Genomic DNA, 53,370 nt, shown 5'->3' with positions numbered 1-53,370 from the left:
ACAGGCAAAGTATCAGCGCCAGGACCAGGCGCCGGTATTGGAGTATCCACTGTCTAACCGCCCGCAAATTTCTCCACTGACTTCCAACTCTTCGCTCCCCGCCCCAGATTGAAGTCCATCCGAGATCCAGGACGGCACGTGTTGCATGTCGGCAGGGCATCAATGAGATGATATGCGTCGCGGAATGACCGAGCCCAAACCCATCGACGGCGCCCACGGCGCCCGCCTGACGATCGACCTCGGGGCGATCGTGGCGAACTGGCGGATCCTGGCCGACCGAGGGGGCGCCCCCTGCGCCGCCGTGGTGAAGGCCGATGCCTATGGCTGCGGGATCGGGCGGGTCGGGCCGGCCCTGTGGGCGGCCGGGTGCCGGACGTTCTTCGTCGCCCACCTGTCGGAGGGAGTCGCCGCCCGGGCCGTCCTGCCGGAGGCGGCGATCTACGTCCTGAACGGCCTGCTCCCGGGCACCCTCGAGGCCTACGCGGCGCACGGGCTGCGCCCGGTGCTCGGGAGCGTCGCGGAGATGGCGGACTGGGCTTCGTTCTCGGCCGGACGCCGGCCCGCGGCGCTCCACGTCGATACCGGCATGAACCGCCTGGGGCTGCCGGTGCCGGAGGCGCTGGAGCTGGCCGGCACCCCGGGCATCGCCGCCTGCGGCATCGACCTGCTGCTGAGCCACTTCGTCAGCGCGGAGAAGCCGGAGGACCCGGTCAATGCCCGGCAGATCGCCGACTTCGCCCGGGTCCGGGCGGCCTATCCGGGCCTGCTTGCCTCGCTGGCGAATTCGTCGGGGGTGTTCCTCGACGGTGCCGGGCACGACCTGCTGCGGCCGGGCTACGCCCTGTTCGGCGGCAACCCGAGGCCGGGCTTCATCAACCCGATGCGCCCGGTCGTCCGGCTGGAGGCCCTGATCGCCCAGGTGCGCGCGGTCGAGACCGGCGCCACAGCCGGCTACAACGGCCGCTGGACCGCCCCCGCCCCGAGCCGGCTGGCCACCCTGTCGCTCGGCTACGCCGACGGGTTTCCGCGGGCGATCAGCGGGCGGGGTCAAGCCCTGGTCGGCGGCGTGCCCTGCCCGATCCTGGGCCTCGTCTCCATGGACCTGATCATCCTCGACGTCACCGCGGCGCCCGCGGCCGAGCGCGGCGCGACGGCCGTGCTGATCGGCGACAGCCTGGATATCGACACGGTCGGCCAGGCCGCCGGCACGATCGGCTACGAGATCCTCACCGGCCTGGGTTCTCGATATGTTCGAACTTATGTAGGCTGAACCGATTCCCCGCGGACAGGCCGGACAGCCGGCGCCGGACCCGAATGGCCAAGATCCACCAGACCTTCGTCTGCCAGTCCTGCGGGGCGGTCTACAACCGCTGGCGCGGGCGCTGCGAGGCGTGCAACGGCTGGAACACGATCGTCGAGGAGGCCGCCGCCGCGCCGGGCCAGTCCGGGCCGGTCGCGACCCGGCCGTCCCGGGCCCGCGGCCGGGTCTTCCCGCTGGAGGGGCTGACCGGCGAGGCCAAGGAGGCGCCGCGCATGCCCTCCGGGATCGGCGAGCTCGACCGGGTGACCGGCGGCGGCTTCGTGCGCGGCTCGGTGATCCTGCTCGGCGGCGATCCCGGCATCGGCAAGTCGACCCTGCTGATGCAGGCCTCCGCGGCGATGGCGGGCACCGGCGAGCGGGTCGCCTACATCTCGGGCGAGGAGGCGGTGGGGCAGGTGCGCCTGCGGGCCGAGCGGCTGGGCCTCAGCACGCACCCGGTGCAGCTCGCCGCCGAGACCAATGTCGAGGATATCGTCGAGACCCTGAGCCAGGGCCGGCCGCCGGCCCTGGCGATCATCGACTCGATCCAGACCATGTGGACCGAGACCGTGGAATCGGCCCCCGGCACGGTCACGCAGGTCCGCTCCTCGGCCCAGGCCCTGATCCGCTTCGCCAAGACCACCGGCACGGCGGTGATCCTGGTCGGCCACGTCACCAAGGACGGGCAGATCGCCGGCCCCCGGGTGGTGGAGCACATGGTCGACGCGGTCGCCTCGTTCGAGGGCGACCAGGGCCACCATTTCCGGATCCTGCGCGCGGTCAAGAACCGCTTCGGACCCACCGACGAGATCGGCGTGTTCGAGATGACCGATGCCGGGCTCGCCGAGGTGCCCAACCCCTCGGCCCTGTTCCTGGCCGGCCGCGACCAGCAGGCCGCCGGCACCGCGGTCTTCGCCGGGATGGAGGGGACGCGGCCCCTGCTGGTGGAGATCCAGGCTCTGGTGGCGCCCTCTTCGCTGGGCATGCCGCGCCGGGCGGTGGTCGGCTGGGACCCGAACCGGCTGTCGATGGTGCTGGCGGTGCTGGAGGCCCATGGCGGCATCCGGCTCGGCACCCACGACGTCTATCTGAACGTCGCCGGCGGCTTACGGATCACCGAGCCGGCGGCGGATCTGGCGGTGGCCGCCGCCCTGGTCTCGTCCCTGTCGGGGGCGGTGCTGCCGCCCGAGACGGTGTATTTCGGCGAGATCGGCCTGTCCGGGGCGATCCGGCCGGTGGCCCAGGCGGGTGCCCGGCTGAAGGAGGCCCAGAAACTCGGCTTCGCCAAGGCCCTCATTCCGCAGGGACGCGGCGAGGGCGACAAGGCCCTGTCGGTGGAGACCCTGCGCCACATCGCCGACCTGGTGGCGGGGATCAGCGCGGGCGCGCCGCGGAAGGGCTCCGGACCGCGCGGGCGGGCCCAGACGCGCTACGCCGACGAGGAGGTGTGAGGGGTTTTCCCCTCCCCCTGGATCTACGGACGACACAGGTTTGGGGCACCGGCGCTGTTGCAGGCCGCGACGCGCGCCTCGCCCGTGCGGGAGAGGGGACCTGCGCCTTCTGCCGCAACGGCCTGACTGCGGCCACGAATGAAACCGGTGTGGCCCGTAGCCCGTGGATGTTCGGTGGGGTCGGGGCGGTGCGGGAGTTCCCCACCGCCGGCTCCTCCCCACGAGGGGGGAGGAGCGCGGGTCGATGATGCGAGCGGAGGGATCCGCCCGGTCGGTCAGGCCGCGAGGGAGCGCAGCACGTAGGGCAGGATGCCGCCGTTGCGGAAGTATTCCAGCTCGTCGAGGGTATCGATCCGGCAGGTCAGGGGGACCTGCTTCACCGAGCCGTCGGCGGACTTGATCTCCGCGGTGAGCGTCTGGCGCGGCTTCAGCTCGCCCGCCAGCCCCTTGATGGTGACGGTCTCGTCCCCCTTCAGGCCGAGCGACTGCCAGGACGTGTCGCCCTGGAAGACCAGCGGCACCACGCCCATCCCGACGAGGTTCGAGCGGTGGATGCGCTCGAAGCTCTCCGCCACCACGGCGCGGACGCCGAGCAGCTTCGTGCCCTTCGCCGCCCAGTCGCGCGACGAGCCGGTGCCGTATTCCTTGCCGGCGAAGATCACCAGCGGCGTCCCCTGCTCCGCGTATTTCATCGCCGCGTCGTAGATGAACATCTTCTCGCCGGTGGGCTGGAAGTGCGTCCACCCGCCCTCGACCACGCCGCCGGAGGCGTCCCGCACCATCTGGTTCTTGATGCGGATATTGGCGAAGGTGCCCCGCATCATCACCTCGTGGTTGCCGCGCCGCGTGCCGTACTGGTTGAAGTCCTGCACGCGCACCTGATGCGTCTGCAGGTATTCACCGGCCGGGGAGGCCGCGCGGATATTGCCTGCCGGCGAGATGTGGTCGGTGGTGATCGAGTCGAGGAACAGGCCGAGGATGCGGGCCTCGGCGATGTCCTCCACCGGCTTCGGGGTCTTCTCCATGCCGACGAAGTACGGGGGGTTCTGCACGTAGGTGGAGCCGGGGTTCCACGCGAAGGTCTCGGCCTCGGTGACCTCGACGTCCTTCCAGTTCTGGTCGCCGCCGAACACGTCCGCGTAGCGGGACTTGAACAGCGCCGAGGTGATGTTCTGCTCGATGAACTGCTGCACCTCCTCAGAGGACGGCCAGATGTCCTTGAGGTAGACCGGCTTGCCGTCCGAGCCCTGGCCCAGGGGCTCCGTGGTGATGTCGATCTGCATCGAGCCGGCCAGCGCGTAGGCGACCACGAGCGGCGGCGAGGCGAGGTAGTTCGCCCGCACGTCGGGGTTCACCCGGCCCTCGAAGTTGCGGTTGCCCGAAAGCACCGCGGCGGCCACCACGTCGTTGTCGTTGATCGCCTTGGAGATCGCCTCCGGCAGCGGGCCGGAATTGCCGATGCAGGTGGTGCAGCCGAAGCCGACGAGGTTGAAGCCGAGCGCGTCGAGGGGCTCCTGCAGGCCGGCCTTGTCCAAATACTCGGCGACCACCTGCGAGCCGGGGGCGAGGGAGGTCTTCACCCACGGCTTGGAGCGCAGGCCCTTGGCGACGGCGTTGCGGGCCAGCAGCCCCGCGCCGATCATCACCGAGGGGTTCGACGTGTTGGTGCAGCTGGTGATCGCCGCGATCACCACGTCGCCGTGGCCGATGTCGAAGTTCGTGCCCTCGACCGGATAGCGGCGCGCGATGTCGGCGGCCTTCTTGAACTCGCTCTCCATCGAGGCCGCGAAGCCGGGCTTGGCGCCGTCGAGCAGCACCCGGTCCTGCGGACGCTTCGGGCCGGCGAGCGAGGGCCGGACCTCGCCCATGTCGAGCGCCAGCGTGTCGGTGAAGGCCGGGTCGGGGGTGTTGGCGTCGCGCCACATGCCCTGCGCCTTGGCATAGGCCTCCACCAGGGCGATCCGCTCGTCGGACCGGCCGGTGACCTTCAGGAAGTCGATGGTCTTCCGGTCGACGGGGAAGAAGCCGCAGGTGGCGCCGTATTCCGGGGCCATGTTGGAGATCGTGGCCCGGTCGGCGACCGCCATGTCGTCGAGGCCGGGGCCGTAGAACTCCACGAACTTGCCGACCACGCCCTTCTTGCGCAGCATCTGGGTGACGGTGAGCACGAGGTCGGTGGCGGTGGTGCCCTCGGGCAGCTTACCCGACAGCTTGAAGCCCACGACCTCGGGGATCAGCATCGACAGCGGCTGGCCGAGCATGGCCGCCTCGGCCTCGATGCCGCCGACGCCCCAGCCCAGCACCGCCATGCCGTTGACCATGGTGGTGTGCGAATCGGTGCCGACGAGCGAATCGGGATAGGCCACCTCGGACCCGGCTTCGGACTTCGTCCAGACGGTCTGCGACAGGTATTCCAGATTCACCTGGTGGCAGATGCCGGTGCCCGGCGGGACCACCGAGAAATTGTCGAACGCCGATTGGCCCCACTTCAGGAAGGTGTAGCGCTCGCCGTTGCGCTCGTATTCCAGGGCGACGTTGTCGGCCAGCGCCTTCGGGGTGCCGAACTCGTCGACGATCACCGAATGGTCGATAACGAGGTCCACCGGCACCAGCGGGTTGATCTTCTGCGGGTCGCCGCCGAGCGCCACCATGGCGTCGCGCATGGCCGCGAGATCGACCACCGCGGGCACGCCGGTGAAGTCCTGCATCAGCACGCGGGCCGGGCGGAAGGCGATCTCGACCTCGGCCTTGCCCTTCTGCTCGAGCCAGCCGACGGCGGCCTCGATATCGGCCTTCTTGACCGAGCGGTCGTCCTCGTAGCGGAGCAGGTTCTCCAGGATCACCTTCATGGAGAAGGGGAGCGCGGTTGCGGAGGCGAGGCCGTTCTTCTCGGCCGCGGGGATGGAGTAGTAGGTGTAGGTCTTGCCGCCGGCTTCGAGCGTCTGGCGGGCCTTGAAGCTGTCGAGTGAGGGCACGGCTGGTTCTATCCTCGCTGCGGTTGTCGAACACGCGCAGGCAAGTCCTGCGCTAGGAGATCCGTGTTCGGCCTGTTTAGCGCCCGACGGGCGCGCGCCGCCCCGGGAGTGCCCGGGCAGGAGACGATGCGCGGGGGCGATTTGGACGCCCGTGGAGCCGCGCGGCGCAGCCAGGTAGGGATATAGAACGTTTCGAATCTGGCCGCTACCGGGTCGCGATGACAGGCGCGTTTTCCTGTCCGGGTGGCGGGGCGCGCCCGTCTACGCATGGTCCGAGAGCGGGGTCACGCATCTGCGTGGGAGACGCGGGCGGCCGGACTCGCCCTCCTGCGGGGGAGGAGGGTCACACATCTCCGGCCGCTGGGTTCCCTCCTCCCCGCCAGGGCTGCGACATTCACACATCGCTGGCCGAGACGCTCTCGTCCCCCTTGCGGGGAGGGGAAAAGCGCTCCGTTGTCATGATGTTGGTGTCAGACTGAGACGTGTGAATCCGGCAGCCTCCGCGGGGCAGAATGGGCCCTGCGTCGGCAAGGGCCGGGGGAGGCTGACGCGCCTGGGTCCGGCCGTGACCCGCCTCCGGCCTAAACGGGGCGCTTGGCCACGGTCGCGCGGGGCGCCGTGCCGAATCCGAGGATCGCCGGCCGTTCGGCGGGCGCTTCGCCCATCCGGTAGGCAGACCGCAGGGCCGCCTCCGCCCGATCCGCGGCGGCCTCGTCGGCTGCGTGGACGATTCCGAGCAGGCCGCCCGACGACCCCGGGGCGGCGAGATCCGTGAATCCGACCCGGGGGTCGATGGAATCCTCCGGGCGGGTCCGGCCGCCGCCGAGCCCGATCACCGCCAGCCCGATCGCCCGGGTTGCGATGCCGGCCACCGTCCCGGCCTGATGGACCGGCCGCCTCACCGGCGCGGCGGGCAGGTGTTTCTCCGGCTCGTCCAGGAGATCGGCCGGACCGCCCAAAGCCGCGACCATCCCGGCGAAGATCTCGGCCGCGCGGCCCGAGGCCAGGACCGCTTCGAGCCGCTCCGAAGCACCTTCGGCGTGCTGCGCGAGACCCCCAGCCACCAGCATCTCGGAGGCCAGCGCAAGCGTCACCGCGTGGAAGCGCGGCTCCCGGCGCAGGCCCTTCAGATAGGCGATGGCGTAGGCGACCTCGACGGCGTTGCCGGCGGCGCTCGCCAGCGGCGCGTCCATGTCGGTGATGAGCGCCGCCGTGCGCAGGCCCGCCCCCTCCGCCACCGTGACGATGCTCTCGGCCAGCGCCCGCGCTTCGGGCAGGCTCGCCATGAAGGCGCCGGAGCCCTGCTTGACGTCCATCACCAGTCCGTCGAGCCCGGCGGCGAGCTTCTTCGAGAGGATCGAGGCGGTGATGAGATCCAGCGACTCGACGGTCCCGGTCACGTCGCGGATCGCGTAGAGGCGCCGGTCGGCCGGGGCGAGGTCGGCGGTCTGGCCGATGATCGCGCAGCCGACTCGGGCGACGACGTCCCGGAAGGTGTCGAGCTCCGGGGTCGCATCGTAGCCCGGGATGCTGGCGAGCTTGTCGAGGGTGCCTCCGGTATGGCCGAGGCCGCGCCCGGAGATCATCGGCACGTAGCCGCCGCAGGCCGCCACCATCGGGGCCAGGACGAGGCTCACCGTGTCGCCGATGCCGCCGGTGGAGTGCTTGTCGAGCACCGGGCCCGGCAGCGCCCAGGTCAGCACCCGGCCTGATTCCGCCATCGCCCGGGTCAGCGCCACCCGCTCGGGGAGCGCCAGGCCGCGGAAGAACACCGCCATGGCGAAGGCCGCCGCCTGCCCCTCGCCGACTGTGCCCTGCGTGAGGCCCGTGACGAAGGCCCCGATCTCCGCGGCATCCAAAGTCAGGCCGTCGCGCTTGGCCCGGATGGTTTCCTGCGGGAGGCGCATGCTCAGAGCCCCCGGGCCTGCATCAGGGCGCCGAACAGGCTGCTCGCCCCGAGCCGGAAGGTTTTTGGAGTCACCCAGTCGGGGCCCATGATCCGATCGGCCAGGGCGAGATAGGCGGCGGCGTCGGCGACGCTGCGCAGGCCGCCCGACACCTTCAGGCCGGCGGGGCTGCTGCGCGCCAGGATCTCCGTCAGCATCGCTTCGGCGGCCTCCGGGGTCGCCGAGACCGGGCTCTTGCCCGTGGAGGTCTTCAGGAAATCGGCCCCCGCCTCCAGGGCGAGCCGGCTCGCCGCCCGGATCGTGTCCGGATCGGCGAGTTCGCCCGTCTCGAGGATCACCTTGAGGGTCGCGGCGCCGCAGGTGTCGCGCACGGCCTCGACCATGTCGCGGGCCAGCGCCGCATCGCCCCGCTGCAGGGCGCGATAGGGCAGGACGAGGTCGATCTCGTCCGCGCCGTCGCGCAGGGCCTCGGCGGTGTCGTCGGTGGCCCGGGCGCAATCCTCGCCGCCTTCGGGGAAGTTGATCACCGTGGCGATCCGGAGGCCGGTGCCGGAGAGCGCCCGGGCGCCCTGCGCGACGAAGCGCGGCCAGACGCAGATCGCGGCGACACCGCCGGCCTTCGCGTCCCGGCACAGAGCGTCGATCTTCGTCTCGGTGCAGGTCTCGCCGAGATCGGTGAGATCGAGGAGCGGCAGCGCCCGGCGGGTGACCACGCCGGTCTCGGGATCGGTCATGGCGTATCTCCGGCGGGCAGGTCTCCGGCGGGCAAGCCGGCCACGAAGGCCCGGATCAGGCGGCCGAGATCCGCCGCGGCCCGGGCCGCCACCGCCTTGGTCTCGGCATGGTGCGGGGCGCCCCCGGCGATCCCGGCCGCGAGGTTGGTCACCACCGAGACCGCCGCCACCGGCAAGCCGAGGAAGCGGGCGAGGATGACCTCGGGCACCGTCGACATGCCCACGAGGTCGGCCCCCAGGATGCCGGCCATCCGGACCTCGGCGGGCGTCTCGAAGCTCGGGCCGGAGAACCACGCGTAGACCCCCTCCCCCAGCGGCACACCGCAGGTGGAGGCCGCCGCGCGCAGGCGCGCCCGCAGGTCGGGGTCATAGGCCTCGGTCATCGGCACGAAGCGGGCATCGCTCGCCTCGCCGATCAGCGGGTTCAGGCCCGACAGGTTGATGTGGTCGGACAGCAGCACGAGGCTGCCGGGGCCGGTCTCCGGCCGCAGGGATCCGGAGGCGTTGGTCAGGAGCAGGCGCCGCGCCCCGAGATGCCGGGCGCAGGCGAGCGGCACGCGCATCACCGCCGGGTCGCCCCGCTCGTAGGCGTGCGCCCGCCCCTCGAAGACCAGGACGGGCCGCCCCGCCAGGGATCCGCGGTGCAGACGCCCGGCATGACCGCTGACCCCAGCCCCCGGGAAGCCCGGGATCGCCGCGTAGGCGAGGGAGACGGCGTCCTCCAGGGCGGCCGCGATCCCGCCGAGGCCGGTGCCGGTCACAAGGGCGCAGGCGTAGTCCCCCGCGAAGCCGGCGGCACGCAGCGCGTCGAGGGCGGCGGCCTCACTCACCGAGCGTCTCCGGACCGAAGGATTCGGGCAGCAGGTCCGCGAGCGTGAAGGTTCTGGCGATGCCGTCCGGGGTGGCGGCGTGGATCGGCGTGTCCGGCCCCGCGAATTCCCGGATGCGCTGGCGGCAGGCGCCGCAGGGCGTCACGAGGCCCGCGCCGTCCCCGCAGACGAGGATCGCCGCGATGCGCCGCCCGCCGGCCGCCACCATGGCGGCGATCGCCCCGGCCTCCGCGCAGGTCCCGACCGGATAGGCCGCGTTCTCGACGTTGCAGCCGGCATGGAGGACGCCGCGCTCGTCGCGCAGCGCCGCGCCGACCCGGAAGCGGGAATAGGGCGCGTGCGCCCGCTCCCGGACCGACCGCGCGGCCGCCAGCAGGGCCGCCCCCTCATCCGCTTGTGCTGAATCCGCAGCCTGCATGGCCGATCTTTGGCACCCGCCGGGGCGGGATGTCGAGGGTCATGGTGGGCCGGAGGAGGCGTCGCGATGCGCGCATCGCCCAGCCTTGTGTCGGACACGCGGCCGAAATATGTACACCATCCTGTACAGCTGAGGATGGGTATGAGCCAGGTCAGCTACACCGAGTTCCGTGCGCACCTCGCGACCTACCTCGACCGTGTCGAGGAGGATCGGGCGGAGCTGATCGTGACCCGGCAGAACCGCCCAGACATGGTGGTCATGCCGCTGGCCGAGCTGGACAGCATCCGCGAGACGCTGCACCTGCTCTCGACGCCGGCGAATGCCAAGCGTCTTCTGGACGGTGTCGCACAGCTTGATGCCGGGGCCGGCACCGAACATAGCCTCATCGAGCCGTGAAGCTCGTCTGGTCAGTGACGGCCTGGGAGGATTACCTGCACTGGCAGGCGACCGACCGGGATACGCTTGTCCGCATCAATGATCTGATCAAGGCCAGCATGCGAACGCCTTTCTCGGGCATTGGGAAAGTCGAACCTTTGCGAGGCAACCTCAAAGGATGGTGGTCGCGCCGGATCACCGGGGAGCACCGCCTCGTGTATCGCGTGAAAGGCGTCGGAGAGGATCAAGTCCTCGAGATTGTCCAATGCCGCTGGCACTACGATGCCTGAAGCGGGCGCGGCCTGTCGCAATGTGGTCGGGACGAGCGCCGGAAGTCTGACTTCACCGCTTCAGCGCGCCGACGGCTCAGCCCCGAGCAGACCCGCCACCTGCCGCAGCGCCGCGTCGTCCCGCGGGCCGATCAGCGCGTAGGCGGTGTCGCCCGCGTTCCAGGAGATGACGTCGCCGTCGTCGGAGCCAGTGAGGGCCGTGGCTCCCCCGCGGAGGCCGCGCGTGGCAAAGAGCGACGCCTCACCAAAGCCCCCGGCCTCCAGGGCGATCTCGATGCCGGTGCCGTGGCGGGCGGGGAAGATCTGGATGTCGCGCACCCGCCAGCCGTCCGGGAGCGTCGGCAGGTCGATGCCCGTGACGGCGCGCAGGCGCGTCCGATCGTAGACCGGCCCCTCGGCCTGGCCCGCGGCCTGTCCCGTCACGCTCTTGCGCAGCTGCGCCACGGCGCGGGCCTGCCGGGCGTCGGCGATCAGGGCCGGATCCGGCGTCGCCGCCTGGGTATCCGGCACGCCGAACCGCCCGATCTCGTCATGGGCGAGCCAGCCCGCGCCGACCAGCACCGCGATGGCGGCGGCCCGCTTGAGGCGCGCGGCGACCCGGCGCCAGCGCAGGTTGCGGTCGAACCGGCGCGCCAGGACGACGGTCCGGTCGGGCCCGGGCCCCGGGACCCGCGCGAAGCAGGCCCGCAGGGCGTCGCGATCGTGCATCTCGGCCATCACCCGGGCGGCGGCGGCGGGATTGGCGGCCAGATGGGCCTCGACGTCGAGGCGGCGCATCGGGTCGATCTGCCCGTCGACGAAGGCGATGAGATCGTCGTCTGTGATCGGATCGATCATCGTGGGGTCCTCGAATCCAGCGTGCCCCGGAGGCGATCCGCCGGTCGCAATCGTCAGTGGGCGCCGGCACCCCTCGGTGCCGGTCCATCGTCGTGCCTGTGCTCAGGACTCCCCGGCGGCGCGCCGGAGGGGCCAGGCGGACCGGCCCCGCGGCGGCGCGTCGGAGACCACGAGCCGGAGGGTGGAGGGCGGCCCGCGCCGCGTCTCGGAGGCCGTCGCACCGGCCTCGGATTCCCCGGGAGCCCGGGTCCCCTCCTCGAAGGCCCGCAGGGCCGCCCGGCCGCGGCCGAGGCGGGACATCAGCGTGCCGATCGGGATGCCGAGCACGGACGCCGCGTCGGCATAGGCCATGCCCTCCAGGGTGACGAGGTGGAGCGCGGCGCGCTGCTCCTCCGGGAGGGTCAGGAAGGCCTGCCGGATCTGGGCGAGGCGGACCTGCCCCTCCTGGGCCGGGGGCGCCGTGTCCTCGGCCATCCGCACCAGCGTATCGGCGTGGCGCGCCTCGACCTGCCGGCGGCGCTGCTCGTCGATGAAGGCGTTGTGCAGCACCGTCATCATCCAGGTGCGCAGGTTGGTGTTCGGGCGGAGCGTGCCCTGCATTTCCAGGGCGCGCACGAGCGTGTCGTGCACGAGATCGTCGGCCCGCAAGGCGTCGCGGGTGAGGGACCGGGCGTAGCGCCGCAGGGGCACCAGCAGGTCGAGGATGTCGGGGTGCGTCTGCGTATCCGAGGCCATGGGGTGTGAACGCCGGGGCGCGGCGCTTTAATCCCGCCGGCGGGCGTTCAGGCCCGGTCGAGGGCGGCCGCGATGCCGGCGATCACCCGCGGATCGGTGGGCTCGACCTGCGTGGCGAAGGCCGCCGCCAGGGTGCCGTCCCGGGCGACGAGATATTTGTGGAAGTTCCAGTGCGGGGTCTCGGACGGGCGCTCGGCGGCGGCCCAGCGGTAGAACGGGTGAGCGGCCGGGAGCTTCACGTGCGTCTTGGCGGTGAGCGGGAAGGTGACGCCGTGGTTCTTTCGGGCGGCCTCGGCGATGGCGGGCCCGTCCAGCGGCTCCTGATTGCCGAAATCGGGGGACGGCACGCCGATCACCGTAAGACCCCGGTCACCGAAGCGCGTCCACAGGGTCTGGAGACCGGCGAGCTGCCCGGCATAGCCGCAGGCGGTGGCGGTGTTGACCACCAGGATGGGCTTGCCCGCATAGGCCGAAAGCGGCATCGGGCCGCCCTCCGGCGTCGCGAAGGCGAAGGCGGTGGCCCGCGCGGCCTCGGCGGCGCGGGCGCCGCCGGCGAGGCCGGCGCCGATCAGAATCAGGGCCTCGCGGCGCAGCAGCGTCATGGGGGCGGCCTCGTTTCGCGCAGGACCCAAGCCGGTATCCCGCTGCGCGATAACGCGCCAGGCCGACCCGCGTTTCGCCCGCCGGGAGGGCGGCTTCGTCGCAGTCGCGGGGCAAGCCGTCCCGGCGGGGGGGCCGGCTCAGGCCGCCCGGACGGTTTCGAGGAAGTCGTGGACCTCCGCGTCGAGCCGCCGCGCCTGCACCGAGAGGTCCGAGGCGGAGCCGAGCACATGCGCGGCGGCCGCCCCTGCCCCCTGCGCCGCCCGGGCGACGCCCGCGATGTTGTGCGTCACCGCGCCGGTGCCGGTCGACGCGTGCCCGACGTTCCGGACGATCTCCTCGGTGGCCGATCCCTGCTGCTCGATCGCGGTGGCGATCCCATCGGCCAATGCGCTGATCTCCTTGATGCGGGAGACGACCACGACGAGAGCCCCGGAAGCGTCCCCGGTGCAGGATCGGATCTCCCCGATCTGGCGGGCGACCTCCTCGGTGGCCTTGGCGGTCTGAGCGGCCAGTTCCTTGACCTCGGTCGCCACCACGGCGAAGCCGCGGCCGGATTCCCCGGCCCGGGCGGCCTCGATGGTGGCATTGAGCGCCAGAAGGTTCGTCTGTGCGGCGATACCCGAGATGAGGCCGACGACGTCGCCGATCCGCGCCGCGCTCGCCTGCAGGCTCTGCATCAGGTCCGAGGATTTCCCGGCTTCGGCGACGGCCGCGCTGGCGACGCCGGTCGACGCTTGCACCTGGCGGCCGATCTCGCCGACCGTCGCGCCGAGCTCCTCGGCGGCAGCCGCCACCGTTCCGACATTCGCGGCCGCCTCCTCAGCCGCGACCGCCACTGAGGTCGATTGGCTCGCCGTCTCGGCGGCGGCCGCGCTCATGGTCTCGGCGGTGGATTGCAGTTCGGCCGCTGCGTCCGTTACGGCGCGCACCACACCCCCGACCGCCGCCTCGAAGCGGTCGGCCATCTCCTGCATCGTGGCCTTGCGCTGCGCCTCGTGGGCGGCGTGCGCCTGGACCGCCTCCAGTTCCAGGGTCTTGGCGCGCGCCAGGCCGTCCCGGAAGACCTGCACGGCGTCGGCCATGGCCCCGATCTCGTCGCCTCGGCCTACGCCCGGCACCTTGGCCGAGAGGTCGTCCGCGGCGAATTTGCGCATCGCATCCGTTATGGCGCGGATCGGCTTGGCGATGCCGAGTTGCAGCAGCACCAGCCCGGTCAGGGCAATCACCGTCATCAGGCCGAGGCCGCCGAGACTGGCCAAGCGCGACGTCGCGATCGCCTCCGCGGCGGCGACGGCGCGTTCCTGCATCAAGGCCCGCTCGGTCTGTGCGATCTCGGCCGTCTTCGCGCGGATGCTGTCCATCAGCGCCTTGCCCGCGCCCGCACTGACCTGACGGCGTGCCTCCTCCCGCGTCGCGGCATCACCCATCAGCGCGATCTCGGTGTCGGCGATCTCGTGGCTCCAGCGCTCGGCCGCGCTCCTCAGCGCCGCGAGCCGGGCCTGTTGCACGGGATTGTCCGCGGTCAGTTGCTGGACAGCCGCCCACGTCGTGGCAAAGGTCTGTCGACCCGCCGTTTCAGGCTCGAGGAAGCGCGGATCCGTGGAGATTAAGTAGCCGCGCAGGCCGGTCTCGCGATCGATCATCGCGGCGCTCATGCGCTCGACCTCGACCAGCAACGCCTGCGTGTGCGCGTTCCGCTCCTCGGTCTCCTCGATTCGACCTATATTCTTTATTGAAATTGCGGAGACGACAAGCATTACAGCCATCAGCGCGCTTATCACGAGCGCGATCTTGACGCTGATTCTCATTTTCACCAAATGAAATGGCATGATACGCCCCCTCCCGGCACGGTTTTCCGTGATCGTCTGGGCCTCCCGAACCCAGACGAAGACGCATATAGTCCGCACGTGAAGGTCTTATTATTGCTAAAATAGCAGATATTCGTAGCACCTGGACAAAATCACGGCTTGAATGCCGCGATATTATACCGACACAGACCTTTAGTTGTGATTCGCGCCCTGGACGATTACTGAACGACGGCCTGCCGCAGCGATGGCGCGCAGTCGCCCGCTCACTGATAGGCCTGTTGCAGGTCGATCGAGCAATCCCGGCCGATCGCCTCATAGGTCTCGGCGAGCCAAGACCGTGCCGCGCCGCGGCCCTTGTCGCGCAGGCGCTTGAAGACGGTCCAGCGGGCGTCGAGCTTCGAGGCGGCGTTGTAGTCCTCCAGGGCGTCGGTGCCGTCGATCCGATGCACCAGGACCCGGCGGTACTGCCCCTGGCCGAGGGTGCCCTCCTCGATCAGCCCGTCGACGAAATCGATGGCGCGCAGTTCCCGCATCAGATTGGCGTTGAAGGTGATCTCGTTGAGCCGGTCGCGGATCTCGCGCTCCGTGCGCGGGGTCTCGCGCCGCTCGACGGGGTTGATCTGGACGAGCACGATGTCGCGGGTCTGGGCGCCCCGGTGCAGGGGGTAGAGCGGCGGATTGCCGAGATAGCCCCCGTCCCAGTAGGGCACGCCGTCGATCTCCACCGCCTGGAAGACCGTGGGCAGGCAGGCCGAGGCCATCAGGTGGTCCACGGTCAGGCGCTCGCGCTCGAACACCGCGAGCTTGCCGGTCCAGACGTTAGTCGCCGAGACGAACACGCCCGCCGTGTCGGCCGCGCGCAGGCGCTCGAAATCGACCTGCTCGGCCAGGGCCTTGCGCAGCGGGTTGATGTTGAGCGGGTTCGACACGTAGGGGCTCGGCGACAGCATCTTGGACCAGAATTCGGCCACCGGGTTTCCCTTCCACAGGTTGAACAAGCCGCTGACGAGGTGGCGCTGGGCCGGGCCGAGGTCGCCGTCGAGGCTCACCTCCCGCCAGAATCGCTCGAGACCCTCGCGGGCCCCGTCCGGGCCGCCCTTGAGCCAGCCATCCACCAGGACGACGGCGTTCATCGCCCCCGCGCTCGCCCCCGTCACCGCCTCGAAGCCGAGGCGCCCGTCCTCGATCAGGGCGTCGAGCACGCCCCAGGTGAAGGCGCCGTGCGCCCCGCCCCCCTGCAGCGCCAGGGCGACCGGCTTCTCGGCCCCGGGGCCGGCCAGCATGTGGCCCGGCATCTGCCCCGGCTGCGCGTCGATCGCGTCCGAGACGGGCGTCTCCGGCACGGCGGTGGCGGGATTGTGCGGCTCGGCGCCGCCGAAGTGCTGGCTCATGTCGGCCTCCTGGGTCAGACCGATAAAATGGATATGCTGCAGCGCAGCATCAACCGCGCGGCAGGGTTGCGGCCCGCCGCCCGGCGGCGCGCCCGCGCGAGCGGATCGGCAACAGCGGCGGACGAAAACCCCGCCGGCCGCACGGCAAACTCGACATCCGCGCGCAGATGCGACATGAGATCCGCGATGTTGTCCTTCGCGATGCTGTCCCGTGGGGCACCGGCTTGACGCCGCGCCGGGTCGTCCGCACCTCCCCCGCGGCAGCCCCGAAGTTCCGGCGCGGCGTGTCCCCGGGACAGGCCCGACGGCTCTGACGGCTCCGGCGCCTCGCGAGGCGCGCACGCGAAGGTCCACGATGGAAGTCATGGAAGCCACCCGTTCCGACACCGCCGCCGAAATCCCCGCCGCCGGGAACCCCCTGGCCGCGGGCGGCCCGGAGATCGCCGGCCCCGCGCCGCGCCACCGCACGGTCGGCGTCACCGTCGGCGCGGGTGAGGGCGCGGTCATGGTCGGCGGCGGTGCGCCGATCGTCGTCCAGTCGATGACCAACACCGACACCGCCGACATCGACGCCACGGTGGCGCAGGTCGCCCAGCTCGCCCGGGTCGGCTCGGAGCTGGTCCGCATCACCGTGGACCGCGACGAGGCGGCGGCCGCCGTGCCGAAGATCCGCGAGCGCCTGGACCGGATCGGCGTCCACGTGCCCCTGATCGGCGACTTCCATTACATCGGCCACAAGCTGCTCGCCGACCACCCGGCCTGTGCCGAGGCTCTGGCCAAGTACCGGATCAACCCCGGCAACGTCGGCTTCAAGGACAAGAAGGACACCCAGTTCTCGACGATCATCGAGCAGGCGATCAAGTACGGCAAGACCGTGCGGATCGGTGCCAACTGGGGCTCGCTGGACGGCGAGTTGCTCACCCACATGATGGACGAGAACGCCAAGGCGCCCCGGCCGATCGATGCCCGCGCGGTGATGCGCGAGGCGATGGTGCGCTCGGCGATCGGCTCCGCCGACCGCGCCGTGGAACTCGGCCTGCCGCAGAACCGGATCATCCTCTCCGCCAAGGTCTCGGCGGTGCAGGACCTGATCGCGGTCTACCGCGAGGTGGCGCGGCGCTCCGACTACGCGATCCATCTCGGCCTCACCGAGGCCGGCATGGGCTCGAAGGGCCTGGTCGCGGCCTCGGCGGCCATCGGCGTGCTGCTCCAAGAGGGGATCGGCGACACGATCCGCTACTCGCTCACCCCCGAGCCCGGCGGCGACCGGAGCGTGGAGGTGAAGGCCAGCCAGGAACTCCTGCAGACCATGGGGTTCCGCACCTTCGTGCCGATGGTGGCGGCCTGCCCCGGCTGCGGCCGCACGACCTCGACCACCTTCCAGGAGCTAGCCCGGGACATCCAGAACTGGATCGTCACGTCCATGCCGGAATGGAAGAAGACCTATCCGGGGGTCGAGGGGCTGAACGTCGCCGTGATGGGCTGCATCGTGAACGGCCCGGGCGAATCGAAGCACGCCGATATCGGGATCTCCCTGCCCGGCACCGGCGAGACCCCGACCGCGCCGGTCTTCATCGACGGCAAGAAGGCGATGACGCTGCGCGGTGCGACGCTCGCCAAGGATTTCGAGACGATCGTGATCGACTACATCGAGCGCCGCTTCGGCCAGGGCGGGACGCGCACCGCCGGGGAGTGAGGTTCGGGTCGCGGGGGAACGCGCTGCCCTGCGATTTTGCTGTCATGGCAACGCATATCCGCCGCGCATCCTCCCTCCCCTTTGCGGGGGAGGATTGCCCCCGAAAGCAGCCGGGAGAGGGGAGCCGCGGCGCAGACAAGGCTATGGCATTCAAACCTGCTCACCGCCGTCCTGAGTGCGCGCTCCCCTCTCCCGACCCGGCCTGACGGCCGGCCCACCCTCCCCCGCAGAGGGGGGAGGGAGCGCGCGCGATTCCTCTGAGACCCCGGCCTTCGATGCGCAGTTGCGACACGGCGATCTTCGCGTCGCACCCGGTTCCCGGCCGCCCGAGGCCGTGATAGCAAGGCGCCACGATCCCGTGAGCGGTCGGCCCGGTGGCCGGCCCGCGCGGTTCGGCGGAGTCTTCGCGTTTTCTGCCCGGCCCCGACTGGCCCCTGAGCCGAACCGCGAAGCGCCGGCCACGCCCGAGCTTCCGACATCCGCATGAGCCAAACCTTCGCACCCGGCGTAGCACCCCAGCCCGCGCCCGACGCGTCCGACGGCGCGCGGCCCGCGGCCGAGGGGGCCGACAGCCAGACCTCGACGCAGGGCCCGGCCACCTCCGGCACCCTCGACGCCCCCGAAAAAGCCGAGACCCGGCAAGGCCATGCGGGCTTCTGGACGCTGCTCGTCGGCTCCGTCGGCGTCGTTTACGGCGATATCGGCACCAGCCCGCTCTACGCGTTCCGCGAGGCCCTGGTCCCCGCCCGCACCGACGGCATCCTGCTGCCCGAGGAGGTGATCGGCACCGTCTCGCTGATCCTGTGGGCGCTGTTCCTGATCGTGACCGTCAAGTACGTCGCGATCCTGCTGCGCATGGATAACAACGGCGAGGGCGGCATCCTCTCGCTGATGGCGCTCGCCCGCAAGGCGCTGGGCGGCTCGCGCATCGTGTTCATGCTCGGGCTGCTCGGGGCCTCGCTGTTCTACGGCGACGCGGTGATCACCCCGGCGATCTCGGTGCTCTCGGCCGTGGAGGGCCTGAAGCTCGTCACCCCCGCCCTCGACGATTACGTGCTGCCGATCACCGTGGTGATCATCGTGGCGTTGTTCCTCGTGCAGAACCGCGGCACCGGCAAGGTCGCGGCCTTCTTCGGCCCGGTGACCATCGTGTGGTTCCTCGCCATGGCGCTGGCGGCGCTGCCGCATATCGCCCTGCATCCGGAGGTGTTCCGGGCGCTCAATCCCTGGCACGCCGTGGTCTACCTGCTCGGCCACGGCACCGGGGCGCTGGTGGCGCTGGGCGCGGTCTTCCTGGCGGTGACCGGGGCCGAGGCGCTGTTCGCCGATCTCGGCCATTTCGGGCGCAAGCCGATCCAGCTGGCCTGGATCGGCCTGGTCTTCCCGTCGCTCGCCCTCAACTATCTGGGCCAGGCCGCCCTGGTGCTGGAGAAGCCCGACACCGCCGATCCGTTCTTCCAGCTCGTGCCGGCCTGGGGCCTGCTGCCGATGGTGATCCTCGCCACGATCGCCACCGTGGTGGCGAGCCAGGCGGTGATCACCGGCGCCTTCTCCCTGTCCCGGCAGGCGATCCAGCTCGGGCTGCTGCCGCGGCTGGAGATCCGCCACACCTCCGAGTCGCATGCCGGCCAGATCTACCTGCCGCAGATCAACGGGCTGCTGATGGTCGGCGTCGTCCTGCTGGCGGTGCTGTTCAAGACCTCGTCGTCGCTGGCCTCGGCCTACGGCATTGCGGTGACCGGCACGATGCTGCTCACCGCCGCGCTGACCTTCCTGGTGATGTGGCGGATGTGGAACTGGTCGCCGGTGGCGGCGGCGGCGGCGATGCTGCCGTTCATCGTGGTCGAGTTCCTGTTCCTGCTCTCCAACCTGATCAAGGTGGTGGAGGGCGGCTACGTGCCCCTGCTGCTCGCGGGCGGGCTCGTGGTGGTGATGTGGACCTGGGTGCGCGGGGTCACGATCCTGTTCAACAAGACCCGCAAGACCGACGTGCCCCTCGTGGAGCTGGTCGGCATGCTGGAGAAGAGCCCGCCCCACCACGTGCGCGGCACCGCGGTGTTCCTGACGAGCGACCCCGAGATCGCCCCGGCGGCGCTCTTGCACAACCTCAAGCACAACAAGGTGCTGCACGAGAAGAACGTGATCCTCACCGTCGAGACGGTGGACACGCCCCGCTCCAACGAGGCCGACAAGGTCCGGATTGAGCCGGTGGGCCCGCATTTCTACAAGGTGGTGATGAAGTTCGGCTACATGGAGACGCCGAATATCCCGAAGACCCTGGTGCTGCTGCGCCGCCAGGGCTTCAAGTTCGACATCATGGCGACCTCGTTCTTCCTGTCCCGCCGCTCGATCCGGCCGGCGGCGCATTCAGGCATGCCGCTCTGGCAGGACCGGATTTTCATTACGCTGGCCAAGAATGCCAACGACGCGACGGACTTCTTCCAGATCCCCACGGGGCGGGTGGTCGAGGTGGGCACGCAGGTGACGGTATAGGAGCTGCCGCTGGTGTAGATTCGCATGGGGGATTATCTACATCGCCTGTCGAGGGCGAACCGGCATGCCGATCAACGTCAACAATTCCGAAGCCGATGCGCTGACGCGCCGCTTCGCCGCCATGGCGGGTGTGGGCATCACGGAGGCGATCGTCATCGCCATGCGCGAGGCGATCGCGCGCAGGCACCAGAGCGAGACGCCACAGGCGACCGCGGCGCGATTGCGCGAGAAGCATGGCATCACGCTCGACAAGGCCGCCCGGACGCCCCTTCCGCGGGAAGTTTACGACGCAATGTGGGAGCGCCCCTGATGTTCGTGGACGCCTCGGCGATCGTCGCCCTGCTGGCGGACGAGCCGGAGGCCGACCGGATCGCCACTGCGCTCGCCTCCGCCAGCCGGTGCAGAACCTCGCCGGTGGCGGTCCTCGAAACGGTGCTGGCCCTGGCGCGGCCCGACAAGTTCGACATGACGGTGGAAGCTGTCGGGCCGATCGTCCTCGAATTCCTCGAAGCCCGCGGCATCGAAGTTTGCGATCTTCCACCCGCCGACGCGACGCCAGCCCTCGCCCTGTCGGCGGCGCATCGATACCGGGCAGGCCGTCACGGTCTCAACCTCGGCGACTGCCTCCACGACGCGGCGGCGCGGTTCTTCCGCGTGCCGATCCTCGCCACGGCCGACGCGTTTCGCAAGACGGATCTGGAGACCGTTCCATAAACGGTCCGCCGATGGATTGATCCTCCGGGGGCGATTTACGGGGTGGGTGTTTCCAGCCGGCGCCCCCTGCTTGCAGCGCTTCTCTCCCCGCCCAGGCTCGATGATCGGATTGAGCCCGAGAGGCATGCCGCGTGCGGCGGCGCACGCGGCATGCCTCCGGCGCAGGACTCCGGCGGCCCGACGCCGCGACCTTGCGTTGCACAATCGTCCCGCGCTGGATTAGAATCATCTCTATTCCGAACCCGAAGACCCGTTCACCGGGTTAGCCCCCCATGGGCGGCTGCGTGGATCAGAGGAGTGGTCGGCGCTTCCGGCTCGGACCCGACTGAACGCCGCTCCGGCGCCGCCAGACAGGATGCATCGATGATCAAACTCACCGTGAACGGGGCTCAGCGCAGCTTCGACGGCGATCCCGACATGCCGCTGCTGTGGTACCTGCGGGACGAGCTCGGGCTCACCGGCACCAAGTTCGGCTGCGGCGTCTCGCTCTGCGGGGCCTGCACGATCCATCTCGGCGGCGCCGCGACCCGCGCCTGCATCACCCCGCTCTCGGCGGCCGAGGGCCAGGAGGTCGTCACCATCGAGGGGCTGTCGCCGGACGGTAACCACCCGGTGCAGGCGGCGTGGCGCGACCTGAACGTCGCCCAGTGCGGCTTCTGCCAGTGCGGCCAGATCATGCAGGCTGCCGCCCTCCTGAAGGACACGCCCAAGCCCTCCGACCAGGACATCGACGACACGATGAGCGGCAACATCTGCCGCTGCGGCACCTACCCGCGCATCCGCGCGGCGATCCATCAGGCCGCCGGCCAGACGGCCCCCGCCAGCAAGGGAGAGCGCCTGTGATCCACGACGCACAGATGATGGCGGATCTCGCCACGGCCAAGCCGGCCCTCGCCAACGTCAGCCGCCGCGGCCTTCTCGGCGGTGCCGGCGCCCTGGTTCTCGCCCTGTCGCTCCGCCCCGCCCGGGCCGACGAGACCCAGACCCAGGAGCAGAAGGAGCAGAAATTCGGCGCCGACGGCATGCCGCACGGCTGGCGCGACGATCCCAAGGTCTTCGTGTCGATCGCGCCGGACGGCACCGTGACGGTGACCAACCACCGCTCTGACATGGGCCAGGGCATCCGCACCTCGGTGGCCTTCACGGTCGCCGACGAGCTGGAGGCCGACTGGTCGAAGGTGAAGGTCGTCCAGGCCTGGGGCGACGAGACCCGGTTCGGCAACCAGGACACCGACGGCTCGCGCTCGACCCGCCACTTCTTCCAGCACTTCCGCCACGCGGGCGCCGCCGCGCGGCTGATGCTGATCCAGGCCGCCGCCAAGCAATGGGGCGTGCCGGCCTCCGAGGTGAGCGCCGTCAACCACACCCTGACCCACGCCAAGTCGGGCCGTACCCTCGGCTACGGCGCGGTGGCGCAGGCAGCCGCCGAGCTGCCGGTGCCCACCGACGTCACGCTGAAGGATCCGAAGGACTTCCGCTACATCGGAACCGGCAAGGTCGGGCTGATCGACAATTTCGACATCACCACGGGGCGGGCCGTCTACGGCCTCGACACCAAGCTCGACGGAATGCTCTACGCGGTCGTCGCCCGCCCGGCCGTCTACGGCGGCAAGGTGAAGTCGGTCGATGACAGCGCGGCCAAGAAGGTCCCCGGCGTCGTCAAGATCTTCACGATCGACGGCGGCGAGATCCCCTCGGAGTTCATGCCGCTCGGCGGCGTCGCCGTCGTGGCCAAGAACACCTGGGCGGCTCTGAAGGCGCGCGACGCCCTGAAGATCACCTGGGACGACGGCCCGAACGCCGGCTACGACACCGACGTGTTCCGCAAGGAACTGGAGGCCGCCGCCCGCAAGCCCGGCAAGGTCGTGCGCAACCAGGGCGACGTCGACGGCGCCATGGCCAAGGCCAAGACCAAGGTCCAGGCCGAGTACTTCGTGCCCCACCTCGCCCAGGCACCGATGGAGCCCCCGGCCGCGGTAGCGCGGGTCAAGGACGGGTTCTGCGAGGCCTGGGCCTGCGTCCAGGGTCCGCAGGCGGCCAACGACCGCCTGATGAAGGCGCTCAAGCTCCCCGACGACAAGGTCAAGGTGAACGTCACGCTGCTCGGCGGCGGCTTCGGCCGCAAGTCAAAGCCCGACTACGTGGTCGAGGCGGCGATCTGCTCGCAGGCCGTCGGCGGCGCGCCGGTGAAGCTCGCCTGGACCCGCGAGGACGACATCCACCACGGGTTCTACCATACAATCTCGGTGGAGCACCTGGAGGCCGGCCTCGACGAGAAGGGCATGCCAGTGGCGTGGCTGCACCGCTCGGTGGCGCCGACGATCGGCTCGATCTTCGCACCCGATCCGAAGCACGAGCTGCCGTTCGAGCTCGGCATGGGGCTGGTCAACACGCCGCTGAACATCCCGAACATGCGGCTCGAGAACCCCGAGGCCGCCGCCCATGTCCGCGTCGGCTGGTTCCGGTCGGTGTCGAACATCCCCCACGCCTTCGCGATCCAGTCCTTCGTGTCGGAACTGGCGCACGCCGCCGGCCGCGAGCCGAAGGAATACCTGCTGGACCTCCTCGGCCCCGACCGGAAGATCGACCCGACCGAGATCGGCGACGTCTGGAACTACGGCGAGGACCCGAAGCGCTACCCGATCGACACCGGCCGCCTGCGCGGCGTGATCGAGGCGGCCGCGAAGGGCGCCGGCTGGGGACGGGACATGCCCAAGGGAACCGGCCTCGGCATCGCCGGCCACTACAGCTTCGTCACCTACACGGCGGTGGCGGCCGAGGTGGAGGTCGACGACAAGGGCCAGGTGAAGGTGAAGGCGATCGACATCGCGGTGGATTGCGGGCCGCAGGTCAACCCGGAGCGCATCCGCTCGCAGATGGAGGGTGCGGTGGTCATGGGGATGGGGCTCGCCCTCACCTCCGAGATCACCTTCAAGCAGGGCCGCGCGGTGCAGAACAACTTCGACGGCTACGAGATCATCCGGATCGACGCCGCCCCGAAGGTGATCCGTGTGCACCTCGTGTCCTCCGGAGCCTTTGACGGCCCCCTCGGCGGCGTCGGCGAGCCCGGCGTGCCGCCGGTGGCGCCGGCCATCGCCAACGCGATCTTCGCGGCCACGGGCCGGCGGGTGCGGCAATTGCCGATCCGCGATCAGCTCAGCGCCTGAACCCGCAAGGCTGGTGAGACGTTGGGGGCCGCGGGGGATCCGCGGCCCCCTTTTTTTGGAAAGAACCCGATACGATGATGCGTTCCGCCGCCCTCACGGCCTGCCTGATCCTGACGGCGTCCCCCGCCCTCGCCTCGCCCTGCGGCGACCGGATCGATGGCGTCTCCAAGCGGGTCCAGTCCGAGCTGACCCAGTCGATCTCCGCCTCGACCAGCGGCCAGGGCAACGCCGCCAAGCGCGGCAGCGAGGGGATGACCGGCACGGAGGGGGAGCGGGCGAACGAGTCGCCGCAGGCCCCGCCTGAGAAATCCGCCCAGGCCGGACAGGGAGCGGACGCCGCCCAGCAGGCGAAGGTCGCCCTGGACGAAGCGCGCACGGCGGATTCGAAAGGCGACGCCACGGGCTGCGAAGCGGCCCTGTCCCGCGCCGAGCAGCAGTTGAAGAAGACGCCCTGAGGTGCCGAAGCCCGGCAGGGGCCGAGGTCACGGTTCCAAAAAGGTCCGTGACCCAGCCCTGTCAGGGTGTTTGCCCCGTAGGGTGGGTGAGATCGCGATCTGGAAGGGAGAAGCGCCCCTTGCCCGGATGCCTGGAACGCGATCCGGCGACTGTCTTGCGGGTGCGAGGCCGAGTCCCTGCGCTGAGGCCTGCCCGGATGCGCCAGGGCTCCGCCCTGGCACCCCGCCAAAGGGCTCACCCTCTGGAGTCCCGCATTGGCGTTCGATCCGCAGTGCTCACCGCCCGAGGGCGCTGATCTCGATCACGACGTTTCGGTGCCGAACCCGCGAGGCGTCGCCGTAGCCCGCTGCCGCCAGCAGGAATGCCCCCGGACCTCGCGGGGCTGCGCGGACCTGTTGCCCGGCCCGGCGAAACTGGCCTTTCGCGGGAGAGAGCCCCGGCGCGCGCCCCGGAGCGGCGCAGCCTCAGGCCGCCTTGGCCGCCAGGGCGTGGCGGTGGCCGCTCAGGCCGGCGCAGAGATCGTCGATCTCCGTGAGGTTCAGGGCCTCGCCGGTCCGGCCGGCGATCGTGTCGATCAGGTGGTCCTGGCGCGGGTCGAAGGGATGTCCCTGCATCCGGTAGAATTGATAATAGCGCAGCGCCGCCAGGACGGTGTCGCGCTCGCGGTCGGTTACGGTGAAGTGCTGCATGGGTCGTCGCTTCCCCTGTGGCTTCAACGAACGCCCGGGAGGGCCGCGATGCCGATCCCGAGCTTGGCCGTTGTAACCGGTGGGCAACGGGCCGAACAGTTCTTGACAGGTCGCGGCGACGTGATTCGCGTCATTTGAGATTTTGGTCCTCGCCGGGGAATCCCGCGACGAATCGAAAAGGCCAAGCGTCGCAAGCCCTTCCGGCCGCGCCGGACGCCTCACAATCCGAGATCGGCGAGATAGCGCGGCAGAGCCTCGCTCGCCGGCCCGTAGCGGGCCGCGTCGAACGCGTCGGCGTTGTCGGAGGGATCGAGGTTGATCTCGCAGGTCGGGATGCCGAGCGACCGCGCCTGCCGCACGTAGCCGGCCGCCGGGTAGACCGCCCCCGAGGTGCCGACCGCCACGAACAGGTCGGCGGCCGCCAGCGCCGCCTCGATCGCGTCGAGGTGCATCGGCATCTCGCCGAACCAGACCACGTCGGGCCGCATCCGGCCGGCGGTGCCGCAGGCCGGACAGGCCTCCGCCCGGCTCAGGTCCACCCGCCAGGGCGTGACCGCGCCGCAGCCGCAGCAGCGGGCCTTGAGCAGCTCGCCGTGCATGTGAATGACCCTCTGGGAGCCCGCCCGCTCGTGCAGGTCGTCGACGTTCTGCGTGCACAGGAACAGGGTCCCGCCCCGCTCGGTGAGACGCGCCTCGGCCCGCGCCAGGGCGACGTGCGCCGCGTTGGGCGCGGCCGCGATCACGCCGCGGCGGCGGTGATCGTAGAAGTCGAGCACCGTGTCGGGATCGGCCGCATAAGCCTCCGGGGTGGCGAGCTTCATGGGATCGAAGCGAGCCCAGATCCCGCCGCGGTCCCGGAACGTGCCGAGCCCGCTCTCGGCCGAGACGCCGGCCCCGGTCAGGACGAAGATCTTTTTTGGAGTGCTCATGCGGCGCTCTCCGCTGAAGGGCCGGATCTGTCCGCCGGCTGGCTGCGCGGTTTCTGTCGCGGCTCGGGCCAGGGCGCGATCCTGCCGGTCTCGTACCACCCGGGAGACACGAAATGTCTGATGGTGCGCTGCTGATCATCGATGTCCAGGACTCCTCGTAACCGGTCGCGGGCCCAGGGCGGAGCCCTGGGTGCCTTCAGAGGTTCCACCCCCGGAACCCCGCCGAAGGGCATGCCCTTCGGGAACCCGTGACCGCTCTGGACCCCACCGGACGGCTGTGCCCTCCTCGCATCGTCCGAATCGGCGCGGACGATGCATCGGCCTGTCCCGACAGGCGCCGGGTGGCGCGGAGGAGTGAGCGGCATGCCCGAATTCGATCTCGCCATCCGCGGCGGCACGGTCGTCACGGCGAGCGACACGGTGCGGGCGGATGTCGGCGTGCGCGGCGGGCGGATCGTGGCGGTCGCCGAGGGCATCGCCGACGCCGCCCGGGTGATCGACGCCTCCGGCTTGCTGGTCCTGCCCGGCGGCATCGACAGCCATGTCCACATCGCCCAGGATCCGGGCCCCGGCATCGTCATGGCCGACGACTTCGCCAGCGCCACGCAGGCGGCGGCGGCCGGCGGCAACACCTGCGTGATGCCCTTCGCGGTCCAGCCCCGGGGCGGGTCGCTGCGCGGCGCGGTCGACGCCTATCGCGCCAAGGCCGAGGGGCAGTGCCATGTGGACGTGGCGATCCACATGATCATCTCGGATCCGAGCGAGGCGGTGCTCGGCCAGGAGCTGCCGGCGCTGGTGGCCGACGGCTACACCTCGTTCAAGGTGTTCATGACCTACGACGATTTGGTGCTGAACGACCGCCAGCTGCTCGACGTGTTCCACGTCGCCCGGCGCGAGGGCGCCCGGGTGATGGTCCATGCCGAGGGCTACGACGCGATCCGCTATCTCAGCGACCGGCTGGAGCGGGCCGGCGAGACCAGGCCCTACGGCCACGCCCTATCGCGCCCCGAGGTGGTCGAGCGCGAGGCGGCCCACCGGGCCATCAGCCATGCCGAGCTGATCGATCTGCCGATCGTGATCGTCCACGTCTCGGGTCGCGAGGCCACCGAGCAGATCGCCTGGGCGCAGGCGCGCGGCCTGAAGATCCGGGCCGAGACCTGCCCGCAATATCTCACCCTCACCGCCGAGCACATGAAGGGGCTCGGCCTCGACGATCCGATGGCGGGGGCGAAGTACGTCTGCTCGCCGCCGCCCCGCGATGCGGAGAGCCAGGAGGCGGTGTGGTCGGGGATCCGGCGCGGGATCTTCGACGTGGTCTCCTCGGACCACTCGCCGTTCCGCTACGACGACCCGCAGGGCAAGCTGAACCCGCGTGGAAAGACCTCGTTCCGCTGGATCCCGAACGGCATCCCGGGCATCGAGACCCGGCTGCCGGTGTTCTTCTCCGAGGGCGTCTCGAAGGGGCGGATCAGCCTCAACCAGTTCGCGGCGCTGACCGCCACGAACCACGCCAAGATGTATGGGCTGTACCCGCGCAAGGGCTCGATCGCCCCGGGCTTCGACGCGGACCTGACCCTCTGGGATCCCAACAAGCGCGAGACGATCCGCCAGGAGATCCTCCACCACGGCTCCGACTACACGCCGTGGGAGGGGTTTGACGTCACCGGCTGGCCGGTGATGACCATCGCGGGCGGGCAGGTGATCGCCGAGGACAGCAGGGTGCTGTCCGAGCCCGGGCGCGGGCGGGTGCTCGACCGGGCGGTCGATCCGGCCGAACGGCGGGGCGGATGACGCTCCCTGGCCCGGCCCTTGCTCCGCGGAAACGGGCTTCAAAGATTGGCAGTCCGGATCTCCCACGCACCCTCCCTCCCCCCTCTGCGGGGGAGGGTGGCCCCTGCGTCAGCAGGGGTCGGGTGAGGGGAACCCGGCATCAGGAAAGAGCAGAGCCGTGGTGAGCAGCGCGTCTTTGCCGGCATCGTCGCTCCCCTCTCCCGACCCCCTTTGGCGGCCACCCTCCCCCGCAGAGGGGGGAGACGCGCGGATCCGGCCGCTCGTATGGTCCAATGGAGACGTGTGAAGGCGGTCGGGAAGCGGGGGAGCTTCGCATGAATGTCGAGCTGATCGGCCTGACCAAGCGCTACGGCGCGGCCATCGCGGTCGATGGCATCGACCTGAAGGTGCCGTCGGGGTCCTATTGCTGCCTGCTCGGGCCTTCCGGCTGCGGCAAGACCACGACCCTGCGGATGATCGGCGGCCACGAGCGCGCCAGCGCGGGCGACGTGGTGATCGGCCCGAAGGCGGTGGGCGACGCCGCACCGGCCGCGCGCGGCACCGCCATGATGTTCCAGAGCTACGCCCTGTTCCCGCATCTCGATGCGCGCGACAACGTCGCCTTCAGCCTCAAGATGCGTGGAATCGGCAAGGCCGAGCGCCGGGCCAAGGCGATGGCGATGCTCGACCTCGTCCAGATGAGCCACCTCGCCGGGCGCCTGCCGGCCCAGCTCTCCGGCGGCCAGCAGCAGCGCGTGGCTCTGGCCCGGGCGCTGGTCACCGGTCCGAAGGTGCTGCTGCTCGACGAACCACTCTCGGCGCTGGACCCGTTCCTGCGGGTGCGGATGCGGGTCGAGCTGAAGCGGATCCAGACCGAGCTGGGGCTGACCTTCATCCACGTCACCCACAGCCAGGAGGAGGCGATGGCGCTCGCGGACCTCGTGGTGGTGATGAATGCCGGCCGGATCGAGCAGGCCGCCGAACCGCGCACGGTGTTCGAGCGGCCGGCCACCGCCTTCGTGGCCCGGTTCATCGGCGGCCACAACGTCATCCGCCTGCCCGACGGGATGATCGCCGTGCGGGCCGACCGGATGCGGCTGGGTGCAGAGGCCGGCCCGGAGGCGCGGCCGGCGCGGGTGGTGGCGGTCGAGTACCAGGGCACCAGCGTCCATGTCGGCCTCGACGCCGACGGGCTGGAGCGCGCGCCCGAGAGCCCGGCCGCGCTAACCGCGATCCTCAGCGACGCCGCCTTCGCCGCCCGCCCGCTCAGGCCGGGCGACACGGTTCCGGTCGGCTGGGACGTCGCGGCCACCCACCGCCTCGACGCGTAAGGAGACGGAGACGACCATGGACCTGTTCCCGAAGCCGAGCCGGCGCACACTGCTCAAGGGCGCCGCGGTTCTGGCGACCACGCCCGTCACCGGCTTCCCAGCGGTGCACGCGGCCGAGCCGGTGACGCTGCGCTACCTTGGTACCGCAGTGAGCCAATCGGCCGACATCGCCCGGAAGGTGAAGGAGGATCTGGGGATCACCCTCGACTACATACCGGTGGTGACCGACGAGGTGACCAAGCGTGTCGTCACCCAGCCTAACGCCTTCGATCTCGTCGACACAGAGTATTTCAGCCTCAAGAAGATCATCCCGTCGGGCAACCTTCAGGGCATGGACGCCAAGCGGATCAAGCTCGCCGACAAGATCTCCTCGGTGTTCACCAAGGGCAAGGTCGCCGGCAAGACGATCGGCGACCAGGGTACGGCGCCCAAGAAGGTGTTCTACCTCGAAGGCCAGACCGGCAAGACCTTCGCGTCCGCGCCGACCGAGTGGCTGACCCTGATCCCGACCACCTACAACGCCGACACGCTGGGCATCCGGCCCGACCTGATCAAGCGGCCGGTGGAGAGCTGGAAGGATCTCCTCAACCCCGAATTCAAGGGCAAGGCGTCGATCCTGAACATCCCGTCGATCGGCATCATGGACGCCGCCATGGTGGTGGAGGCCACCGGCGACTACACCTACGGCGACAAGGGCAACATGACCAAGCCCGAGATCGACCGCACCATCAAGGTGCTGATCGAGGCCAAGCGCGCCGGCCAGTTCCGGGCCTTCTGGCAGGACTTCAACGAATCCGTGAACCTGATGGCCTCCGGCGAGACGGTGATCCAGTCGATGTGGTCCCCCGCCGTCACCAAGGTGCGGGCGCAGGGCGTGGCCTGCATCTACCAGCCGCTTAAGGAAGGCTACCGCGCCTGGGCCCAGGGCTTCGGCATCCCCAAGACCCTGAGCGGGAAGAAGCTCGACGCGGCCTACGACTTCATCAACTGGTTCCTGTCCGGCTGGGCCGGGGCCTACCTCAACCGCCAGGGCTACTATTCCGCCGTGCTGGAGACCGCGCAGGCGAACATGCAGCCCTACGAGTGGGCGTTCTGGATGGAGGGCAAGCCCGCCGAGAAGGACATCCTGGGCCCCGACGGCACCCTGATCGAGAAGGCCGGCGCCACCCGCGACGGCGGCTCCTTCGACCAGCGCATGGGCGCGGTCGCCTGCTGGAACGCCGTGATGGACGAGAACACTTACATGGTGCGCAAGTGGAACGAGTTCATCGCCGCGTGAGCGAGATACGCGCACACGGTCCCGCACCGGATCTCGGGCAAGCTCGAGACCCGGCTCCCTCCCCCCTCTGCGGGGGAAGGTGGCCCCTGCGTCGGCAGGGGTCGGGAGAGGGGCAGCGCGACGGTTCAGGATTCCACTCCTGTCGCACTCTTTCCGGAAGCGGCGCTCCCCTCTCCCGACCCGCTTCGCGGGCCACCCTCCCCCGCAGAGGGGGGAGGGATGCCGTTGCGCCGTTGAGGGCGATCCGGTGAACGACCTCGCCCTCCCCCACACGAGCGAAACCGTTGCCGCGCCGGTCGCGGCCGCCCCCCGGCACCGTCGGCCGAGCCTCGCCTATCTCCAAGCCGCGCCGTTGGCCCTGGTGTTCCTGGTCTTCCTGGTGGTCCCGCTGCTGCTCACCGGCATCGTGTCGTTCTGGGAGTACAACGAGTACGCGATCACCCCGGCGCTGACTCTGCAGAACTACGCCGACCTGTTCGACGGCTGCCTGTCGGCCGACCTCTGCACGACACTGCGCACCTATCTCTCGACCCTGAAATTCGTCGCCCTCACCCTGGCGATCACCCTGCCGCTCGGCTTTTCCATCGCCTATTTCCTGGCCTTCCATGTCCGCTCGGACACGGTGCGGATGGGCCTGTTCCTGCTCTGCACGATCCCGTTCTGGACCTCGAACGTGATCCGCATGATCTCGTGGATCCCACTGCTCGGCCGCAACGGCCTGGTCAACGACACGCTCCGCAGCCTCGGATTGATCAAGGCGCCGATCGAGGGCCTGCTCTATTCCGACTTCTCGGTGGTGCTGGCCTTCGTGCACCTCGACACGGTGTTCATGATCGTGCCGATCTTCAACAGCCTCGCCCGGATCGACCGGTCGCTGATCGAGGCGGCGCGCGATTGCGGCGCCTCGGGGTTCCAGACCCTCTGGAACGTGGTGCTGCCGCTGGCCAAGCCCGGCCTCGCCATCGGGTCGATCTTCGTGGTCACCCTGGTGATGGGCGACTTCGTCACGGTCGGCGTGATGGGCGGCCAGCAGATCGCCAGCGTCGGCAAGGTGATCCAGGTGCAGATGGCCTACCTGCAATTCCCGGCCGCCGCCGCCAACGCGGTGGTGCTGCTCGCCGCCGTGCTGCTGATGATCCTGGGGCTCACCCGGATGATCGACCTGCGCAGGGAGCTGTAGGATGGACCGCCCCCGCGGCTTCGCCTTCTACGGGCTCGCCGGGATTTTCTCCCTCTACGTCCTGTTCCTGTACGGGCCGACGCTGACGATCCTGGCGCTCAGCTTCCAGGGCCCGTCCGGCGGCCTGACCTTCCCGATGAACGGGGTCTCGACGCACTGGTTCGCCAAGCTGTGGGCGGGAGTCGGCGTCGTCGACATCTGGGCGGCGCTCCGGCGCTCGCTGCTGCTCGGGCTGGTGGTGATGGCGCTCACCGTCGCCCTCGCGTTCTATGCCGGCCTCGCCTTCCGCAAGGGGTTTGCCGGCGCCGGCTTGGTCTTCGCCCTGGCGGTGTCGAGCCTGATCGTGCCCTCGATCGTGGTCTCGCTCGGGATCGGGCTGGAATTCCGGCTCCTCGACGACGCCGTCAAGGCGCTGGCGGAGGCCACCGGCTGGGGTGTCCTGCAGGACCACGGCACCGTCATGGGCCTCTTCACGTCGGCGCTGGGGGCGCATCTCACCTGGACGCTGCCGTTCGGGCTGCTGATCATGTTCGCGGTGTTCAACCGGTTCAGCCCGGCCTACGAGGAGGCCGCCCGCGACCTCGGCGCCACCGGGGCGCAGACGCTCCGGCACGTGGTGGTGCCGATCCTGGCTCCCGCCCTGGTCGGCGTCGCCCTGTTCGGCTTCACCCTGTCCTTCGACGAACTCGCCCGCACCAGCCAGGCGATCGGCGGCCGCAACACCCTGCCCCTGGAGCTGCAGGGCCTGACCACCACGGTGACCACGCCGGAGATCTACGCGCTCGGCACCATTACGACGGCGTTCTCCGCCCTGGTGATCGGCACGGCGCTCGGCCTGACCGTATGGCTGCAACGGCGCCGGGCCCGGCGGGCGCTGGCGGGGCCGCGGCCGTAGAGGTCTTGGGCTTGGATACGGCCAAGTTCCTGCAGAGCCGTTCGACCCGGTCGATAAAATCTCCAGCGCGCTCTGGGCCAGACCTGCTCTCGATGTAGGCGTAGATGTCCAAGAGATCCGTACGCGCCAGCGGATGAAAATGGACGCTACGCGCCACGCTTGGCAGCTTTCATCCGCCCGGCGTGGTGGGCGCGCAGCTCGGCGAACACCTCATCGGCGGGAATAGCCGGCCGAGGATCGTCCAGCGCCTCCTGCAGCTTCTGTCGAAGGACGATATCCAACGCCGCCTCCTCGCGGTCGAGCGCTCGCAGACCGGCCCGCAGCACCTCACTGACGCTGGCATAACGGCCCGATCTCACGCGGGCGTCGACCCCCTCCTGCAATTCGCCGAGGGTTACCGTCACGGGCTTGCTTGCGCGCATCAATCAAGCTTCCTATGGCCCTTGCTGAACACGCGTATGACTTTATCATACTTTGACGGGCTGATCAGGAGCCTAAGTCGATGCGATCGTCATTGAAGGAGGCGCTCGAACGACGGGGGCAGGACCGAAACGAGGCCGGCGACCGCCGCCCTTCCGGTATCCCCATTGATCTCGTTCTGTGGGCGCCAGGCGCGATCGAGCATCCGGTCAGCCTTGTGCGGGCGCTGGTGACCTTCGGCCTGGATTTGCGCGAGGCGCACGACGTGGTCGATCGATTGGCTGCCAGGGAGAGCGTCGCCGCCACCCTGATCCTGACGCCGGAGAGCGAATCGTTCTTTTCCCTTCAAAAGCTCGGCGTGACCGCGGCTGCCCCGGCGAGAGATGCGACCCCGCCGACCGGCGCGACCGCAATTCCCGGGGATGTGCTGAGCGCGATCGATGCGTGGCGCTTGTCCAGGCCGGAGCAACCGACACGGGACGAGGCGATCCGCATCATCTTCCGGCGGGGCCTCGCAGCCGCGTAGTGCAGCCCCACCCAAACGTTGCAAATCCACCCCCATCCGTGTATGCGCACGGCGCGCCCTCCGACACCCTTGGAGGCAGGGGCGCACCGGGAAGGTCACAGCCGTCCGCGTCGGGCGGCTTTTTCGTTTTCCGGATCTCGTCATCATCTGAAGGATCACGCCATGAGCGCAGTCAAGACGCTTGAGGCCGTGGCACGCGACCGGGTCGGCAAGGGGGCCGCCCGGGCCGTTCGTCGCCAGGGTCAAGTTCCCGCCGTCGTGTACGGAGGCGGCCAGCCGCCGCAATCCATCGCCATCGACCTCGTGCGCGCCCGCACGCTGATCTATGCCGGCGGCTTCAAGACCACGCTGTTCGAGATCAAGGCCGGCGGCAAGACCGTCCGGGCGATCCCGCGCGACTTCCAGCTCGACCCGGTCTCCGGCGTCCCGCTGCACGTCGACTTCCTGCGCGTCGTCTCCGGCCAGACCGTCACCGTCGAGGTGCCGGTGCACTTCATCAACGAGGACGAAGCCCCCGGCATCAAGAAGCTCGGCGGCACCCTCAACATCGTCGCCCACACCCTGACCCTCGACGTCGCCCCGGACCAGATCCCGGACGCGATCGAGGTCGACCTGACCGGCCGCGAGATCGGCGACGTGATCCACGTCTCCGATCTCAAGATCCCGGCCGGCACCCACACGGGCGAGCCGACCGACCCGGTGGCCAACATCGTGCCGCCGACCGTGCTGGGCGCCGAGGTGGAAGCCGAGGAGGCCGCCATCGCCGAGGCGCAGTCGGCCGAGGCCGCCGAGGAGAAGGCCGAGGCCGAAGCCGAGGACGCCGAGGGCGAGAAGAAGGACGGCGAGGAGGCCTGAGCCGCCTCGCGCCCTGTCTGCACACCGAGAGCCCCGGCCCAGCCGGGGCTCTCTTCGTTTCAGGGATAGAGGCGCGCGGGGCTCCAGCCGTCACCGGTCCGGGTGAAGCGGACCCGGTCGTGGAGGCGGAAATCGCCGTTCTGCCAGAACTCGACGCTCACCGGCGCGATGCGGAAGCCGGTCCAGTGCGCGGGCCGGGGGATCGGCCCGTCGCCGTAGCGCTCGGAGAGTTCCGCCACCGCGCCCATCAGGGTGGCGCGGTCGGCGAGCGGGCGGGATTGCTGGCTGGCGATGGCGCCCAGCCGGCTCTCCCGGTGGCGGCTCGCGAAATAGGCGTCGGCCTCCTCCGGCGTCACCGGCGCGACCGCGCCCCGGGCGCGCACCTGCCGCCGCAGACTCTTCCAGTGCAGCACCAGGGCGGCCTGTGGGTTCTGCGCCAGTTCCTGGCCCTTGGCGGATTGCGTGTTGGTGTAGAATACGAAGCCCTGCGCATCGAAGGCCTTCAGGAGCACCACCCGCACGTCGGGCAGCCCGTCCGACCCGGCGGTGGCAAGCGCCATGGCGTTCGGATCCTCGGGCTCGGCGGCCTCAGCCTCCCTCATCCACGCGGCGAACAGCGCGACGGGATCGTCGCTCCGGGTGAAGTCCGCGCCGTGCGGGTCATCGGTCCTTAACTGATCCACGCCAAGACTCCTGCTGCCGCGTCCAGGGCCTGAGGGGGCTCCGACATCGGCGTGTTCGGTCGAGCGGAAAGCCCGTCGTGAGTCAGGTGTAATGCGGCGATGCGCGTGTAAAGAGCCAGGCGGGCGGTGGCGCCTCTGTGCGCCCGGAGCGGCCCTGTCGATGCTGCTGGCCGTGGGCGGCTGCAGCCAGCCGCTGCTCGTCTTCCACGGCGAGGGCGAGGCACAGGCCCGCGTCGCCGAGGAGCCCCTCGTCACGGGCAGCATCGAGAAACGGCCGCTGAGCTTCGGGAGCGACCTCGCCGAGGAGGATTGGCGGCGGGCCCGGGCGGCCTTGACGGTCGCCCTCGATCCGCAGGGCAACGGGCGCCCGGTGAAATGGGACAATCCCGAGACCGGCCTGCACGGCACCGTCAATCCGACCGGCCTGCCCTACGTCGCCGAGGACCTTATCTGCCGCAACTTCCTCGCATCCGTGATCGGTCCGCAGCGCAGCCGCTTCGTCCGCGGCACCGGCTGCAAGCCCTCCGGCGGCGCCTGGGCGCTCAAGCGCATCCGGACCGTGACGGGATCCGAACGCTCCTGACGACAGCCCGTGACTGGACCCTGATCGGGGTTCGGCGGTTCAGGGGATCAATAGGGATACCCGTAATACGGCCGCATCCGCAGGCGCGGCTGGGCTGCCGGCGGGGCGACGTAGCGCGCGGCGGCTTCCGGATCGTAGGCCCGGATGTAAGGGTCGAGGGCCGGGTCGCGGTAATTGCCGTTGTTGACCCCGGCCGAGCGGTCGTTGCCGCTGAGGGCCGCGTAGGGCGAGAGCCCGCTGCCGCTGTCACCGCCACCACCGCCGCCGAACGCGAAGGCCGCGCCAGGAATGGCGACGAGGAGCATCGCCGCCAGCGGCATCGTCAGCGTTTTGCGCGTCATGTCCGGTCTCCACACACCCTCTTTACGGGCAAACGGCTCTGCAGAACGTGGGGTTCCCCGGCGTGCCCCGTACCGGCCGCGCGCCACGGTCGCACGGTGGTACGACAGAGATCTACGATCTCGGATGAATGGGATCAATTTTTGATGACGCCTGCCGAAATCGCTCCGCATCGCCCGCTTATGCCGGTGGACAACGGGCCGGTCTTGCTTGATCGTGCCGCCGAGCAACAGCTTCCGAGCCCGCATCGACCGTATTGACGGTCGTCCGAGGGCGCTTTCAGGACCCTCGCCGTGAGCCTCGTGACGGAATCCGATAGGCCCGGCGCGAGGCTGTCCGACTGATGGAGCGGGCGATCGGCGGTGCGGACCGGCCTCCGGCGGGCGGCCGGGCACCGGCCCGACCGGACATTCATGCGGACGGGCGGGACACCGTCGTGCGGTCGGTCACCGTGCGGCTCGACCGCCGCTCCCTCCGCGGCTGGCATATCCGCCTCCTCGACCAGATCGGGCAGCGGCCCGACCGGCGTGTCCGGGTCTCCTGGATCACGGATGCCGGCGGCCTGCCCGCGAACGCGGAGTTGCTGTTCCGGCTGGAGGCGGCGATCCACGGGTTGCCCCGCCCGGGCCTGGCCACCGCGGCCGAGCCGGTCGCCCTCGCGCCCTACGAGAGCGGCCCCAGCGACGACGGCGATGGCCCGGAGATCGTCCTCGACCTCTCGGGGGCGTCCGCGGCGCCGGCCCGCGCGCCGAATGCCGCGCCGGTCTGGCGGCTGGATTTCGACGGGGTACCAGGGGAAGCGGGCCTGCTCACCGCCCTGTTCGCCCGGCGGGCGCCGGTGGCGGCCCTGCGCGGACCGGACGCCGCGCCGGTGGCCGTGGGCCGCCTCGGCGCGGAATCCCACACCGTGATGCTCGCCGCCTTCGAGGATTACCTCGCGCGGACGATCACCCTGATCGCCGCCGCCCTCGACGGGGCCGGATCGCCGACGCTCCCCGACGGCGCCGAGGCGCCGCTGCAGCCGGGCAGGCCCTTCGACCTCGACGGCCTCGGCGCCGGCCGGCGCGCCGCCGGGGGGCTCGCCCGGCTGATCGCCCGCCGCCTCTACGCCCTGTGCTTCCACAGCACGCAGTGGCGGGTGGGCTGGCGCCGGGTGGTCGGCCCCGACCTGATCGACCTGCGCCGCCATCCGGAGGGGGGCTGGATCGATCTGCCCGACGACGGGCGCCGCTTCTACGCCGACCCCTTCGCCATCGCCCGGGACGGGGCCGTGACGCTGTTCGTCGAGGAGTTCGACTATCGGCGCGGCAAGGGCGTGATCTCGGCGGTACGCTTCGAGGCCGGCGGCCCGCGGGGCCGTCCGGAGCCGGTCCTCGAACTCGAGACCCACCTCTCCTATCCGTTCGTGTTCGAGGCGGACGGGCAGGTCTGGATGATCCCGGAATCCCACGCCTCGGGGACGATCGATCTGTACCGGGCCACGGATTTCCCGCGGGGCTGGGTCCACGAGGCCGTGCTGGTGGACGGCGTCGTGGCGAGCGACGCGACCCTGCTCCGCCACGGCGGCCGCTGGTGGCTGTTCGCCACCGTCCGGGCCGGCGGCGGCAGCTATTCCGATACCCTGCATCTCTGGCACGCCCCGCATTTCCGCGGACCCTGGACGCCGCACCGGTGCAACCCGGTGCTGATCGATGTCGGCTCGGCCCGCGCCGCCGGGCCGGTGGTGGCCCGGGACGGTGCCCTGATCCGGCCGGTGCAGGATTGCCGCGGCGGCTACGGGGCGGCGCTGGGCCTGGCCCGGATCCTGCGCCTCGACGAGGGCGGCTATGCCCAGCGGGTCGAGACGCGCCTCGGGCCCGGCGCTGCCTGGCCGGGCTCCCGCCTGCACATGCTGAGCGCGGCCGGGGGCTTCGAGTTCATCGACGGATCGCGCCGGGCCCGGCCGCGCCTGCTGGCGTAATCCCCCACCCGTCGCCCGCTTGTGCCGAACGGCACGCACCCACGGCTCGCATCCCGGCGCCGCCCGCGCTAAGCGGGGGCGGCACGTGCGCGCCCCTTGGAAGAACCGCCGGGAGGATCTTCATGGCGAGCCCCGTCGAACATGCGAGCTTCCTGCCGCCCGTCCTGACCTTCCTGTCGGCCGCGGTGATCGGCGTCCCGATCTTCCGGCTGATCGGCCAGAGCGCCGTGCTCGGCTATCTCGTGGCCGGCGTGCTGATCGGGCCCTCCGGCCTGTCGCTGATCGCCGAGCCCGACACCGCCGCCAGCGTCGCCGAGATCGGCGTGGTGCTCCTGCTGTTCATCGTCGGGCTGGAGCTGCACCTGTCGCAGCTCGTCTCGATGCGCCGCGACATCTTCGGCCTCGGGACGGCGCAGCTCGTGGTCTGCGCGCTGGTGCTGGGCGGGGCCGGCGTGCTGGCGGGCCTCAAGCCCGGCGCGGCCGCGGTGATCGGCCTCGCGCTGGCGCTCTCGGCCACCGCGGTGGCTCTGCAGCTCCTGGAGGAGCGGGGCGACCTCGGCAGCGCCTATGGCGGCCGGGCCTTCGCGGTCCTGCTGTTCCAGGATCTCTCGGTGGTGGGCATCCTGGCCCTGATGCCGCTCCTCGCCTCCGCGGGCGGGGGAACCGACGGATCCTGGCTGGGCGAGGCGGCCATCTCCACCGGGAAGGCGCTCGCGGCGATCCTGGCGGTGGTGCTGGTCGGCCGCTACGGCCTGAACCCGTTCTTCCGGCTGCTCGCGGCCAGCGGCGCCCGCGAGGTCATGACCGCGGCGGCGCTGCTGGTGGTGCTCGGCACCGCGCTGCTGATGGAGCAGGTCGGCCTGTCGATGGCCATGGGGGCGTTCCTCGCCGGCATCCTCCTCGCCGAGTCGAATTTCCGCCACCAGCTCGAGGCCGACATCGAGCCGTTCCGCGGGATGCTGCTCGGTCTGTTCTTCATGAGCGTCGGCATGTCGATCGACGGCACTCTCGTGCGCGAGGTCTGGCCGGTCCTGTTCGGTGCGACGCTGGGCGCCATCCTGGTCAAGGTCGCCCTGGTCGCCGGCCTGTTCCGGCTGTTCGGCTCGGACACGCTCGGGGCGCTCCGGGGCGCGGCCGTGCTGGCGCCGGCCGGCGAGTTCGCCTTCGTGCTGCTGCCGCAGGCCGAGGATCTCGGCCTCACCGGGGCCACGGCGACGCGCTTCGCGGTGGCGCTCGCCGCGCTGACCATGCTGATCGGGCCGATCGCCGCCAAGGGCCTCGACAAGCTGATCGAGCGGCGCAGCGCCCAGGGGCCGGTCGATCTGGAGGAGCCGTCCACGGAACTCACCGAGAGCGGCGACGCCCGGGTCCTGGTGATCGGCTTCGGGCGGTTCGGGCAGGTGCTGACGCAGGTGCTGATGGCCGAGGGCATCCCGGTCACCGTCATCGACAAGGACGTGGAGCAGCTCCGCGCGGCCTCCCGCTTCGGCTTCCGCATCTATTACGGCGACGGCACGCGCCTCGACGTGCTGCGCGCCGCCGGAATCGGCCGGGTCGAGCTGGTCTGCATCTGCGTCGACGACCGGGAGGGCGCCCTCAAGATCGTCGACATCGTGCACGAGGAATTTTCCAGCGTGCGCACCTTCGTGCGCGCCTACGACCGCCTGCACGCGGTCGAGCTGATGAACCGGGATGTGGACTACCAGGTCCGCGAGACCGCCGAATCCGCCCTCGCCTTCGGGCGTGCTGCGCTCGAGGGCCTCGGCCTGTCGCCGGAGGCGGCCTCCGCCCGGGCCGAGGACGTGCGCAAGCGCGACATCGCCCGCCTCGTCCTGCAGCAGGCCGGCGCCCTGCCGGACGGCGCCGGCTGGATGCGCGGGGCCGCGGCGGGACTGAAGCCCGAGCCGCTGACCGTCCCGGTCCGGCCGGCCCGGGCGCTCAGCATCGAGACCCGCGACCTCGTGGGCAGCGACCGGCGCGAGGCGGCCGAGCGCCTGCTGGAGAAGCCGGCGCTCGCCCCGCAGGACGCCGATGCCGCGGAGACGGAGGGCGATCCGGAGGCGGAACTCGAGGCGGAAGGCAGCGGCCGGGATGCGTGACGGCACCGATGTCTGACGGGCCGCCCCCGGCGGAGACGGGCCGCTTCGTCACCGGATCGATCCTCCGGCACGTCGTGGTGATGGCGGCCACCGGCTCGGTGGGGCTGGTGGCGATCTTCGCCGTCGACCTGCTGTCGTTGCTCTACGTCTCGCGGCTCGGCGACCCGAACCTGACCGCGGCGGTCGGCTTCGCCGGGATCGTGCAGTTCTTCGCCACCGCGGTGAATATCGGCCTGATGATCGCCGCCGGGGCCCTGGTCGGGAAGGCGGTGGGCGCGCACGACCCGGCGGCGGCGCGCCGCTACGCGACCTCGGCGCTGACGCTGGGCTGCCTCGGCGCCGCCGTCATCGCAATCCTGATCGCGCTCCTCGCCACGCCGCTGCTGACCCTGATCGGCGCCCGCGGGGAAGCCCTGCGCGTGGCTGAACTGTTCCTCGACATCACCCTGCCGTCGAACCTGCTGCTGGCCGCCGGGATGCTGTCCACGGGGCTGCTGCGCGCGGTCGGGGCGGCGCGTCAGGCGATGCTGGTCACGCTGGGCGGCGCCCTGGTGACGGCGATCCTCGATCCGCTGCTGATCTTCGCGGCGGGCCTCGGCGTGGAGGGCGCGGCGATCACGGTCTGCGTGGCGCGGGCGACCTTCGTGGCGGTGGGCCTGCGTGGGATCGCCCGGCACGGGCTCCTCGGCCTGCCCCGCCCCAACGACCTGCGGGCCGACGCCGCCGCCCTGTCGGGGGTCGCCGGACCGGCGATCCTCACCAACCTCGCGCCGTCGGCGGCGAGCGCCTTCCTGGCGCGCCTCTTTGCCGGCTACGGGACCGACGCCATCGCCGCGGCCTCGGTGATCGACCGCCTGACTCCGGTGGCCTTCTGCGGCCTGTTCGCCCTGTCGGGGGCGATCGGGCCGATCCTGGCGCAGAACTGGGGGGCAGGCCGGTTCGACCGGATGCGCGGCGTGCTCCGCGCCGCGGTCGGCGTGACGCTCGCCTACGTGGCCCTGGTCTGGCTGACCCTGGCGCTCGCCCGCGGACCGCTCGCCGCCCTGTTCGGCCTGCACGGGGTCGCGGCCGAACTGTTCGGCTTCTTCTGCCTCGCCGGGGGCGCGATCTGGTTCTTCAACGGGCTCCTGTTCCTGGGCAACGCCGCGTTCAACAACCTCGGCTTCCCCCTGCGCTCGACGCTGCTGAACTGGGGGCGGGCGACGCTGGGCACCGTCCCGCCCGGGTTGCTCGGCGCGGCGCTCTACGGCCCCCGGGGCGTGGTGGCCGGCATGGGGCTCGGCTCGCTGGTCTTCGGGGTGCTCGGACTCCTGCTCGCCCGCCGGACCGTCGACCGGCTGGAGGGCGCCGGCCCGCGGCTGGGCGCTCCGGGGGCGTCGCTGCGGGCCACGGCCCTGCCGGCCGGCCACGTCCATCCGGGGCCGGTGGGCTGAGGCTGCGGCCGGACCGCGCTGGAATGAACACAAGTTCTGCGGGTCAGAACTGGTATTTCCCCGCACAACGGGTCACGATGCTGCGCCCCGGCCGGTCCGGCTGCGGCAGGATCGAGGCGTCATGTTCAACCCGCTCGAGATGTTCCAGACCCAGGGCGAAGCCGGGTTCCAGGCTCTGGGCCAGCCATTCGGCCTGACGACCGAGCAGACGGCGCGCGCGTTCGAGGCGTTGATGCCGGCCCTGACCCTCGGGCTCCAGCGCAGCGTCGGCATGGACCCGAACAGCTTCGGGCGGATGTTCGGCCTCCCCGAGGCGGCCCGGCCCGCGGCCCCGCAGGGGCTCGATGCCCTCAGCCAGATGTTCGGCTCGGCCCAGCTGCTGCAGGGGGTGCTGCGGCAGGCCTCGGCCACGAGCGGCGTCGGCGCCCAGGTCCTGCGCCAGATGCTGCCGATGATGGCCGGCGCCGTGGTGGCCAGCATCGTCCACGTGATGCTGAACCAGCCGCAGGGCGAGCCCGCCCAGGCCCGGGCGAGCGCGCCGCCCCCGCCCGGGCCGTTCCCGTTCGGGCCGGCCTGGGCCGAGATGGCCAAGGCGTTCATGCCCCCGACCCAGGCGCCGAAGGCCGCCCCGAAATCGGCCCCCAACCCGTCAGGCGCGAAGGCGGCGGACGCGAAGGCGGGCGAGGCCGGCTCCGACATGCTGCAGCAGATGCTGCGCACCGGGGCCGAGGTTCAGGGCAACAACATCCGGGCGATGCAGGACCTGTTCGAGACGTTCTGGCCCTCCGCCGGCACGCCGCCCCAGGGGGCGCCGCAGGGCAACGCCGCCCCGGCCCGCGCCCCGTCGCCGCCCGATCCCACAGTCTCCGACGCGGCGGCCGCCAAGAGCCGGCGCGGGCGCCCCCCCGGTGGGACGGCGTGACACGGGGTCGGGCACCGGACATCCGTTGACGCGGAGGATCCGCGACGCATCTCCCGTCGCAGAGGAGATGCGCGCGATGACCGACCACCTGACCGCTTGGACCGACCGCGACGAGAGCGTCGCCGGGAATGGCGTCGCCAAGCGCACGATCCCCGGCGCCGGCGCGAGCCTCGTGCGCGTGGTGGTGCCGGCGGGCACCGCGGCGCCGCGCCACAGCCACGATCACGAGCAGTTCGTGCAGGTCCTCTCGGGCTCGGGGATCCTGGAGACCGATCAGGGCCGCGGGCCATTCTCCGCCGGCAGCGTGTTCCACTTCCCGGCCGGGGCCTGGCACGCGGCCGTCTTCGAGGCCGAGACAGTGCTGATCGAGACCAATCTCTCCGGGCAGGGCTGAGACCGCGACCTGACCTGACGCTGATCTGCGGCAAATTATTCTTTGCGCACGGCCAAAATGCCTGTGCTTGGTTTCGGGGGCTCCCGCGTGTAGGAATCCCCTTTCGAAAGCCCGCCCGTGAACGCCGACGAAAGGCCGGGCATCGCCCCTACCAGAACAGAGGCAGATCATGAGCGCCGGTACCGCCGCCGATAAGCACTTCTCCAACAGCTTCTTCGCCGCCCCCCTGACGGAGGCCGATCCCGAGATCGCCGAGGCGGTGGCCAAGGAACTCGGCCGCCAGCAGCACGAGATCGAGCTGATCGCGTCGGAGAACATCGTCTCCCGCGCCGTGCTGGAGGCTCAGGGCTCGGTGCTGACCAACAAGTATGCCGAAGGCTATCCGGGCCGGCGCTATTACGGCGGCTGCCAATTCGTGGACATCGCCGAGGATCTCGCCATCGAGCGCGCCAAGCGCCTGTTCGATTGCGGCTTCGCCAATGTGCAGCCGAATTCCGGCTCCCAGGCCAACCAGGGCGTGTTCCTGGCCCTGATGCAGCCCGGCGATACCTTCCTGGGCCTCGACCTCGCGGCCGGCGGCCACCTGACGCACGGCGCCCCGCCGAACGTCTCGGGCAAGTGGTTCAAGCCGGTCTCCTACACGGTGCGCCGGGACGACCAGCGGATCGACATGGAGCAGGTCGCCCAGCTCGCGCAGGAGCATAAGCCCAAGGTGATCATCGCCGGCGGCTCGGGCTACCCGCGGCACTGGGACTTCGCCAAGTTCCGCGAGATCGCCGACTCGGTCGGCGCGTACTTCATGGTCGACGCCGCCCACTTCGCCGGGCTGATCGCGGCCGGGGTGCACCCGTCGCCGTTCCCGCACGCCCACGTCGTCACCACCACGACCCACAAGACGCTTCGCGGCCCGCGCGGCGGCATGATCCTCACGAACGACGAGGCGCTGGCCAAGAAGTTCAATTCGGCGATCTTCCCCGGCATCCAGGGCGGCCCGCTGATGCATGTCATCGCCGGCAAGGCCGTGGCCTTCGGCGAGGCGCTCAAGCCCGAGTTCAAGATCTACGCCCGCCAGGTGGTGGAGAACGCCAAGGCGCTCGCCGACACCCTGATGACGGGGGGCTACGACATCACCTCGGGCGGCACCGACAACCACCTGATGCTGGTCGACCTGCAGCGCAAAGGTCTGACCGGCAAGGCCGCCGAGGCCGCCCTGTCGCGGGCGGACATCACCTGCAACAAGAACGGCGTGCCGTTCGACACCCAGAAGCCGACCATCACCTCGGGCATCCGCCTGGGCACCCCGGCCGGCACCTCCCGCGGCTTCGGCGTCGCCGAGTTCAAGCAGATCGGCGGCTTCATCGTCGAGGTGCTGGACGGTCTCGTGGCCAAGGGCGAGGCCGGCGATCCGGAGGTCGAGGCCTCGGTGAAGAGCCGCGTCCACGCCCTCACCGATCGGTTCCCGATCTACGGCTGAGGAATCCGACGCGGGGCGGCCTTCCGGCCCGCGGACGTGTGGATTAGGAAACGGCCGCGGTCCCGACGGGTCCGCGGCCGTTTCCATGCGCCGAGTACGAAACCCATGCGGTGTCCCTATTGCGGCGGCTCCGAGACGCAGGTGAAGGACTCGCGGCCCTCCGAGGACGGCGCTGCGATCCGGCGCCGCCGGGTCTGCCCGGACTGCGCCGGCCGCTTCACCACCTTCGAGCGGGTGCAGCTGCGCGAGGTCGTGGTGCTCAAGCGTTCGGGCAAGCGCGTGCCCTTCGACCGGGACAAGCTCCAGCGCTCCATCGACGTGGCGCTCCGGAAGCGCGCGGTCGAGCCGGAGCGGATCGAGCGCTTGGTCAGCGGCATCACCCGGCAGCTCGAGAGCGCGGGCGAGCCGGAGGTGACCTCCGAGGCGATCGGCGAATTGGTGATGGCGGGGCTGAAAGGTCTCGACGACGTCGCCTACGTGCGCTTCGCCTCGGTCTACAAGAATTTCCGCGAGGCCAAGGATTTCGAGGCGCTGCTCGGCACCCTGGGCGACGGCACCCTGCCGCCGGAGGCCGCGCCGGACGCGGACCCTGAGATCGCGCCGGAGCCCCAGGCCCCGGGCCGCCGCCGCGCCGCCCGCCCATGAGCGACGATGCGACCTTCATGCGCCTCGCCCTGGCGCTGGGCCGGCGGGGTCTGGGCACCACGTGGCCGAACCCCTCGGTGGGCGCCGTTGTGGTCGAGCCGGGGACCGGCCGCATCCTCGGGACGGGGGCGACGGCGCCGGGCGGGCGCCCGCACGGGGAACCCCTGGCGCTCGCCGCCGCGGGGGAAGCCGCCCGGGGCGCGACCCTCTACGTCACCCTGGAGCCCTGCTCGCATCACGGCCGCACGCCGCCCTGCACCGACGCGATCCTGGCCGCCGGGATCGCTCGGGTGGTCAGCGCCGTGGAGGATCCGGACCCGCGGGTGGCGGGGCGCGGCCATGCGCGCCTGCGCCAGGCCGGCGTGGCGGTCGAGACGGGTCTGCTGCGGGACGAAGCGGCGCGCGACCATATCGGCCATATCACCCGGGTGACGCGGGGCCGGCCGGCCGTACACCTCAAGCTCGCCCGCACCCGGGACGGTTTCTGCGCCGCCGCCGGCCCCGAGCGCCTGCGGATCACCGGCCCGGTGGCGGACGGGGCGGTGCATCTGTGGCGGGCCCATGCCGACGCGATCCTGATCGGCATCGGCACCGCCCGGGCCGACGATCCGTCGCTGACCGTGCGGCTTCCCGGACTCGCCGGGCGCTCGCCCCTGCGGATCGTCCTCGACACGCATCTGCGGCTCTCGCCGGCGAGCGTCCTCGCCCGGACCGCCCGCGACACGCCGACCCTGGTGCTCGCCACCCGCTCCGCCCCCGCCCATGCCCGACGCGCCCTGGAGGCGCTGGGCGTCGCGGTCGCCACCGTCGCGGCGGACGCGGCCGGCGGGATCGACCTGCCGGCGGCGCTCGCGCATCTCGGCGGGCGCGGCTTGACCCGTCTGTGCAGCGAGGGCGGCCCCCGCCTTGCGGAGGCGCTGGCGCGCGCCGATCTGATCGAGGCCTGCACGCTGGTCACGGGACCGGCGGAGTTGGGCCCGGCCGGCGGCCTGCCGGCTCTGGGACCCGCCCTGACCGCTGCCCTGGCGGAGAGCGGGTTCCGCGAGACCGAGTCCCTGCGGCTCGGCCCCGACACGGCCGTGACCTACGAGCGCACCAGGAGTTGAGCGATGTTCACCGGTCTCGTCAGCGCCGTCGGCACGGTGGTCTCGGTCGCGGGTGAGGGCGACCTGCGCCGGGTCGCGATCCGCGCCCCCTACGATCCGGCCACGATCGCGCTGGGCGCCTCCATCGCCTGCGCGGGCCCGTGCCTCACGGCGGTATCGGTGGAGCCGGCCGAGGGCGGCTGCGTCTTCGCGGTGGACGCCGCCGCCGAGACGCTGATGCGGACCACGGTCGGCACCTGGGCCAGGGGCACGCGGATCAACCTCGAGCGCTCCCTGAGGATCGGCGACGAACTCGGCGGCCACCTCGTCACCGGCCATGTCGACGGGCTCGCCGAGATCGTGGCGCGGGAGAGCGTCACCGCGGATGCCTGGGGCGCCAGCGAGCGCTTCACCCTGCGGGCGCCGGCGGCTCTGGCGAAGTTCATCGCCGAGAAGGGCTCGGTCTGCCTCGACGGCACCTCGCTCACCGTGAACGGCGTCACCGGCGACCGGTTCACGGTCCTGCTGATCCCGCACACCCTTCAGGTCACCACCTGGGGCGAGCGCCAGGAGGGCGACCGGCTCAACCTGGAGGTCGATCTGATCGCCCGCTACGCCGCGCGGCTCGCCGAAGCGCGGGCCTGAACCGGCCTCAGCGCGGCGGGATCGAGTAGGTCCCCGTGGCGTGACAGGCCAGATCGGCGCTGCCCGCGGCGGTGATCAGCACCTCGCCCACGGCGAGCCGGCGGCCGAGCTTGAGCAGGCGGCACTCCGCCAGGAGGTCGCCCGGGCCGGGCTTGCGCAGGAAGTTGAAGCTCAGGCTCGTGGTCACGGCGAGGGCCACCGGGCCGATATTGGCGAGGATCGCCGCGTAGAGGGCGTAGTCGGCGAGCGCCATCATGGCCGGACCCGAGACCGTTCCGCCGGGGCGGAGGAAGCGCGCCTGCGCCTCCAGCCGCATCCGCGCCGTCAACGGACCCACCGCCTCGAGATGGTAGGCGCGGCCGCCCGCCTGGATCTGCGGGAATTCCCGGTCGAGGAACGCATTGGTCTCCGCGAGATTCAGGGTCGTGGCGGTCATGGAGCCTTGCAGCACGGGGGCGGCGGCGGTCGCCACAGGGTTGAAGGACGATCGCCTTTCCGCGCCCCATAGGGGCTGACGGATTCAGAGATCGCGCGAAGGTTCGTTGCCGCTGCGGAGAGAAATCTCCTCGGCGTTGCGCCGCGCCTTCCCTCCGCCCCTGCGCGGGGGGAGGAAGACGCCCCTGGCACCGGTCGCCGCTCCCGTCCGGAAGCACCGTGTGACCCTCGTCCGCCCCTCGGCAAAGGGAATCAGCGCCGCGTCTCTCCCCGCGGCTACCCGGCCGCGAACGCCCTACGCCATCGTGATGTAGTCGCGCAGCGCCTGGTGCTCGGCCTCGACGGTGGCGATCTTGCGCGCGACCACGTCGCCGATCGATACGAGGCCGATCAGATGCCCATCCTCGCAGATCGGCACGTGGCGGAAACGGCCGTCCGTCATCAGGCCCATCACCTCCTCGATCGTCGTGCTCTTTCCGCAGGTCGTGACGGCGCTGGTCATGTGGGCGGAGACGGGCGCGTCGAAGGCCGAGCCCCCGTGCCGGGCAAGCGCCCGCATGATGTCCCGCTCCGAGATGATGCCGGCCACCGACCCGTCGGCATGGGCCACAACCAGGGCCCCGATGCGCCGGTCGGCGAGGATCTGGATGACCTCCTCGAGGGTCCTGTCGGGGCTCACGGTGACGACGGAGCTGCCCTTCTCGGCGAGGATACGTGCGACGGTCATGGCTCTCTCCCTTGCGATGCGTTCGGTGCGCTGTCGGCCGGGTAGGCCCCGGCTCCTTCACATTATGGCGAGTGTGTGGCCGTTCCGATCGGTTGGCAAGGTGCTCAGGTGCGTGGCGCCTCCCGCGGGTCGAGCAGGGGGAACATCAGGAAGCCCACGATGAAGCCGCCGAGATGCGCGTCCCAGGCGACGGAGGCGCTCTCGCCCACCAGCGGCACGCTGACGAGGCCGAACAGCAGGTTAGTGACCAGCCAGATCGCCAGGAACGAGACCGCCGTCCGGTTGCGCAGGAGTTCGGGGATCGGCTCGACGGGGCGGCGCGGCGGCAATTGCCAGGGCGGACCGCCATAGCCGGAGACCGGCGGCTGGAACACGAAGCGGGCGGCGGCCGCCATCAGGGCCGAGATCCCCGCCGAGGCGCCGACCAGCGGCCCGGCACTCAGGGGATCGATCAGCAGGTGCAGCAGGCCGCCGGCCGCGGTTCCGGCAAGCGCGATCAGCCCGTACCGCCAGGCTCCGCAGCGGCGGGCCACCGGTGAACCGAAGGCGGCGAGCCACACGCTGTTGAAGATCACGTGCATCCACGAGCCGTGCAGCAAGGCGTAGGTGACCAGGCTCCAGGGCTGGAACGCGTGCTCGCCGACGATGTAGCGGGCGAACGCCTCGCGGGCCGCCTGCAGTCCGGGATCACCCGCATCGGCGGCCGCGCGAATCACCTCCGAGGCCTGACCGGGATCGAACCACAGAGTCCAGCGGGCCGGGACCAGGGCGAGGTCCAGGACGAGGCGGATGTCCCAGGTCTCCGGCAGCAGGAACTCGCGCACGGCCTGGATCGCCATGAGCACGCCGATCGAGAGCGTCACCACCCCCGGCATGTTGAACACGGGGACGCGGCTCTGCCGCGGGAATTCGGGGGAGGCATCCATCGCGGCACCATGTCGGGGCGCGGGGCGGGTGGGCAAGCCCCGGCGACGTATTGAATCCGGCGGATGCATCCTGCCGCGCCCGCCTTGGCTAGTTCCGGAGACTTGTAGAGACGTGCTCACGTCTGATCGCCCGCGCGGGTGATCGGTTCCAGCGGGCGGCCGCCCCCGCGCCGGTCACCCGCGACGGCGGGGCGTCGCGATTGTCTCGCCGGGTCCGAAGCGGTACGGCCGACGCACCCGGCCGGCACGGGGCGTGCGCCCGGACGCCGTGAGTGCCCGGAACGGTCGGCGACAGCCTCGCGGATGTGCCAGAACGATCCAGGGATGAACCAGAGGCGTTTAGAGTCGGGACACCGATGAAGCATCCCACCAGCCGCATGCTCCATGCTTACTGGGAGCGTCTGCGCGGAGAGCGCGCCGCGCCGGAGCGCGCAGAGATCGAGCCGGGGGAGATCCGGCACCTTCTGGCCGACAGCCTGATCCTGGAACTCGACATGTCCGCCTGCTCCGCCACCGTCCGGCTCGCGGGGACGCGGGTCTGCGCCCTGTACGGCCGCGAGTTGAAGGGGCAATCCTTCACCCAGCTGTGGGGCGCGCAGGCGGCCGATCCCTGGCGGATCGTCGAGATCGTGGCCAGCGACACCCTCGGCGTCGTGGCCGGCCTGCGCGGCACCAACGGGGCCGGCGAGACGGCCGACCTCGAACTCCTGCTCCTGCCCCTGCGCCACCGCGGCCGCACGCAGGTCCGGGCGCTCGGCGCCCTCAGCCTCGACGGCGCGCCGCCCTGGATCGGCCTGCGCCCGCTGGTGGAGGCGGAAACCACCTCCCTGCGCATTCTGCCCAGCCGCCGGCCGGAGGCCGCGCCGCCGCCGCGCCCGGCCATCCGGTCGGGCGCCAGCTACCCGGGGCCCGTGCGCCGCGGCCATCTCCTCGTCCACGCCGGCGGCAGGGGGTGAGATCTCCGGTCGGTGCCGACGTCGATGGGAAGACTATAACGCTGAAAGGGAAAAAGGGTTTCGTAACAGTCCCGGTCTAGTCTGTAGCTTCGAAGATCGCGGCGGAGGACCAATCCCGGGATGATCGCGGTCGACCTCACCGCCGGAGCGGAACTGCGCGGAGTGCCTGATCCGGCGCGGGGCGCCTCGGACGAGCGCCGCCACCAGCGCGTGCGGATCGCCGTGCTCGGCCGCTACATGCTGGCGGACCGGCGCGAATATCCCTGCCGGACGGTGGACATGTCGCCGGGCGGCGTGCGCCTCGCCTGCGCGGTGCGGGGCGAGGTCGGCGAACGGGTCGTGCTCTATCTGGAATATATTGGCCGGATCGAGGGCGTGATCGCCCGCACCTGCGCGGACGGGTTCGCGGTCCAGCTCAACGCCACCCCGCGCAAGCGCGACAAGCTCGCCTCCCAGCTCACCTGGCTCGCGAACCGGGAGATGCTGGGCCTGCCGGAGGGGCGGTCCCACGAGCGCCTCGTGCCGACCCAGCCGGCGGTGGTCCTGCGCGTCGACGGCACCCAGGAGATCAAGGCCCGGCTCATCGACATCTCCATGTCGGGCGTCGCGATCGCCTGCCCGTTGTCGCTGCCCCTGGGGACCGCCGTGACCGTGGGCAGCACGCCGGGGCGGCTGGTGCGCTACTTCGAGGGCGGGTTCGGCGTGCAGTTCCTGCTGCCGCTCTCCCCCGACCGCTTCCATGCCGGGATGACGCTGTAGAGGCCGCCGCTCAGATCTTCTTGGCGAGCTGCGCCGCCGTGTCCTCGGCCGGGCGCGCGAGATCCAGGGCGCCGAGGAAGCGGTTCTGCGCATCCATCACGTACACGATGGCGGTGTGCTCCATCGTGTAGTCGCCCTCCTTGCCGGGGACCTTGCGGGCATAGGCGCGGTACGCCTTCTCGGTGGCGGCGACCTGCTCGGGGCTGCCGGTGAGCCCGGTGATGCGCGGATCGAAGCTCGACAGATAGGTCTTCAGGCTCGCCGGGTCGTCGCGCTCGGGATCGACCGTGACGAAGGCCACCCGCATGTGCGCGGCCTTGGGACCCAGGGCGGCCAGCACATCCGAGACCTGCTGCAGGGTCGTTGGGCACACGTCCGGGCAATGGGTGAAGCCGAAGAACACCAGGTGCGTCGCCCCGGCGAAATCGCGCTCGGTGACGGTGCGGCCGTCCTGATCGACCAGGGTGAACGGACCGCCGACGCCGGGCACGCCCACCGGAGCCCGCTCGGGCATGAACGCGAACACCGCGGCCCCGGTGATGCCGACGAGGCCGAGGCAGAAGGCGAGGAGCGGGATGAGGGCGCGACGCATGGGACGGTTCCGACCTCCGGGCAGAGGCTGGCACAGCACAGAATCGCGCACCGAGGCAAGCCGGCCGGATGTCGCCGGCCCTCAGATCTGGCCCGTCAGGGCTTCGGCGCCGGCTCGCCCGCGGGGCTGGCGGGGGAGGCCCCCTTCGGCGGCTCCTTGCCGAGGTAGATGTATTCCGGCGCGGCCCGGAGCTGATCCTTGGTCGTGTCGATGCGCGCCTGCAGACTCTTGCCGTCGGTGCGGTCGAGCTTCAGCACGGAGGGGTCGACGGCCACGTATTTCGAGCCGAGCCCCAGGAAGCCGCCGACCCCGATGACCCAGGACTTCACCGCGCCCTTCTGATCGAGGACGATGTCGGCGATCTGCCCGATCGTCTCGGCGGCGCCGTTCACCACGCTCGTGCCGATGAGCTTGCTGGCGACCATGTCGTCGGGGGTCTGGGCCACGAAGGTCGGGCGCAGGTTGTCGGCCATGGTGGCGGGCTGGCCGGGCACCGGCGCCGCGGCGCTGTCCGCGTTCGTTCCGGCATTCTGGGCCGAGGCGGTGGCGAGGCCGGCCAGCAGCAGGGCCGAGGCGAGGAGCGGGGTGCGCATCGGATCAGGTCTTTCGGGAAGGGCCGCGAACAAGGGTGGCGCCGCCTTAAGGTTCTGGCGGGGCTTAAGTTCCGCGGATCGGCGATGGGTTCGGCGGATCGCCGGCCGCTTTGCCGGCTGAGCGTTGCCGCCGCGGGCCTTTGACGGTGCGGCGCCCAATCCCCACAAGGCGGACCCATGCTCCGCCTCGCCCTCTACCAGCCCGACATCCCCCAGAACACCGGCACGATGCTGCGCATGGCCGCCTGCCTCGGCCTCGCCGTGGAGATCGTGGAGCCCACGGGCTTCGACGTCTCGGACCGGCACCTGCGCCGCTCCGGCCTCGACTATCTCGACCACGTGGCGATCACCCGGCACCGCGCCTTCGCGGCCTTCGAGGCGTGGCGGGCCGGGGCCGGCATCCGGCTCGTGCTCGCCACCACGGCGGGCGCCCTGCCCTACACGGATTTCGCCTTCCGCCCGGACGATTGCCTGATGGTCGGGCGCGAATCCGCCGGGGTGCCGGAGGCGGTGCATGCGGCCGCCGATGCCCGGGTGGTGGTGCCGATCCGGCCGGGCCTGCGCTCCCTCAACGTCGCGGTGGCGGCCGCGATGATCGCCGGGGAGGCCCTGCGGCAGACGGCGGGGCTATTGCGACCGGAGATCGAGGGCACGCCCGGGGGCCCTGCGAGCGGTTCGTTTTCGGATTGATAAGGCAGTCTGGCCCGCACCGCCCGGGCGGAGCCCGCGCGCCGGTGCGGGCCGCGCTCGAGCCGCGGGCACCCGAGCCGGAGGCACGGCTCGACCGCCCCTACTCCGCCGGGGCGCCCTGCCCCCCCTTGATCGAGGAGGTCACGGCGTTCGGCACGCCGATCCCGGCGGCGGACGACGGGTCCTGGTTCGCCGCCGAGTTCGCCGCCGTGGTGCGGATGGCCGCCTCCTGAGCGGCCTCCTCCGCGAGCCGCCGCCGCTCCTCCGCGTAGCCCCCGGCGATGACGAGATCGACCAGCCGCCGGGTCAGCCGGAAGGCCAGCCAGAACAGGGCGAGGCAGACGGCCGTCGCGGCGGCGGCCTTGAGCGGGTCCACGGGACTCCTCCGGAGATCTCCCCTATGTCGGGCCCTCCTTGAACCGCGGCCGATCGCGTTGCAATTGGACTTCGCGCCGAGATCGGCCCCAGACCATGTCGTGTCGCGCTCCCGTGCCGGACCCGGTGACCCGGCGCGGGAGCCCCCTGATCAGGCGGATCCCTTGCGCGAGACCTTCCACATCGAAGTCCTCGGACCGGAACCCGACGAGGTCCAGACGCGGATCTCCGTGCGCGTCGGCACCCTCGCGGGCGCCCAGGAGCGGGCGCTGCGGCTGTTCGCCCGCGCCCGGGTGCCGCAGCGGTCGGGCGAGCCGGCCCAGGCGGTCCGGGTCATCGACGGCGCCGGTCGGGAGGTGTTCTATCGCTCGCGCTTCGACGAGGGGGATTGAGGCGTCCGGAGTCCCGCCATGCGCACGGCCCTGATCCTGCCGGCCCTCGTCCTCGCGGCCTGCGCGCTGTTCCTGCGCAGCTACACCCTGCCCCCGGCCCCCGACCGGCGGGGCGGCACGACGCTCCTGCTGTCCTGGCCGGATCGCCCGGTCTTCGGCAGCCCGCGCGCCGCCTGCCTCGCGGCCCCGGCGGACCAGCCGGTCCTGCCCTGCCTGATCGCCTCGGTCACCCGCGCCCGCGACGACGGGATCGCGCTGGCACAGCTGCCGTTCTGCGCGACCTGCTACGCCCTGTCGGGGCGGATCGCGATCATCGGCCGGGACGAGGCGGCGACGCGGGCGCGGCTCGGAGAGATCGCCCGGTTCGGCTGGTAAGGCGGGCCCGGGCCACGGCCGCGCGGGCCCGCTCCAGCGCCCGGGCCAGCGGGAACAGGGGATCGTGCCCGGCCGCGACCAGGAGATGGGCGATCGGCCGGCGCTCCGTCCAGAAGGTGGAGCCGAGGGCGAAATCCGGCGGGGCGCAGGAATCGATCCGGTCGATGTCCCACGCGCCGGAAACCACCGCCGCGGTCAGGCGGTGGACGAGCTGGACACCGGGGGCGCCCTCCG

56 protein-coding genes and 1 pseudogene are annotated in these 53,370 nt (G+C 71.1%); 33 read left to right on the top strand and 24 right to left on the bottom strand.

Going from position 1 to position 53,370, the window contains the following annotated elements; all coding sequences use genetic code 11:
• Nucleotides 1-184 precede the first annotated feature (184 nt).
• Together alr and radA are read left to right on the top strand one after the other, a co-directional pair.
• Nucleotides 185-1,270, top strand: coding sequence for an alanine racemase (gene alr, locus MKK69_RS27675; protein WP_243973366.1), 1,086 nt, complete (start codon nt 185-187; stop codon nt 1,268-1,270).
• Nucleotides 1,271-1,314: 44 nt separating this feature from the next.
• A complete protein-coding gene (radA, locus tag MKK69_RS27670) occupies nt 1,315-2,751 on the top strand; it encodes a DNA repair protein RadA (RefSeq protein ID WP_243973365.1) in 1,437 nt (478 codons plus the stop codon).
• Nucleotides 2,752-3,026: 275 nt separating this feature from the next.
• Here the strand turns inward: radA and acnA are convergent, their stop codons facing one another.
• The 5 genes from acnA to cdd form a co-directional block, all read right to left on the bottom strand.
• Nucleotides 3,027-5,726 carry an aconitate hydratase AcnA gene (gene acnA / locus MKK69_RS27665; protein ID WP_243973364.1) on the bottom strand — a complete coding sequence of 900 codons (2,700 nt, stop codon included), beginning with the start codon at nt 5,724-5,726 and terminating at the stop codon, nt 3,027-3,029.
• Nucleotides 5,727-6,307: 581 nt separating this feature from the next.
• Nucleotides 6,308-7,633, bottom strand: a complete 1,326-nt coding sequence (deoA, locus tag MKK69_RS27660; protein ID WP_243973363.1) for a thymidine phosphorylase — start codon at nt 7,631-7,633, stop codon at nt 6,308-6,310.
• A gap of 2 nt (nt 7,634-7,635) precedes the next feature.
• Nucleotides 7,636-8,367, bottom strand: a complete 732-nt coding sequence (deoC, locus tag MKK69_RS27655; RefSeq protein WP_243973361.1) for a deoxyribose-phosphate aldolase — start codon at nt 8,365-8,367, stop codon at nt 7,636-7,638.
• Nucleotides 8,364-9,197 (bottom strand): purine-nucleoside phosphorylase, encoded by an 834-nt coding sequence (locus tag MKK69_RS27650; RefSeq protein ID WP_243973359.1) that lies wholly within the window; start codon nt 9,195-9,197, stop codon nt 8,364-8,366. Before MKK69_RS27650 ends, deoC begins: the two co-directional genes overlap by 4 nt.
• Nucleotides 9,190-9,615 (bottom strand): cytidine deaminase, encoded by a 426-nt coding sequence (gene cdd, locus MKK69_RS27645; protein ID WP_243973358.1) that lies wholly within the window; start codon nt 9,613-9,615, stop codon nt 9,190-9,192. Before cdd ends, MKK69_RS27650 begins: the two co-directional genes overlap by 8 nt.
• A gap of 141 nt (nt 9,616-9,756) precedes the next feature.
• Here cdd and MKK69_RS27640 point away from each other — a divergent pair, with 141 nt between their 5' ends.
• A complete protein-coding gene (locus MKK69_RS27640) occupies nt 9,757-10,011 on the top strand; it encodes a type II toxin-antitoxin system Phd/YefM family antitoxin (RefSeq protein WP_243973357.1) in 255 nt (84 codons plus the stop codon).
• Nucleotides 10,008-10,280, top strand: coding sequence for a Txe/YoeB family addiction module toxin (locus tag MKK69_RS27635; protein WP_243973356.1), 273 nt, complete (start codon nt 10,008-10,010; stop codon nt 10,278-10,280). The genes MKK69_RS27640 and MKK69_RS27635 overlap by 4 nt, the downstream gene beginning before the upstream one ends.
• A 60-nt stretch (nt 10,281-10,340) precedes the next feature.
• On the opposite strand, the gene MKK69_RS27630 is transcribed toward MKK69_RS27635, so the two are convergent.
• From MKK69_RS27630 to MKK69_RS27605, 6 genes are all read right to left on the bottom strand, one after another.
• Nucleotides 10,341-11,117 carry an anti-sigma factor family protein gene (locus tag MKK69_RS27630; RefSeq protein ID WP_243973355.1) on the bottom strand — a complete coding sequence of 259 codons (777 nt, stop codon included), beginning with the start codon at nt 11,115-11,117 and terminating at the stop codon, nt 10,341-10,343.
• A 102-nt stretch (nt 11,118-11,219) separates the two neighbouring features.
• On the bottom strand, nt 11,220-11,852 hold the full coding sequence (locus MKK69_RS27625) for a sigma-70 family RNA polymerase sigma factor (RefSeq protein ID WP_243973354.1): 633 nt from the start codon (nt 11,850-11,852) through the stop codon (nt 11,220-11,222).
• 47 nt (nt 11,853-11,899) lie between these two features.
• The gene (locus tag MKK69_RS27620) at nt 11,900-12,454 is read right to left on the bottom strand and encodes a glutathione peroxidase (protein WP_243973353.1); all 555 of its coding nucleotides are present in this window, start codon (nt 12,452-12,454) and stop codon (nt 11,900-11,902) included.
• Between the two features lie 138 nt (nt 12,455-12,592).
• Nucleotides 12,593-14,221, bottom strand: coding sequence for a methyl-accepting chemotaxis protein (locus tag MKK69_RS27615; RefSeq protein WP_243973352.1), 1,629 nt, complete (start codon nt 14,219-14,221; stop codon nt 12,593-12,595).
• Between the two features lie 305 nt (nt 14,222-14,526).
• Nucleotides 14,527-15,654, bottom strand: a complete 1,128-nt coding sequence (locus tag MKK69_RS27610; protein ID WP_243973351.1) for a patatin-like phospholipase family protein — start codon at nt 15,652-15,654, stop codon at nt 14,527-14,529.
• A 14-nt stretch (nt 15,655-15,668) separates the two neighbouring features.
• On the bottom strand, nt 15,669-15,830 hold the full coding sequence (locus tag MKK69_RS27605) for a hypothetical protein (protein WP_243973349.1): 162 nt from the start codon (nt 15,828-15,830) through the stop codon (nt 15,669-15,671).
• Between the two features lie 179 nt (nt 15,831-16,009).
• On the opposite strand from MKK69_RS27605, the gene ispG reads away from it, so the two are divergent.
• The 7 genes from ispG (at nt 16,010) to MKK69_RS27570 (ending at nt 24,179) form a co-directional block, all read left to right on the top strand.
• A complete protein-coding gene (ispG, locus tag MKK69_RS27600; protein WP_409564903.1) occupies nt 16,010-17,350 on the top strand; it encodes a flavodoxin-dependent (E)-4-hydroxy-3-methylbut-2-enyl-diphosphate synthase in 1,341 nt (446 codons plus the stop codon).
• A 483-nt stretch (nt 17,351-17,833) separates the two neighbouring features.
• On the top strand, nt 17,834-19,843 hold the full coding sequence (locus MKK69_RS27595) for a potassium transporter Kup (protein ID WP_243973345.1): 2,010 nt from the start codon (nt 17,834-17,836) through the stop codon (nt 19,841-19,843).
• 64 nt (nt 19,844-19,907) lie between these two features.
• Nucleotides 19,908-20,153, top strand: coding sequence for a type II toxin-antitoxin system VapB family antitoxin (locus tag MKK69_RS27590; RefSeq protein ID WP_243973343.1), 246 nt, complete (start codon nt 19,908-19,910; stop codon nt 20,151-20,153).
• Nucleotides 20,153-20,557, top strand: a complete 405-nt coding sequence (locus tag MKK69_RS27585; protein ID WP_243973341.1) for a type II toxin-antitoxin system VapC family toxin — start codon at nt 20,153-20,155, stop codon at nt 20,555-20,557. The genes MKK69_RS27590 and MKK69_RS27585 overlap by 1 nt, the downstream gene beginning before the upstream one ends.
• A 363-nt stretch (nt 20,558-20,920) precedes the next feature.
• Nucleotides 20,921-21,400 carry a (2Fe-2S)-binding protein gene (locus tag MKK69_RS27580; protein WP_243973339.1) on the top strand — a complete coding sequence of 160 codons (480 nt, stop codon included), beginning with the start codon at nt 20,921-20,923 and terminating at the stop codon, nt 21,398-21,400.
• Nucleotides 21,397-23,724 (top strand): xanthine dehydrogenase family protein molybdopterin-binding subunit, encoded by a 2,328-nt coding sequence (locus tag MKK69_RS27575; RefSeq protein WP_243973337.1) that lies wholly within the window; start codon nt 21,397-21,399, stop codon nt 23,722-23,724. Before MKK69_RS27580 ends, MKK69_RS27575 begins: the two co-directional genes overlap by 4 nt.
• A gap of 74 nt (nt 23,725-23,798) precedes the next feature.
• Nucleotides 23,799-24,179 carry a hypothetical protein gene (locus tag MKK69_RS27570; protein ID WP_243973335.1) on the top strand — a complete coding sequence of 127 codons (381 nt, stop codon included), beginning with the start codon at nt 23,799-23,801 and terminating at the stop codon, nt 24,177-24,179.
• Nucleotides 24,180-24,644: 465 nt separating this feature from the next.
• Here MKK69_RS27570 and MKK69_RS27560 read toward each other — a convergent pair whose 3' ends face one another.
• Nucleotides 24,645-24,869 (bottom strand): hypothetical protein, encoded by a 225-nt coding sequence (locus tag MKK69_RS27560; protein ID WP_243973333.1) that lies wholly within the window; start codon nt 24,867-24,869, stop codon nt 24,645-24,647.
• A 218-nt stretch (nt 24,870-25,087) separates the two neighbouring features.
• Entirely contained in the window at nt 25,088-25,798 is a 711-nt protein-coding gene (locus MKK69_RS27555) for a Sir2 family NAD-dependent protein deacetylase (protein ID WP_243973331.1), read from the bottom strand.
• Nucleotides 25,799-26,161: 363 nt separating this feature from the next.
• Between MKK69_RS27555 and hydA the strand changes: the two genes are divergently transcribed.
• From hydA to MKK69_RS27530, 5 genes are all read left to right on the top strand, one after another.
• Nucleotides 26,162-27,589: a dihydropyrimidinase gene (gene hydA, locus MKK69_RS27550; RefSeq protein WP_243973329.1), complete on the top strand. Its 1,428-nt coding sequence runs from the start codon at nt 26,162-26,164 to the stop codon at nt 27,587-27,589.
• A gap of 314 nt (nt 27,590-27,903) precedes the next feature.
• Entirely contained in the window at nt 27,904-28,899 is a 996-nt protein-coding gene (locus MKK69_RS27545; RefSeq protein ID WP_243973327.1) for an ABC transporter ATP-binding protein, read from the top strand.
• Between the two features lie 16 nt (nt 28,900-28,915).
• Nucleotides 28,916-30,178, top strand: coding sequence for a PotD/PotF family extracellular solute-binding protein (locus MKK69_RS27540; RefSeq protein WP_243973325.1), 1,263 nt, complete (start codon nt 28,916-28,918; stop codon nt 30,176-30,178).
• 247 nt (nt 30,179-30,425) lie between these two features.
• The gene (locus tag MKK69_RS27535; protein ID WP_243973323.1) at nt 30,426-31,358 is read left to right on the top strand and encodes an ABC transporter permease; all 933 of its coding nucleotides are present in this window, start codon (nt 30,426-30,428) and stop codon (nt 31,356-31,358) included.
• A gap of 1 nt (nt 31,359) precedes the next feature.
• The gene (locus MKK69_RS27530) at nt 31,360-32,253 is read left to right on the top strand and encodes an ABC transporter permease (protein WP_243973321.1); all 894 of its coding nucleotides are present in this window, start codon (nt 31,360-31,362) and stop codon (nt 32,251-32,253) included.
• Here MKK69_RS27530 and MKK69_RS31455 read toward each other — a convergent pair.
• Together MKK69_RS31455 and MKK69_RS27525 are read right to left on the bottom strand one after the other, a co-directional pair.
• On the bottom strand, nt 32,150-32,410 hold the full coding sequence (locus MKK69_RS31455; RefSeq protein ID WP_409564901.1) for a type II toxin-antitoxin system RelE/ParE family toxin: 261 nt from the start codon (nt 32,408-32,410) through the stop codon (nt 32,150-32,152). The two genes, MKK69_RS27530 and MKK69_RS31455, sit on opposite strands and share 104 nt — an antisense overlap.
• The gene (locus MKK69_RS27525; protein WP_243973318.1) at nt 32,400-32,675 is read right to left on the bottom strand and encodes a type II toxin-antitoxin system ParD family antitoxin; all 276 of its coding nucleotides are present in this window, start codon (nt 32,673-32,675) and stop codon (nt 32,400-32,402) included. Before MKK69_RS27525 ends, MKK69_RS31455 begins: the two co-directional genes overlap by 11 nt.
• 92 nt (nt 32,676-32,767) lie before the next feature.
• Here MKK69_RS27525 and MKK69_RS27520 point away from each other — a divergent pair, with 92 nt between their 5' ends.
• Both MKK69_RS27520 and MKK69_RS27515 read left to right on the top strand, forming a co-directional pair.
• Nucleotides 32,768-33,199, top strand: coding sequence for a hypothetical protein (locus tag MKK69_RS27520; protein ID WP_243973316.1), 432 nt, complete (start codon nt 32,768-32,770; stop codon nt 33,197-33,199).
• A gap of 162 nt (nt 33,200-33,361) precedes the next feature.
• Nucleotides 33,362-34,054 (top strand): 50S ribosomal protein L25/general stress protein Ctc, encoded by a 693-nt coding sequence (locus MKK69_RS27515; protein WP_243973314.1) that lies wholly within the window; start codon nt 33,362-33,364, stop codon nt 34,052-34,054.
• Between the two features lie 59 nt (nt 34,055-34,113).
• On the opposite strand, the gene pdxH is transcribed toward MKK69_RS27515, so the two are convergent.
• The gene (gene pdxH, locus MKK69_RS27510; RefSeq protein ID WP_313900891.1) at nt 34,114-34,737 is read right to left on the bottom strand and encodes a pyridoxamine 5'-phosphate oxidase; all 624 of its coding nucleotides are present in this window, start codon (nt 34,735-34,737) and stop codon (nt 34,114-34,116) included.
• Nucleotides 34,738-34,897: 160 nt separating this feature from the next.
• Between pdxH and MKK69_RS27505 the strand changes: the two genes are divergently transcribed.
• A complete protein-coding gene (locus MKK69_RS27505) occupies nt 34,898-35,320 on the top strand; it encodes an RT0821/Lpp0805 family surface protein (RefSeq protein ID WP_243973312.1) in 423 nt (140 codons plus the stop codon).
• Nucleotides 35,321-35,367: 47 nt separating this feature from the next.
• Here the strand turns inward: MKK69_RS27505 and MKK69_RS27500 are convergent, their stop codons facing one another.
• Nucleotides 35,368-35,661 carry a hypothetical protein gene (locus tag MKK69_RS27500; protein WP_243973310.1) on the bottom strand — a complete coding sequence of 98 codons (294 nt, stop codon included), beginning with the start codon at nt 35,659-35,661 and terminating at the stop codon, nt 35,368-35,370.
• A 341-nt stretch (nt 35,662-36,002) separates the two neighbouring features.
• On the opposite strand from MKK69_RS27500, the gene MKK69_RS27495 reads away from it, so the two are divergent.
• The 9 genes from MKK69_RS27495 (at nt 36,003) to MKK69_RS27455 (ending at nt 46,316) form a co-directional block, all read left to right on the top strand.
• Nucleotides 36,003-37,619, top strand: coding sequence for a formyl transferase (locus MKK69_RS27495; RefSeq protein ID WP_243973308.1), 1,617 nt, complete (start codon nt 36,003-36,005; stop codon nt 37,617-37,619).
• Between the two features lie 122 nt (nt 37,620-37,741).
• Nucleotides 37,742-39,718 carry a monovalent cation:proton antiporter-2 (CPA2) family protein gene (locus MKK69_RS27490; protein ID WP_243973306.1) on the top strand — a complete coding sequence of 659 codons (1,977 nt, stop codon included), beginning with the start codon at nt 37,742-37,744 and terminating at the stop codon, nt 39,716-39,718.
• An 8-nt stretch (nt 39,719-39,726) separates the two neighbouring features.
• Complete coding sequence (locus MKK69_RS27485) at nt 39,727-41,151, top strand: MATE family efflux transporter (protein ID WP_243973305.1); 1,425 nt, start codon at nt 39,727-39,729, stop codon at nt 41,149-41,151.
• 121 nt (nt 41,152-41,272) lie between these two features.
• The gene (locus tag MKK69_RS27480; protein ID WP_243973303.1) at nt 41,273-42,073 is read left to right on the top strand and encodes a DUF937 domain-containing protein; all 801 of its coding nucleotides are present in this window, start codon (nt 41,273-41,275) and stop codon (nt 42,071-42,073) included.
• Nucleotides 42,074-42,149: 76 nt separating this feature from the next.
• On the top strand, nt 42,150-42,467 hold the full coding sequence (locus MKK69_RS27475) for a cupin domain-containing protein (protein WP_243973301.1): 318 nt from the start codon (nt 42,150-42,152) through the stop codon (nt 42,465-42,467).
• 169 nt (nt 42,468-42,636) lie between these two features.
• The gene (gene glyA, locus MKK69_RS27470; RefSeq protein WP_243973299.1) at nt 42,637-43,941 is read left to right on the top strand and encodes a serine hydroxymethyltransferase; all 1,305 of its coding nucleotides are present in this window, start codon (nt 42,637-42,639) and stop codon (nt 43,939-43,941) included.
• Nucleotides 43,942-44,046: 105 nt separating this feature from the next.
• Nucleotides 44,047-44,586 (top strand): transcriptional regulator NrdR, encoded by a 540-nt coding sequence (gene nrdR, locus MKK69_RS27465; RefSeq protein WP_243973297.1) that lies wholly within the window; start codon nt 44,047-44,049, stop codon nt 44,584-44,586.
• Nucleotides 44,583-45,692: a bifunctional diaminohydroxyphosphoribosylaminopyrimidine deaminase/5-amino-6-(5-phosphoribosylamino)uracil reductase RibD gene (gene ribD / locus MKK69_RS27460; RefSeq protein ID WP_243973295.1), complete on the top strand. Its 1,110-nt coding sequence runs from the start codon at nt 44,583-44,585 to the stop codon at nt 45,690-45,692. Before nrdR ends, ribD begins: the two co-directional genes overlap by 4 nt.
• A 3-nt stretch (nt 45,693-45,695) precedes the next feature.
• Nucleotides 45,696-46,316, top strand: a complete 621-nt coding sequence (locus MKK69_RS27455) for a riboflavin synthase (protein ID WP_243973288.1) — start codon at nt 45,696-45,698, stop codon at nt 46,314-46,316.
• Nucleotides 46,317-46,323: 7 nt separating this feature from the next.
• On the opposite strand, the gene MKK69_RS27450 is transcribed toward MKK69_RS27455, so the two are convergent.
• The 3 genes from MKK69_RS27450 to MKK69_RS27440 form a co-directional block, all read right to left on the bottom strand.
• Entirely contained in the window at nt 46,324-46,752 is a 429-nt protein-coding gene (locus MKK69_RS27450) for a PaaI family thioesterase (RefSeq protein WP_243973286.1), read from the bottom strand.
• A 294-nt stretch (nt 46,753-47,046) separates the two neighbouring features.
• Nucleotides 47,047-47,478, bottom strand: coding sequence for a CBS domain-containing protein (locus MKK69_RS27445; RefSeq protein WP_243973284.1), 432 nt, complete (start codon nt 47,476-47,478; stop codon nt 47,047-47,049).
• 104 nt (nt 47,479-47,582) lie between these two features.
• Nucleotides 47,583-48,404 carry a rhomboid family intramembrane serine protease gene (locus tag MKK69_RS27440; RefSeq protein ID WP_243973282.1) on the bottom strand — a complete coding sequence of 274 codons (822 nt, stop codon included), beginning with the start codon at nt 48,402-48,404 and terminating at the stop codon, nt 47,583-47,585.
• Between the two features lie 356 nt (nt 48,405-48,760).
• On the opposite strand from MKK69_RS27440, the gene MKK69_RS27435 reads away from it, so the two are divergent.
• Both MKK69_RS27435 and MKK69_RS27430 read left to right on the top strand, forming a co-directional pair.
• Entirely contained in the window at nt 48,761-49,360 is a 600-nt protein-coding gene (locus MKK69_RS27435; RefSeq protein WP_243973278.1) for a PAS domain-containing protein, read from the top strand.
• A 120-nt stretch (nt 49,361-49,480) separates the two neighbouring features.
• Nucleotides 49,481-50,119 (top strand): PilZ domain-containing protein, encoded by a 639-nt coding sequence (locus MKK69_RS27430; protein WP_243973277.1) that lies wholly within the window; start codon nt 49,481-49,483, stop codon nt 50,117-50,119.
• A 10-nt stretch (nt 50,120-50,129) separates the two neighbouring features.
• Here MKK69_RS27430 and MKK69_RS27425 read toward each other — a convergent pair whose 3' ends face one another.
• Both MKK69_RS27425 and MKK69_RS27420 read right to left on the bottom strand, forming a co-directional pair.
• Complete coding sequence (locus MKK69_RS27425; protein ID WP_243973272.1) at nt 50,130-50,711, bottom strand: SCO family protein; 582 nt, start codon at nt 50,709-50,711, stop codon at nt 50,130-50,132.
• Between the two features lie 95 nt (nt 50,712-50,806).
• Nucleotides 50,807-51,304, bottom strand: a complete 498-nt coding sequence (locus MKK69_RS27420) for a PRC-barrel domain-containing protein (protein ID WP_243973271.1) — start codon at nt 51,302-51,304, stop codon at nt 50,807-50,809.
• 177 nt (nt 51,305-51,481) lie between these two features.
• Here MKK69_RS27420 and MKK69_RS27415 point away from each other — a divergent pair, with 177 nt between their 5' ends.
• Nucleotides 51,482-51,994, top strand: a complete 513-nt coding sequence (locus MKK69_RS27415; RefSeq protein ID WP_243973270.1) for a tRNA (cytidine(34)-2'-O)-methyltransferase — start codon at nt 51,482-51,484, stop codon at nt 51,992-51,994.
• A gap of 100 nt (nt 51,995-52,094) precedes the next feature.
• On the opposite strand, the gene MKK69_RS27410 is transcribed toward MKK69_RS27415, so the two are convergent.
• Nucleotides 52,095-52,370 (bottom strand): hypothetical protein, encoded by a 276-nt coding sequence (locus MKK69_RS27410; RefSeq protein WP_243973269.1) that lies wholly within the window; start codon nt 52,368-52,370, stop codon nt 52,095-52,097.
• 163 nt (nt 52,371-52,533) lie between these two features.
• Here MKK69_RS27410 and MKK69_RS27405 point away from each other — a divergent pair, with 163 nt between their 5' ends.
• Complete coding sequence (locus MKK69_RS27405; protein ID WP_243973268.1) at nt 52,534-52,761, top strand: hypothetical protein; 228 nt, start codon at nt 52,534-52,536, stop codon at nt 52,759-52,761.
• A gap of 18 nt (nt 52,762-52,779) precedes the next feature.
• A complete protein-coding gene (locus MKK69_RS27400) occupies nt 52,780-53,136 on the top strand; it encodes a hypothetical protein (protein ID WP_243973266.1) in 357 nt (118 codons plus the stop codon).
• Here the strand turns inward: MKK69_RS27400 and MKK69_RS27395 are convergent.
• Nucleotides 53,072-53,370 (bottom strand): annotated as a pseudogene (locus MKK69_RS27395) (GNAT family N-acetyltransferase); the annotation flags it as partial. The gene MKK69_RS27400 and the pseudogene MKK69_RS27395 sit on opposite strands and share 65 nt — an antisense overlap.

It is taken from the genome of Methylobacterium sp. J-026 (assembly GCF_022829585.1).
Taxonomy (GTDB): domain Bacteria; phylum Pseudomonadota; class Alphaproteobacteria; order Rhizobiales; family Beijerinckiaceae; genus Methylobacterium.
The sequence above is the reverse complement of the archived record's forward strand: the minus strand, read 5'-3'. Positions and strand labels throughout refer to the sequence as shown.

What these genes read in the sequence shown, in the direction of transcription:
- alr (WP_243973366.1), top strand. Translation starts at nt 185, where the DNA reads ATGACCGAGCCCAAACCCATCGACGGCGCCCACGGCGCCCGCCTGACG.
- radA (WP_243973365.1), top strand. Translation starts at nt 1,315, where the DNA reads ATGGCCAAGATCCACCAGACCTTCGTCTGCCAGTCCTGCGGGGCGGTC.
- deoA (WP_243973363.1), bottom strand. Translation starts at nt 7,633, where the DNA reads ATGCGCCTCCCGCAGGAAACCATCCGGGCCAAGCGCGACGGCCTGACT.
- deoC (WP_243973361.1), bottom strand. Translation starts at nt 8,367, where the DNA reads ATGACCGATCCCGAGACCGGCGTGGTCACCCGCCGGGCGCTGCCGCTC.
- cdd (WP_243973358.1), bottom strand. Translation starts at nt 9,615, where the DNA reads ATGCAGGCTGCGGATTCAGCACAAGCGGATGAGGGGGCGGCCCTGCTG.
- MKK69_RS27640 (WP_243973357.1), top strand. Translation starts at nt 9,757, where the DNA reads ATGAGCCAGGTCAGCTACACCGAGTTCCGTGCGCACCTCGCGACCTAC.
- MKK69_RS27630 (WP_243973355.1), bottom strand. Translation starts at nt 11,117, where the DNA reads ATGATCGATCCGATCACAGACGACGATCTCATCGCCTTCGTCGACGGG.
- MKK69_RS27625 (WP_243973354.1), bottom strand. Translation starts at nt 11,852, where the DNA reads ATGGCCTCGGATACGCAGACGCACCCCGACATCCTCGACCTGCTGGTG.
- MKK69_RS27620 (WP_243973353.1), bottom strand. Translation starts at nt 12,454, where the DNA reads ATGACGCTGCTGCGCCGCGAGGCCCTGATTCTGATCGGCGCCGGCCTC.
- MKK69_RS27615 (WP_243973352.1), bottom strand. Translation starts at nt 14,221, where the DNA reads ATGGCTGTAATGCTTGTCGTCTCCGCAATTTCAATAAAGAATATAGGT.
- MKK69_RS27610 (WP_243973351.1), bottom strand. Translation starts at nt 15,654, where the DNA reads ATGAGCCAGCACTTCGGCGGCGCCGAGCCGCACAATCCCGCCACCGCC.
- MKK69_RS27605 (WP_243973349.1), bottom strand. Translation starts at nt 15,830, where the DNA reads ATGTCGCATCTGCGCGCGGATGTCGAGTTTGCCGTGCGGCCGGCGGGG.
- ispG (WP_409564903.1), top strand. Translation starts at nt 16,010, where the DNA reads ATGGAAGTCATGGAAGCCACCCGTTCCGACACCGCCGCCGAAATCCCC.
- MKK69_RS27595 (WP_243973345.1), top strand. Translation starts at nt 17,834, where the DNA reads ATGAGCCAAACCTTCGCACCCGGCGTAGCACCCCAGCCCGCGCCCGAC.
- MKK69_RS27590 (WP_243973343.1), top strand. Translation starts at nt 19,908, where the DNA reads ATGCCGATCAACGTCAACAATTCCGAAGCCGATGCGCTGACGCGCCGC.
- MKK69_RS27585 (WP_243973341.1), top strand. Translation starts at nt 20,153, where the DNA reads ATGTTCGTGGACGCCTCGGCGATCGTCGCCCTGCTGGCGGACGAGCCG.
- MKK69_RS27580 (WP_243973339.1), top strand. Translation starts at nt 20,921, where the DNA reads ATGATCAAACTCACCGTGAACGGGGCTCAGCGCAGCTTCGACGGCGAT.
- MKK69_RS27570 (WP_243973335.1), top strand. Translation starts at nt 23,799, where the DNA reads ATGATGCGTTCCGCCGCCCTCACGGCCTGCCTGATCCTGACGGCGTCC.
- MKK69_RS27560 (WP_243973333.1), bottom strand. Translation starts at nt 24,869, where the DNA reads ATGCAGCACTTCACCGTAACCGACCGCGAGCGCGACACCGTCCTGGCG.
- MKK69_RS27555 (WP_243973331.1), bottom strand. Translation starts at nt 25,798, where the DNA reads ATGAGCACTCCAAAAAAGATCTTCGTCCTGACCGGGGCCGGCGTCTCG.
- hydA (WP_243973329.1), top strand. Translation starts at nt 26,162, where the DNA reads ATGCCCGAATTCGATCTCGCCATCCGCGGCGGCACGGTCGTCACGGCG.
- MKK69_RS27545 (WP_243973327.1), top strand. Translation starts at nt 27,904, where the DNA reads ATGAATGTCGAGCTGATCGGCCTGACCAAGCGCTACGGCGCGGCCATC.
- MKK69_RS27540 (WP_243973325.1), top strand. Translation starts at nt 28,916, where the DNA reads ATGGACCTGTTCCCGAAGCCGAGCCGGCGCACACTGCTCAAGGGCGCC.
- MKK69_RS27530 (WP_243973321.1), top strand. Translation starts at nt 31,360, where the DNA reads ATGGACCGCCCCCGCGGCTTCGCCTTCTACGGGCTCGCCGGGATTTTC.
- MKK69_RS27525 (WP_243973318.1), bottom strand. Translation starts at nt 32,675, where the DNA reads ATGCGCGCAAGCAAGCCCGTGACGGTAACCCTCGGCGAATTGCAGGAG.
- MKK69_RS27515 (WP_243973314.1), top strand. Translation starts at nt 33,362, where the DNA reads ATGAGCGCAGTCAAGACGCTTGAGGCCGTGGCACGCGACCGGGTCGGC.
- MKK69_RS27505 (WP_243973312.1), top strand. Translation starts at nt 34,898, where the DNA reads ATGCTGCTGGCCGTGGGCGGCTGCAGCCAGCCGCTGCTCGTCTTCCAC.
- MKK69_RS27500 (WP_243973310.1), bottom strand. Translation starts at nt 35,661, where the DNA reads ATGACGCGCAAAACGCTGACGATGCCGCTGGCGGCGATGCTCCTCGTC.
- MKK69_RS27495 (WP_243973308.1), top strand. Translation starts at nt 36,003, where the DNA reads ATGGAGCGGGCGATCGGCGGTGCGGACCGGCCTCCGGCGGGCGGCCGG.
- MKK69_RS27490 (WP_243973306.1), top strand. Translation starts at nt 37,742, where the DNA reads ATGGCGAGCCCCGTCGAACATGCGAGCTTCCTGCCGCCCGTCCTGACC.
- MKK69_RS27485 (WP_243973305.1), top strand. Translation starts at nt 39,727, where the DNA reads ATGTCTGACGGGCCGCCCCCGGCGGAGACGGGCCGCTTCGTCACCGGA.
- MKK69_RS27480 (WP_243973303.1), top strand. Translation starts at nt 41,273, where the DNA reads ATGTTCAACCCGCTCGAGATGTTCCAGACCCAGGGCGAAGCCGGGTTC.
- MKK69_RS27475 (WP_243973301.1), top strand. Translation starts at nt 42,150, where the DNA reads ATGACCGACCACCTGACCGCTTGGACCGACCGCGACGAGAGCGTCGCC.
- glyA (WP_243973299.1), top strand. Translation starts at nt 42,637, where the DNA reads ATGAGCGCCGGTACCGCCGCCGATAAGCACTTCTCCAACAGCTTCTTC.
- nrdR (WP_243973297.1), top strand. Translation starts at nt 44,047, where the DNA reads ATGCGGTGTCCCTATTGCGGCGGCTCCGAGACGCAGGTGAAGGACTCG.
- ribD (WP_243973295.1), top strand. Translation starts at nt 44,583, where the DNA reads ATGAGCGACGATGCGACCTTCATGCGCCTCGCCCTGGCGCTGGGCCGG.
- MKK69_RS27455 (WP_243973288.1), top strand. Translation starts at nt 45,696, where the DNA reads ATGTTCACCGGTCTCGTCAGCGCCGTCGGCACGGTGGTCTCGGTCGCG.
- MKK69_RS27450 (WP_243973286.1), bottom strand. Translation starts at nt 46,752, where the DNA reads ATGACCGCCACGACCCTGAATCTCGCGGAGACCAATGCGTTCCTCGAC.
- MKK69_RS27445 (WP_243973284.1), bottom strand. Translation starts at nt 47,478, where the DNA reads ATGACCGTCGCACGTATCCTCGCCGAGAAGGGCAGCTCCGTCGTCACC.
- MKK69_RS27440 (WP_243973282.1), bottom strand. Translation starts at nt 48,404, where the DNA reads ATGGATGCCTCCCCCGAATTCCCGCGGCAGAGCCGCGTCCCCGTGTTC.
- MKK69_RS27435 (WP_243973278.1), top strand. Translation starts at nt 48,761, where the DNA reads ATGAAGCATCCCACCAGCCGCATGCTCCATGCTTACTGGGAGCGTCTG.
- MKK69_RS27430 (WP_243973277.1), top strand. Translation starts at nt 49,481, where the DNA reads ATGATCGCGGTCGACCTCACCGCCGGAGCGGAACTGCGCGGAGTGCCT.
- MKK69_RS27425 (WP_243973272.1), bottom strand. Translation starts at nt 50,711, where the DNA reads ATGCGTCGCGCCCTCATCCCGCTCCTCGCCTTCTGCCTCGGCCTCGTC.
- MKK69_RS27420 (WP_243973271.1), bottom strand. Translation starts at nt 51,304, where the DNA reads ATGCGCACCCCGCTCCTCGCCTCGGCCCTGCTGCTGGCCGGCCTCGCC.
- MKK69_RS27415 (WP_243973270.1), top strand. Translation starts at nt 51,482, where the DNA reads ATGCTCCGCCTCGCCCTCTACCAGCCCGACATCCCCCAGAACACCGGC.
- MKK69_RS27400 (WP_243973266.1), top strand. Translation starts at nt 52,780, where the DNA reads ATGCGCACGGCCCTGATCCTGCCGGCCCTCGTCCTCGCGGCCTGCGCG.